This is a genomic window from Klebsiella sp. HC6, from assembly GCF_022605325.1.
GTDB classification, from domain to species: domain Bacteria; phylum Pseudomonadota; class Gammaproteobacteria; order Enterobacterales; family Enterobacteriaceae; genus Klebsiella; species Klebsiella terrigena.
The window spans coordinates 2670674-2728344 of the sequence record NZ_CP093276.1; the positions used below are offsets into that span (position 1 = coordinate 2670674).

The 57671-nt window shown below is 58.4% G+C and carries 47 protein-coding genes, 3 tRNA genes and 1 pseudogene (2 of these 51 running past the window's edge); 18 read left to right on the forward strand and 33 right to left on the reverse strand.

Going from position 1 to position 57671, the window contains the following annotated elements; all coding sequences use genetic code 11:
* On the forward strand, positions 1 to 266 hold the end of the coding sequence (locus MMW58_RS13045; RefSeq protein ID WP_133598038.1) for a DeoR/GlpR family DNA-binding transcription regulator. It extends 505 nt beyond the left edge of the window; only the last 266 of its 771 coding nucleotides appear in the window; its start codon lies beyond the left edge, outside the window; the stop codon is at positions 264 to 266.
* Between the two features lie 114 nt (positions 267 to 380).
* Here the strand turns inward: MMW58_RS13045 and fdhF are convergent, their stop codons facing one another.
* Complete coding sequence (gene fdhF, locus MMW58_RS13050; protein WP_241723550.1) at positions 381 to 2528, reverse strand: formate dehydrogenase subunit alpha; 2148 nt, start codon at positions 2526 to 2528, stop codon at positions 381 to 383.
* A gap of 240 nt (positions 2529 to 2768) precedes the next feature.
* On the reverse strand, positions 2769 to 4214 hold the full coding sequence (locus MMW58_RS13055) for a nucleobase:cation symporter-2 family protein (RefSeq protein WP_241723551.1): 1446 nt from the start codon (positions 4212 to 4214) through the stop codon (positions 2769 to 2771).
* A 413-nt stretch (positions 4215 to 4627) separates the two neighbouring features.
* Between MMW58_RS13055 and ygfT the strand changes: the two genes are divergently transcribed.
* Positions 4628 to 6568 (forward strand): formate-dependent uric acid utilization protein YgfT, encoded by a 1941-nt coding sequence (gene ygfT / locus MMW58_RS13060; protein ID WP_241723552.1) that lies wholly within the window; start codon positions 4628 to 4630, stop codon positions 6566 to 6568.
* Positions 6565 to 7041, forward strand: coding sequence for a 4Fe-4S dicluster domain-containing protein (locus tag MMW58_RS13065; RefSeq protein ID WP_133599471.1), 477 nt, complete (start codon positions 6565 to 6567; stop codon positions 7039 to 7041). Before ygfT ends, MMW58_RS13065 begins: the two co-directional genes overlap by 4 nt.
* A gap of 477 nt (positions 7042 to 7518) precedes the next feature.
* Here the strand turns inward: MMW58_RS13065 and ssnA are convergent, their stop codons facing one another.
* Positions 7519 to 8853, reverse strand: coding sequence for a putative aminohydrolase SsnA (ssnA, locus tag MMW58_RS13070; protein ID WP_241723553.1), 1335 nt, complete (start codon positions 8851 to 8853; stop codon positions 7519 to 7521).
* A complete protein-coding gene (gene ygfK, locus MMW58_RS13075; RefSeq protein ID WP_241723554.1) occupies positions 8850 to 11954 on the reverse strand; it encodes a putative selenate reductase subunit YgfK in 3105 nt (1034 codons plus the stop codon). The genes ssnA and ygfK overlap by 4 nt, the downstream gene beginning before the upstream one ends.
* Positions 11955 to 12615: 661 nt before the next feature.
* Between ygfK and MMW58_RS13080 the strand changes: the two are divergent.
* Positions 12616 to 13395, forward strand: a pseudogene (locus tag MMW58_RS13080) (XdhC family protein); the annotation flags it as partial.
* Between the two features lie 83 nt (positions 13396 to 13478).
* Here MMW58_RS13080 and arcC read toward each other — a convergent pair.
* The 5 genes from arcC to ygeW form a co-directional block, all read right to left on the reverse strand.
* The gene (arcC, locus tag MMW58_RS13085; protein WP_133599477.1) at positions 13479 to 14411 is read right to left on the reverse strand and encodes a carbamate kinase; all 933 of its coding nucleotides are present in this window, start codon (positions 14409 to 14411) and stop codon (positions 13479 to 13481) included.
* 12 nt (positions 14412 to 14423) lie between these two features.
* Positions 14424 to 15830 (reverse strand): dihydropyrimidinase, encoded by a 1407-nt coding sequence (gene hydA, locus MMW58_RS13090; RefSeq protein ID WP_159237002.1) that lies wholly within the window; start codon positions 15828 to 15830, stop codon positions 14424 to 14426.
* A 51-nt stretch (positions 15831 to 15881) separates the two neighbouring features.
* Complete coding sequence (locus MMW58_RS13095) at positions 15882 to 17093, reverse strand: YgeY family selenium metabolism-linked hydrolase (RefSeq protein WP_159237001.1); 1212 nt, start codon at positions 17091 to 17093, stop codon at positions 15882 to 15884.
* A 62-nt stretch (positions 17094 to 17155) separates the two neighbouring features.
* Complete coding sequence (dpaL, locus tag MMW58_RS13100) at positions 17156 to 18355, reverse strand: diaminopropionate ammonia-lyase (RefSeq protein WP_241723555.1); 1200 nt, start codon at positions 18353 to 18355, stop codon at positions 17156 to 17158.
* A gap of 60 nt (positions 18356 to 18415) precedes the next feature.
* A complete protein-coding gene (gene ygeW, locus MMW58_RS13105; RefSeq protein ID WP_159236999.1) occupies positions 18416 to 19603 on the reverse strand; it encodes a knotted carbamoyltransferase YgeW in 1188 nt (395 codons plus the stop codon).
* 484 nt (positions 19604 to 20087) lie between these two features.
* On the opposite strand from ygeW, the gene MMW58_RS13110 reads away from it, so the two are divergent.
* The 3 genes from MMW58_RS13110 to MMW58_RS13120 all read left to right on the forward strand — a co-directional run bounded on the left by MMW58_RS13110 (position 20088) and on the right by MMW58_RS13120 (position 24575).
* Positions 20088 to 21866, forward strand: coding sequence for a sigma-54 interaction domain-containing protein (locus MMW58_RS13110; protein WP_241723556.1), 1779 nt, complete (start codon positions 20088 to 20090; stop codon positions 21864 to 21866).
* A gap of 272 nt (positions 21867 to 22138) precedes the next feature.
* On the forward strand, positions 22139 to 23788 hold the full coding sequence (locus tag MMW58_RS13115; protein WP_241723557.1) for an OFA family MFS transporter: 1650 nt from the start codon (positions 22139 to 22141) through the stop codon (positions 23786 to 23788).
* A 151-nt stretch (positions 23789 to 23939) separates the two neighbouring features.
* Positions 23940 to 24575 carry a carbonic anhydrase gene (locus MMW58_RS13120; RefSeq protein WP_045858634.1) on the forward strand — a complete coding sequence of 212 codons (636 nt, stop codon included), beginning with the start codon at positions 23940 to 23942 and terminating at the stop codon, positions 24573 to 24575.
* A gap of 66 nt (positions 24576 to 24641) precedes the next feature.
* Here the strand turns inward: MMW58_RS13120 and MMW58_RS13125 are convergent, their stop codons facing one another.
* A complete protein-coding gene (locus MMW58_RS13125) occupies positions 24642 to 25859 on the reverse strand; it encodes an MFS transporter (RefSeq protein ID WP_241723558.1) in 1218 nt (405 codons plus the stop codon).
* Between the two features lie 223 nt (positions 25860 to 26082).
* Positions 26083 to 26967, reverse strand: coding sequence for an SDR family oxidoreductase (locus MMW58_RS13130; RefSeq protein ID WP_241723559.1), 885 nt, complete (start codon positions 26965 to 26967; stop codon positions 26083 to 26085).
* Positions 26968 to 27467: 500 nt separating this feature from the next.
* Here MMW58_RS13130 and MMW58_RS13135 point away from each other — a divergent pair, with 500 nt between their 5' ends.
* On the forward strand, positions 27468 to 27653 hold the full coding sequence (locus MMW58_RS13135) for a con-10 family general stress protein (protein ID WP_133599493.1): 186 nt from the start codon (positions 27468 to 27470) through the stop codon (positions 27651 to 27653).
* A gap of 181 nt (positions 27654 to 27834) precedes the next feature.
* Positions 27835 to 27993: a hypothetical protein gene (locus MMW58_RS30310; protein WP_371823000.1), complete on the forward strand. Its 159-nt coding sequence runs from the start codon at positions 27835 to 27837 to the stop codon at positions 27991 to 27993.
* Between the two features lie 46 nt (positions 27994 to 28039).
* Here the strand turns inward: MMW58_RS30310 and MMW58_RS13140 are convergent, their stop codons facing one another.
* A complete protein-coding gene (locus MMW58_RS13140; RefSeq protein WP_241723560.1) occupies positions 28040 to 29650 on the reverse strand; it encodes an FAD-NAD(P)-binding protein in 1611 nt (536 codons plus the stop codon).
* 452 nt (positions 29651 to 30102) lie between these two features.
* A complete protein-coding gene (locus MMW58_RS13145; protein WP_133599499.1) occupies positions 30103 to 30408 on the reverse strand; it encodes a hypothetical protein in 306 nt (101 codons plus the stop codon).
* Here MMW58_RS13145 and MMW58_RS13150 point away from each other — a divergent pair.
* Positions 30407 to 32674 (forward strand): TonB-dependent siderophore receptor, encoded by a 2268-nt coding sequence (locus tag MMW58_RS13150; protein WP_133599501.1) that lies wholly within the window; start codon positions 30407 to 30409, stop codon positions 32672 to 32674. The two genes, MMW58_RS13145 and MMW58_RS13150, sit on opposite strands and share 2 nt — an antisense overlap.
* A 302-nt stretch (positions 32675 to 32976) precedes the next feature.
* On the opposite strand, the gene MMW58_RS13155 is transcribed toward MMW58_RS13150, so the two are convergent.
* The 6 genes from MMW58_RS13155 to MMW58_RS13175 form a co-directional block, all read right to left on the reverse strand.
* Positions 32977 to 33053 (reverse strand) — tRNA-Val (locus tag MMW58_RS13155).
* Positions 33054 to 33056: 3 nt separating this feature from the next.
* Positions 33057 to 33133 (reverse strand) — tRNA-Val (locus MMW58_RS13160).
* Between the two features lie 4 nt (positions 33134 to 33137).
* A tRNA-Val gene (locus MMW58_RS13165) sits at positions 33138 to 33214 on the reverse strand.
* Positions 33215 to 33614: 400 nt separating this feature from the next.
* Complete coding sequence (ydgU, locus tag MMW58_RS30435) at positions 33615 to 33698, reverse strand: small membrane protein YdgU (RefSeq protein ID WP_455430947.1); 84 nt, start codon at positions 33696 to 33698, stop codon at positions 33615 to 33617.
* A 69-nt stretch (positions 33699 to 33767) separates the two neighbouring features.
* Complete coding sequence (gene asr / locus MMW58_RS13170) at positions 33768 to 34193, reverse strand: acid resistance repetitive basic protein Asr (protein ID WP_241723561.1); 426 nt, start codon at positions 34191 to 34193, stop codon at positions 33768 to 33770.
* Positions 34194 to 34379: 186 nt separating this feature from the next.
* Entirely contained in the window at positions 34380 to 35009 is a 630-nt protein-coding gene (locus tag MMW58_RS13175; protein ID WP_241723562.1) for an NADPH-dependent F420 reductase, read from the reverse strand.
* 107 nt (positions 35010 to 35116) lie between these two features.
* On the opposite strand from MMW58_RS13175, the gene MMW58_RS13180 reads away from it, so the two are divergent.
* Positions 35117 to 36025 carry a LysR family transcriptional regulator gene (locus MMW58_RS13180; protein ID WP_133599505.1) on the forward strand — a complete coding sequence of 303 codons (909 nt, stop codon included), beginning with the start codon at positions 35117 to 35119 and terminating at the stop codon, positions 36023 to 36025.
* Between the two features lie 35 nt (positions 36026 to 36060).
* Here the strand turns inward: MMW58_RS13180 and mdtK are convergent, their stop codons facing one another.
* Complete coding sequence (gene mdtK, locus MMW58_RS13185; protein ID WP_133599507.1) at positions 36061 to 37434, reverse strand: MdtK family multidrug efflux MATE transporter; 1374 nt, start codon at positions 37432 to 37434, stop codon at positions 36061 to 36063.
* Between the two features lie 217 nt (positions 37435 to 37651).
* On the opposite strand from mdtK, the gene MMW58_RS13190 reads away from it, so the two are divergent.
* Entirely contained in the window at positions 37652 to 38290 is a 639-nt protein-coding gene (locus tag MMW58_RS13190; protein ID WP_241723563.1) for a riboflavin synthase subunit alpha, read from the forward strand.
* A gap of 201 nt (positions 38291 to 38491) precedes the next feature.
* On the opposite strand, the gene cfa is transcribed toward MMW58_RS13190, so the two are convergent.
* Positions 38492 to 39640, reverse strand: a complete 1149-nt coding sequence (gene cfa, locus MMW58_RS13195; RefSeq protein ID WP_123708177.1) for a cyclopropane fatty acyl phospholipid synthase — start codon at positions 39638 to 39640, stop codon at positions 38492 to 38494.
* Between the two features lie 297 nt (positions 39641 to 39937).
* On the reverse strand, positions 39938 to 41122 hold the full coding sequence (punC, locus tag MMW58_RS13200; protein ID WP_133599511.1) for a purine nucleoside transporter PunC: 1185 nt from the start codon (positions 41120 to 41122) through the stop codon (positions 39938 to 39940).
* A 112-nt stretch (positions 41123 to 41234) separates the two neighbouring features.
* Between punC and punR the strand changes: the two genes are divergently transcribed.
* Positions 41235 to 42146 (forward strand): DNA-binding transcriptional activator PunR, encoded by a 912-nt coding sequence (punR, locus tag MMW58_RS13205; RefSeq protein ID WP_123708176.1) that lies wholly within the window; start codon positions 41235 to 41237, stop codon positions 42144 to 42146.
* A 16-nt stretch (positions 42147 to 42162) separates the two neighbouring features.
* Here the strand turns inward: punR and purR are convergent, their stop codons facing one another.
* Positions 42163 to 43188 carry an HTH-type transcriptional repressor PurR gene (gene purR / locus MMW58_RS13210; protein WP_095103044.1) on the reverse strand — a complete coding sequence of 342 codons (1026 nt, stop codon included), beginning with the start codon at positions 43186 to 43188 and terminating at the stop codon, positions 42163 to 42165.
* Positions 43189 to 43482: 294 nt separating this feature from the next.
* Here purR and cydH point away from each other — a divergent pair, with 294 nt between their 5' ends.
* Together cydH and MMW58_RS13220 are read left to right on the forward strand one after the other, a co-directional pair.
* Positions 43483 to 43572, forward strand: coding sequence for a cytochrome bd-I oxidase subunit CydH (gene cydH, locus MMW58_RS13215; protein ID WP_041145917.1), 90 nt, complete (start codon positions 43483 to 43485; stop codon positions 43570 to 43572).
* Between the two features lie 163 nt (positions 43573 to 43735).
* Positions 43736 to 44902 carry an MFS transporter gene (locus MMW58_RS13220; protein WP_133599513.1) on the forward strand — a complete coding sequence of 389 codons (1167 nt, stop codon included), beginning with the start codon at positions 43736 to 43738 and terminating at the stop codon, positions 44900 to 44902.
* A 39-nt stretch (positions 44903 to 44941) separates the two neighbouring features.
* Here MMW58_RS13220 and sodB read toward each other — a convergent pair whose 3' ends face one another.
* Positions 44942 to 45523 carry a superoxide dismutase [Fe] gene (gene sodB / locus MMW58_RS13225; RefSeq protein ID WP_133599515.1) on the reverse strand — a complete coding sequence of 194 codons (582 nt, stop codon included), beginning with the start codon at positions 45521 to 45523 and terminating at the stop codon, positions 44942 to 44944.
* Positions 45524 to 45643: 120 nt separating this feature from the next.
* Positions 45644 to 46528 carry a C40 family peptidase gene (locus tag MMW58_RS13230; RefSeq protein ID WP_159236993.1) on the reverse strand — a complete coding sequence of 295 codons (885 nt, stop codon included), beginning with the start codon at positions 46526 to 46528 and terminating at the stop codon, positions 45644 to 45646.
* Positions 46529 to 46865: 337 nt separating this feature from the next.
* Here MMW58_RS13230 and MMW58_RS13235 point away from each other — a divergent pair, with 337 nt between their 5' ends.
* Positions 46866 to 47213, forward strand: a complete 348-nt coding sequence (locus tag MMW58_RS13235) for a Grx4 family monothiol glutaredoxin (protein WP_041145851.1) — start codon at positions 46866 to 46868, stop codon at positions 47211 to 47213.
* 52 nt (positions 47214 to 47265) lie between these two features.
* Here MMW58_RS13235 and rnt read toward each other — a convergent pair whose 3' ends face one another.
* The 7 genes from rnt to MMW58_RS13270 form a co-directional block, all read right to left on the reverse strand.
* A complete protein-coding gene (rnt, locus tag MMW58_RS13240; protein ID WP_133599519.1) occupies positions 47266 to 47913 on the reverse strand; it encodes a ribonuclease T in 648 nt (215 codons plus the stop codon).
* 106 nt (positions 47914 to 48019) lie between these two features.
* A complete protein-coding gene (gene gloA / locus MMW58_RS13245) occupies positions 48020 to 48427 on the reverse strand; it encodes a lactoylglutathione lyase (protein ID WP_041147656.1) in 408 nt (135 codons plus the stop codon).
* 199 nt (positions 48428 to 48626) lie between these two features.
* Positions 48627 to 49802 carry a YncE family protein gene (locus MMW58_RS13250; RefSeq protein ID WP_133599521.1) on the reverse strand — a complete coding sequence of 392 codons (1176 nt, stop codon included), beginning with the start codon at positions 49800 to 49802 and terminating at the stop codon, positions 48627 to 48629.
* Positions 49803 to 49873: 71 nt separating this feature from the next.
* On the reverse strand, positions 49874 to 52093 hold the full coding sequence (locus MMW58_RS13255) for a TonB-dependent receptor domain-containing protein (protein ID WP_241723564.1): 2220 nt from the start codon (positions 52091 to 52093) through the stop codon (positions 49874 to 49876).
* 225 nt (positions 52094 to 52318) lie between these two features.
* Positions 52319 to 53083, reverse strand: a complete 765-nt coding sequence (locus MMW58_RS13260) for an energy transducer TonB (RefSeq protein ID WP_241723565.1) — start codon at positions 53081 to 53083, stop codon at positions 52319 to 52321.
* Positions 53084 to 53091: 8 nt separating this feature from the next.
* Positions 53092 to 53940: a ChaN family lipoprotein gene (locus tag MMW58_RS13265; protein WP_371823001.1), complete on the reverse strand. Its 849-nt coding sequence runs from the start codon at positions 53938 to 53940 to the stop codon at positions 53092 to 53094.
* 251 nt (positions 53941 to 54191) lie between these two features.
* On the reverse strand, positions 54192 to 55025 hold the full coding sequence (locus MMW58_RS13270; protein ID WP_241723566.1) for an oxidoreductase: 834 nt from the start codon (positions 55023 to 55025) through the stop codon (positions 54192 to 54194).
* Between the two features lie 164 nt (positions 55026 to 55189).
* On the opposite strand from MMW58_RS13270, the gene MMW58_RS13275 reads away from it, so the two are divergent.
* Positions 55190 to 56122 carry an AraC family transcriptional regulator gene (locus MMW58_RS13275; RefSeq protein ID WP_241723567.1) on the forward strand — a complete coding sequence of 311 codons (933 nt, stop codon included), beginning with the start codon at positions 55190 to 55192 and terminating at the stop codon, positions 56120 to 56122.
* Here MMW58_RS13275 and MMW58_RS13280 read toward each other — a convergent pair.
* Positions 56111 to 56761: a GntR family transcriptional regulator gene (locus MMW58_RS13280; RefSeq protein WP_241723568.1), complete on the reverse strand. Its 651-nt coding sequence runs from the start codon at positions 56759 to 56761 to the stop codon at positions 56111 to 56113. The genes MMW58_RS13275 and MMW58_RS13280 overlap by 12 nt on opposite strands.
* 227 nt (positions 56762 to 56988) lie before the next feature.
* Here MMW58_RS13280 and MMW58_RS13285 point away from each other — a divergent pair, with 227 nt between their 5' ends.
* Positions 56989 to 57671, forward strand: the 5' portion of a protein-coding gene (locus tag MMW58_RS13285; protein WP_133599533.1) for an alpha/beta hydrolase. It continues 178 nt past the right edge of the window; the window shows 683 of its 861 coding nt (coding positions 1-683); its start codon is at positions 56989 to 56991; its stop codon lies off the right edge, out of view.

The following is a 57671-nucleotide window of genomic DNA, read 5'->3' on the forward strand; positions in this document are numbered from 1 at the left end:
TTGACCAGGGGTTTATCGGCGGCTGCGCGATGGCGCCGGAGTCCGGCCTGACGGGTTTTGACTACGCGGACTGCGAATTTAAGAAAGCGGTGATCGGGCAGTGTAGCGAAATTATCGTTGGCCTGACGTCTGACAAGATCCCGGCGGTGGCCCGCTTTGTGGTGGTTGAAAGCGGCGCTATCGATGTGCTGGTGGTGGAAGAGAACGTCAGCCGCGAGTATAGCGCCACGTTTCGCGAGCACGACATCCGCATTTATACGGTGTAATCCCCGGCCGGCGTATGCTGAAACCTGCGCTTCCTTTCCCTGGATGCGACAAATTCTCGACGATCTCGTTGCCCGGGCAGGGCGTTTACGCCGCTACCCGGGAAACGGTCTGACTTAGCCCATCGCGCTTTCGCGCAGGCGGGCTTTCAGCTTACTGTACTCATCAATCACGTACCGTTCGGCGGCGCGCTGGTCGGCAATCCGCTCAACGTTAACCGCGCAGTACTTGTACTCCGGCGTTTTGGTTATCGGGCTCAGGTTCTCGGTCACCAGCTCGTTGCAGGCGCCAATCCACCACTGGTAGGTCATATACACCGCCCCCTTATTCGGCCGATCGCTAACCTGCGCACGGGTGATGATGCGGCCCTTACGCGAGTTAACCCACACCAGCGCCTGATCCTCGATACCCAGACGCGCGGCGTCGGCGGTATTGATTTGCGCATAGCCCGGCTCGTCCGCCAGCGCCGCCAGCGCCGCACAGTTACCGGTCATCGAGCGGCACGAGTAGTGGCCGACTTCGCGCACCGTTGAGAGCACCATCGGATATTCCGCGGTGAGCCTGTCGATCGGCGCAACCCAGTCGCAGGTGTAGAACTGCGCCAGCCCGTTGGGGGTAGCGAACCGCTCTTTAAACAGATAAGAGGTCCCCTGGTCGGCGGCGGATTCGTCGCGGCACGGCCACATGATGTAGCCCAGCTCGCCCATCTTCTCGTAGGTGGCGCCGTAAAAGTCCGGACACAGATGGCGCAGCTCGTCCCAGATCTCCTGGGTGTTGCGGTAACGCATCGGGTAGCCCATTCGGGTGGCGATCTCGCTGATAATCTGCCAGTCGGTTTTCAGATCCCACTTCGGCTCCACCGCCTTAAAGAAGCGCTGGAAGCCGCGGTCCGCGGCGGTATAAACGCCTTCATGCTCGCCCCACGAGGTGGACGGCAGGATGACGTCCGCCGCCGCCGCGGTTTTGGTCATGAAAATATCCTGCACGATAACCAGCTCAAGCTCTGCAAAGGCTTTGCGCACCGCCGAGAGTTCGGCATCGGTCTGCAGCGGATCTTCGCCCATAATATAGGCCGCCCGCACTTCGCCGTGCGCCGCCCGGTGCGGCAGCTCGCTGATGCGGTAGCCGGCGTGCGCCGGCAGGCTCTCCACGCCCCAGGCTTTGGCGAACTTCTCCCGGTTTTCCGGGAACTTAACGTACTGGTAGCCCGGATAGGTATCCGGCAGGGCGCCCATATCGCAGGCGCCCTGGACGTTGTTCTGCCCGCGCACCGGGTTGACCCCGACGCTCGGCCTGCCGAGGTTGCCGGTCATGATCGCCAGGCTGGTCAGCGAGCGCACGGTTTCCACGCCCTGATAGAACTGGGTGACGCCCATGCCCCACAGGATGGCGGCGGATTTGGCGCTGGCGTACATCCGGGCGCAGGCGCGGATCTCCTGAGCGCTGACGCCGGTTATCTCTTCCACCGACTCCGGCGTATAGCCTTCAGCGATTTTGCGATACTCCCCGAAGCCTTCCGAGCGGCTGGCGACGAAGGATTTATCGTAGAGATCCTCTTCAATAATGACGTGGCCAATGGCGTTGAGCAGCGCGATGTTGGAGCCGTTTTTCAAGGCAATATGCATATCGGCAATGCGCGCGGTTTCAATTTTGCGCGGATCGCAGACGATAATCTTCGCCCCGTTGCGTTTGGCGTTAATCACGTGATTCGCCACGATAGGATGCGAATCGGCCGGGTTATAGCCGAAGATAAACACGAGATCGGTATTATCGATCTCGGTGATGGCATTGCTCATAGCGCCGTTACCGACCGACTGGTGCAGACCTGCAACCGATGGGCCGTGTCAGACGCGAGCGCAGCAGTCGACGTTATTGGTGCCAATAACGGCGCGCGCGAATTTTTGCATCACATAGTTGGTTTCATTCCCGGTGCCGCGGGAGGAGCCGGTGGTCTGGATGGCATCCGGGCCGTACTTCTCTTTAATCGCGCTGAGGCGGGTGGCAACGTAGTCGAGGGCCTCGTCCCAGGAGACGGACTCCAGCCTGCCGCCGCGCTGGCGGCGGATCATCGGGGTTTTCAGGCGCGGGGTGAGGATCTGGGTATCGTTAATAAAGTCCCAGCCGTAGTAGCCCTTCAGACACAGGGTTCCCCGGTTATTTTTGCCCATCGCCGGCTCGGCGCGGATAATCTGCCCCTCTTCGGTCACCAGCCTTATCTTACAGCCGGCCGCGCAGTAGGGGCACACGGTTGTTACCATTTTCATTGTGACGGGACTCCTTTCAATCATGCGGCAGCGAGGTCGCGATTAAAAAAGCAAAAAAAAACCAAACCGGCTGCTGATAGCGAGATCGACAGCCGCTCGTACAGCCGGAAAGCTCAACATCAGCAGCAGGGTTGCGGCGAGGGTCAGGCGAAGTAGCATGGTGCTTTCTCCGGAAGCTGTTGTGCTTATTTGCAAAATGAAACGCGGCAGCGGGCCACCCCGATACCGCACCGTTCAGCGCTACTCCTCATGCTGCTGCTTTTTAACCTTGCGCATTAATAACCACATGCGCACCGTGCGCGGCGCGCGATGCGTCCCCTGGGCTTCCGGCACCAGCCCGGTGTGCTTGTTGTAGCCGTTGAAAAACAGGTTCAGGGTGACGGCGCTAAACGTAGCCAGCATGATCCCGCTGTGCAGCAGCGGCTGCAGTACCTCGGGGAATTTAGAGAAAAACTGCGTCGACAGCGTTGGCGTCAGGCCGACGCCAAGGCTGATGGCGACGATATAGAGGTTGTAGCGATTGGTGGAGTAGTTGATGCGCGCGAGAATGCGTATCCCTGTTGCCAGCACCATGCCGAACATGACCAGCCCCGCACCGCCCAGCACGAACTGCGGGATAGAGGCCACCAGCACCGCCATCTTGGGCACCATGCCAAAGATAATCAGAATGGCGCCAGATGCGACGCAGACCCAGCGGCTATGGACGCCGGTGACGCTGACCAGGCCCACGTTCTGCGAGAAGGAGGTGTGCGGAAAGCTATTAAACAGCCCGCCAAACAGGGTACCGATGCCGTCAACGCGCAGGCCGCGAATGATATCCTGCGGCGTCAGCTTGCGGCCGACAATTTCGCCAAGCGCCAGAAACATCCCCATTGATTCAATGAAAACGATGATCATGACGGCGGTCATCGTGATGATTGATATCGGATCGAAGACGGGCGCACCTAAGGCCAGCGGAGTGACCACGGCGAACCAGTGGGCGTCATGCAGGCCGTTGAGGTTAACCTCGTTCATCATCATCGACAGGCCGAAGCCGAAAACGATGCCTAACAGTACGGCGACGTTAGACATAAAGCCTTTGGCAAAGCGGGTGACCAGCAGAATAAACAGCAGTACGGCAAACGAAATGCCCAGATAGATGGGGCTGCCGTATTCCGGATTACCTTTCCCTCCGGCCGCCCAGTCGATCCCCACCTGCATAATGCTCAGGCCGATGGACGTGATGACGACGCCGGTGACCAGCGGGGGAAAAAGCGGCATCAATCGGCCGATCAGCGGCGCCAGCAGGGTGGTTATTATTCCGGCCGCAATCGTCGCGCCGAAAATACCCATCAGTCCGATATCGGGATTCATGCCGATGGCCAGCATCGGCGTCACGGCGGCGAAGGTCACCGACATAATAACCGGCAGGCGAATGCCCATAAAACGCCCGACGCCGATACACTGCAGCAGGGTAACGACGCCGCAGCAAAACAGATCGGAGCTGATCAGCAGCGCGACCGTTTCTTTGCTTAGCCCCAGCCGGTCTCCAATCATTAAAGGGACGGCGACGGCGCCGGCATACATAACCAGAACGTGTTGCAAACCAAGAACGACCAGCTTCCCCGGGGATAAGACGCGATCCACCTCATCAATTGTGTGGGGGCTACCAGTGACCGATGGTGGTTGAGAATCAATGGCGCTCATAATGTATTTCTCCTTAATATCCAACGGCGGGCTCAGGAGCCAACCGGGAAGGGGGGTGAATAGAGAGAGTGCAAAGCTCGCTATTACCTATGCTTAGGCAGTGCCAGTTTTAATTCCTGCCGGAAAAATAATGTTGAAATGAGTCGACTATCACAGAAAGAGGCGGTAACGGCGGCGAGCGGCGGGAGAAAAAACGCCGTGGAGAAAATAGCGTCTCATAATGAGAGGGATATAATCATTCTGACTCACAATATGATTCTGAGGCGCGCCTCCCTGATATTTATGCCGGATGAAGGCGATATTTTTTTGAGGCTGCTCGCAAAAATAAGCTCGCCACGATTGAGAATGTAAAAATCGCCTGATTATTGCATCGCGACCCCTTGTCAATTTCGGAATAATAACAAGGGAAGCCAATGAACCGATTTATTGTTGCCGACGCTGCGAGCTGCATCGGCTGCCACGCCTGCGAAGTGGCCTGCGCTGTCGCCCACAGCGAGGACTGCTGGCCGCAGCGGCGGCATGATTTTCTTCCGCGTATCCACCTGGTTTCTCACCGCGGCGTCAGCCGAGTGACCACCTGCCGTCACTGCAACGATGCGCCCTGCGTTGCCTCCTGCCCGACCCGGGCGCTCTGTTTCGCCAACGACAGCATCCAGCTTAAGCCGGCGGCGTGTATCGGCTGTAAAAACTGCGCCGTTGCCTGTCCCTTTGGCGCGATCGAGATGGTGGCCGCCGGCGAGGATGCGCCGCAGCTGGCGCAGAAATGCGATCTTTGTCACCAGCATCCGTCGGGCCTGCAGGCCTGCGTCAGCAGCTGCCCCACCGAGGCGCTGCGGCTGATGGATGAATCCGGGCTAAACCAGCTGCGTCGTGAAAGGCAGGCCCGTGCCGCCCAGGGTCAGCCGGTGCGGATGCGGGGCGACGACCGGCGTTCGGCCTTCTTGCGTAAGCCGCCGCGCGTGGGGGGGCAAAAGATCGCCGCCGAGGAGCGCAAGGCGCATTTCGCGGAGATCTATCACCCACTCGGCGCCGGTGCGGCGGAATATGAGAGCGATCGCTGCCTCTACTGCGCGCAGAAAGCGTGGTGTAACTGGACCTGTCCGCTGCATAACGCCATCCCGGATTTTATTCGCCTGGTGAATGAAGGAAAGATTATCGAGGCCGCGGAGCTGTGCCATCAAAGCAGCTCATTGCCGGAAATCTGCGGCCGGGTCTGCCCGCAGGACCGACTGTGTGAAGGGGCCTGTACCATGAAGGCGCAGGGCGGGGCGGTAACCATCGGCAATCTCGAGCGCTATATTACCGATAGCGCGCTGGCGATGGGCTGGCGGCCGCAGGCAGGGGACGTCAGCCCTCGTGAGGAGCGGGTGGCGGTGATTGGCGCCGGGCCGGCGGGCCTGGGCTGCGCCGATATCCTGGCGCGCGCGGGGGTGCAGGTCGACGTTTTCGACAGGCATCCGGAAATCGGCGGCCTGCTGACCTTCGGTATTCCACCGTTTAAGCTGGATAAGAGCGTGCTGGCGGTGAGAAGAGAGATTTTCAGCGCCATGGGCATTCAGTTCCATCTTAACCACGAGGTGGGGCGCGACGTGGCGTTCGCCGATCTGCTGGCCGACTACGATGCGCTGTTCCTCGGCGTCGGCACCTACGGCCTGATGGCCGCCGGCCTGGAGGGGGAAGATGCCCCGGGAGTGATTCAGGCGCTGCCGTTTTTGATTGCCAGCACCCGCGAAGTCATGGGACTCGAGGCGTCCGGGGAGTATCCGCTCACCGATATCGAGGGTAAGCACGTTGTGGTGCTCGGCGGCGGCGATACGGCGATGGACTGTCTGCGCACCGCCGTTCGACGCGGCGCGGCGAGCGTGACCTGCGCCTATCGCCGGGATGAGCCGAGCATGCCGGGTTCGAAAAAAGAGGTGGTCAACGCCAGGGAAGAGGGCGTGGCGTTTCAGTTTAACGTCCAGCCGCAGCGGATCCTCCGCACCCGTAAAGGGGCGGTGCGCGCGGTGAGCATGATCCGTACCGAAATGGGCGAGGCGGGGCCTGACGGGCGACGTCGCCCGCGCCCGGTGGCCGGTTCCGAGTTTGAGCTGGCGGCCGACGTGCTGGTGATGGCGTTTGGCTTCCAGGCGCACGATATGCCCTGGCTGCGCGGTCACGGGATCGACCTCGACCGCTGGGGGCAAATCTGCACGGGCGGCGAGGGCCGGGCCAGCACGCAGACCCGCAATGATAAAGTTTTTGCCGGCGGCGACGCGGTACACGGTGCCGATCTGGTGGTGACCGCAATGGCCGCCGGGCGACGGGCGGCGGAAGAGATGCTTGGCCTGTTTAAGCGAAAGGAGAGCCTATGACCCGTTTTATTATCGCCAGCGCGGAGGCCTGCATCGGCTGTCGGACCTGCGAGGTCGCCTGCGCGCTGGAGCATTCCACATCCGCGGCCATGTTTCAGCCGCGTCTGAAGGTCCAGCGTCTCGATAGCCTTAGCGTACCGGTAGTGTGCCATCAGTGCGAGAATGCCCCCTGCGTGGCGGCCTGCCCGGTGGCGGCGCTGAGCATGGGAGAGGATCGGGTTGAGGCGGATGCGTCGCGCTGCATCGGCTGCCAGAGCTGCGCGGTGGTCTGCCCCTTTGGGGCCATCACCGTGGAGATCGTCGCCGCGCATCCGCCGCTGATTATCAAATGCGATCTGTGCGCGAACCGCGAGGGCGGTCCTGCCTGCGTGGCGGTTTGCCCGACCGCGGCGCTGAGCGTGATGACCGGCGAGCGGCTGGCGGCGCTGCTCAAACGGCGCCAGGAGACCGCCGCCAGCGCGCCGGGGATATAGATCTCTGCGGAGCGTTCCCCGACCGCCCGGCGGGTGAGAAGCAGCTTTCATGCGGGCCAGCGGGGAGGTGTTCCGTTCACCGGACGCCTGGCAGAACATGCGGCCCCGGCGCCAGGTGACCGGGTTAAGGGGAAGATAACCGTCTTCCCCTTAACAATCCCCGCGGTCCCGCACGGAAATCGGTGCTGCGCACTGCGCTCACCTCCCGGCCTGCAGCCTGCGGTCGGCTCAACTCGACCTGCTCGCCCGTTCCGGGGCTCGCTCCTGTCTCGATTCGCCTCTTGCCGCCATCCCTGGCGGCCAGCCCTTGTCTTTCGGCCTTCGGTTCGCCGATTTCAGCGGGGAGCCGGGGCCCCGCTGCACGCCTTTTCGCCACCTGGACGTTCATCATTGTGGTTGAGTCAGGGGGTAAAAAAGCCGGTCAGCGATGCTGCTGACCGGCTTGAGGCCTGGTGGACTACCCGCTCTGGCGCCGCCCTAAGGCAGCGCGTCCATCCGCGCCCACATCTTCATCGCCGCTTTCTGAGCCTCGGCAAAGAGCGGCTGGTGATCGAAGCTAAACCGCCGGTTCTCGTAAATCATCACGCCGTTGACCATCACGCTATGCACGTGGCTGCTGCCGAGGCCAAAGGCGATATGCCCGGCGATATTCTCGGCGATAAGCGGCGTGGGCGACGGATAGTCGCAAATCGTCAGGTCGGCTTTGTATCCCGCCTCGAGGCGGCCAAAGCGGGCGTTAAAGCTGCGGGCGAGCAGCTCGTTGCCGTTGCTTAAGGCGCGGGCAAAGCCGTCCGGCCACAGCGGCCCGCCGGCGTCGCGGTGCTTAAAGAAGGCAAACTTCAGCTCTTCAAACATATCAGAGCCCAGGCCGTCGGTGCCCAGCGCCAGGTTGCGGAAGTCCACCAGCCGCTGGTTATAGCCAACGTGGTTGTTCATATTGGAGCGCGCGTTATGCACCAGGAACCCATCCTGAGAATTGAGGATCTCAATATCTTCATCGGAGAGGTACAGGCCGTGGGCAACCAGCGTCCTGCGGTCAATCAGGTTAAACTCCGCCAGCCTGACCAGCAGGTCTTTACCGTAGCGATGATGGCTATGGCTAACGTCGTAACGATCCTCCGCCGCATGGATATGCAGACCGCGGCCGGTGGCCTGCAGCGCCTCGCCGAGCATCGCCAGCCCTTCGTCCGGTAGGGTAAAGGGGGCATGGGCGCCGATGTGCGCCTCAACCAGGTAGGGTTCGCGGCCCATCTCCCGGGCGCTGTCGACTTCGCGGGCAAAGCGAATATTCTCCTCGACGCAGGCCCGGAGCTCCTTAAGCCCGCCGTTGCGATCGGTGGTCTCAAAGCAGGTCATTCCCCGCAGGCCGACCCGCATAAAGGCGCTGCGCAGCTGGCTGAGCGACCCGGCGATATAGCCGGGAGAGGCGTGGTGGTCAATCACCGCGGTGCAGCCGCTGCGCACGGCTTCCATGGCGCAAATCAGCCCGCTGTAGTAGAGCGACTCCTCGTCCAGCGCGCGGTCGAGGCGCCACCACAGATTTTTCAGCGTCGAGATAAAATCGGGGCTGGAGGGGATAGTGGCCTGGATCCCGCGCGACAGGCCGGAATAGAAGTGGTTATGCGCGCAGACCATCCCCGGCATCACCAGCCGGCCGTGCATCTCTTTGACCCTGGCCTGGGGATAGCGCTGAGCGAGCCCCGGAGCAATATCGAGAATTTCGTCGTTTTCAATCGCGATATCGATACCTTCCATGACCTTCGCCGGATAGAGCTGCGCGGCGGTGGCATTCTTCAGAATTAAGATACTCATACTTCGACGCCTCCCAGCAGGTAGCGGTGGTTAAGATGAACGTGGCTAATGATGCGGCAAAGATCGGTAACGGCAGGGGGAACGTCAGCGATATGGCCGCTATCGTCGATTTTTAGCAGCCAGGTGTGCTCGTTTTGCCGGACGTGAACGCTGTCGTCCTCGACGAAGAAGCCGGGGTTGCTGCTGTTGGCGAAATCCTGCGCCAGGCTAAAGACGGTAATTTTGTCTTTGTAGGGCTTGCCCTGCCACGGGCAGAACTGCGCGCAGTTGCCGCATTCGTTGCAGTAGGCGTCGAGGTGCAGCGTCTGGTAGCGGTTCTGGAATCCCGGCACGGCGATTGAGACGTTGGCGCGGTTTGGGCATACGTCCACGCATTTGCTGCACACGTAGTTGCACTCCAGGCAGCGCTCCGCCTCCTGAGCTACGAACGCCTCCCGGCGATCCCTTGCCACCTCAGCGATGGCGATAGTCCCTTTGCGCTGGTAAATATCCGCCGGATCGACGTTGTTCCACCGCTTATGCTGATGGTGGTTGGCAATATTCTCTCGCGCCAGAATCGCATCCGCTGCCCGGCGGGCGTTGCCGATCGCCGAGACGATGGACGACGGGCCGCGCTGAACGTCGCCGATAAGAAATACCCCCGGCAGCGCGGTTTCGCCCGTAGGATTCGCCGCCGGCCAGCCGCTGTCGTCCAGCGGAATGCCCATCGCCGCCAGCGCCGCAACGTCCTGCTGTTCGCCGATGGCGGTAATGACCGTATCCGCCAGTAGGGTGCGGGTTTGGCCGGTAGCCAGCGGGCGACGGCGGCCTTTCTCATCGGCGTCGCCGAGCGCCATCACCCGGACGGTGAGCGTCCCGTCGGCGTAGAATTGTTCAGGATTACTGAGAAACTCGAACGCGACGCCGTCGCGCTGCGCCTCTTCATACTCTTCGCGCCATGCCGGCATCTCCTGCAGAGAGCGGCGGTAGACGATGGTTGCTTTCTCCACGCCGGGTACCCGCAGCGCGGCGCGGGCGCAGTCCATGGCGGTATTGCCCGCCCCGATGACCACCACCTGTTTCCCCAGGCTCAGCGTCTCTCCGCGATTGTATTCGCGTAAAAACTGCAGCGATTTTCGCACGTTGCGGTTGTCGCCGCCGAGGCTGACGCCGCTGTTTTTGTCGGTACCGGTGCCGACCAGCACGTAGCGATAGCCTTCGCCGCGAAGCTTCTCCACCGTCAGCTGCGGATCGCAGCCGTAGACGATGTTCACCCCGTGGTTGACCACAAAATCGATATCGTGCTGAATCAGCTCCCCGGGAATACGGAAGCGCGGAATGATGTTGCGCACCACGCCCCCGGCGTTGGCTTCTCGTTCAAACAGGGTTACCGGGTACCCTGCCCGGGCAAGAAAGTAGCCGGCGGCAAGCCCTGCGGGGCCCGCGCCGATCACCGCCACCGGGTTCAACGAGCCGGAGCCGGCCGGCCGGTGCCAGCGCCGCCGATACTCTTCCCAGCCTTTCTCGAGCGCGATTTTCTTCAGCTCGCGGATATTGAGCGAACTGTCGTAGTCGAGGCGGGTGCAGTTGCTCTGGCACTGATGATCGCAAATATGGCCGGTAATCGCCGGCAGGGCGTTACGCTGATAGATAAGCTCCAGCGCGTCGGCATAGCGCTGCTCGCCCATCAGGCGAATATACTCCGGGATATCCTGCTTAATCGCGCAGGCGCTCACGCAGGGCGCGACGTAGCAGTCGGTGGGCGGCAGCGGCTCTGGGACCTCGATGCGGTCCGGCGATTTCCAGTGTTTCTGGGTGTACTCCATGCTGATGGCTTTTTCGGCCAGCGCGCTGAGGCGCGGGACGTCCACCTGCTGTAAATCCCAGCCGCTGGCCTGCTCCAGCTCGCGCATGCAGGCGCTTAGCCGCAGATAGCCGCCCGGTTTTAGCAGGTCGGTGGCCATGGTAATCGGGCGGATCCCGGTTTCAAATATCTCGCGGATTGTCAGCTGGCTGGCGCCGCCGGAGTAGGAGATGGGCAGCCTGCCGTCAAATTCGCGGGACAGCAGGGCGGCTACGTTGATGGCGAGAGGGAAGAGCGCGCGGCCGGACATATACATCTCATCGCCGGGCAGCGCCCCTTTGCGATTGATCGTCCCAAGGGTGTTGGTCAGCTTGACGCCGAAACCCAGATTGCGCTCCTTCGCCAGCGCCATCAGGCGGTGCAGCATCTCCAGCGCCTGGCCGATTTTCAGATCGTGGTCAAAGGACTCTTCATTCAGGCCGATGTAGCTAAAGCCGCAGGTATCGAGGATTTCGCGTACGCGCGGGTAGCCAAGCAGCGTCGGGTTGAGCTTCACAAAGGTATTCAGCCCTTTCTCTTCCAGCATATAGCGGCAGATGGCCTCGATTTCATCGGGCGGACAGCCGTGCATGGTCGAGAGCGTGACGCCGCTCACCAGCCGGCTCGGGATGCGCTGGGCCAGCGTCGCCAGCTGCGGACGAATGTCCTCAAGCTGATTGCCGATCGCAAAGCGGTCGCTATGCGTCCAGCGATAAAGCGTATTGCGATACTGCGCGAATTTCGGATGAGATCCGGCATCCATCATATTGTCGATAAACTGCTGCATCGGCGGCTGCTTAATGCCCTCGAGGTTATAGCCGACGCTCATATTAAAAATAAACGACTTGCCGGATTTTGACGGCGTGAAGGGGAATATCTCCTCCAGCAGGTGGAGGATAAACCAGGCTTTCAGATATTCATCCCAGGATTTGAGCAGGGTAAATTCGGTGGACCATTCGGTGTTAAAACATTCATCTTCGGCGTCAATGCAGGGCTTTTCCAGCTCAAGGCGGTCGAGGATCTGCACGGTTTTCAGCTCAATAAACCTTCCGCCGGTAAGCCATGAGGTGATGATATTTTGCGCCAGCTGGGTGTGCGGCCCGGCGGCGGGGCCGATGGGCGTGGCGCAGCTCTCGCCAAATACGCTCAGGCGCCTCGACGTTACCGGGATATAAAACTGCTGCTGCGGAATGCCGAATATTGAACGGTGATGCTGGTACTCATCGAAAATACGCGTCAAAAGTTCCTCAAACGGGACGGGACGCATAATATCACCCATAACCCTCTCCTTAGATTCATGTATGCGATCAACGTTGCCGGTACGAGCACGCTATTTTCAAGGCTGCCGGATCGGTAGAAAAATAGCGGGCGGCGTATTCATTCCGACGGATGGGAAAGGAACAGCAACATTCGCACCAGTTATTTAACCGGCGGCAGGATTAGGCATAAATTTGTGAAGGAACTCTAAAGTTGACGACGTTATTGTCGTGAGAGCACCTGTTTAAATGAGAATTAAAATCACTCAATAACGCGCGGGGAGAATAGCGTTAAAAATTATCGACGAGCTATCACAATGATAATATTTGCTGTGCGGCTTTATTATTAAACGGGCAAACTATTGCGCTAAATGAATCCGCCAAATGAATAACGACGCGCCGCCGGCAAATAAAGCCGTCCGTCTGACCCCGCTTCCGCGACCCGGTTCACGAATCTGGCCTAAAAGGCGCGGCTGAGCATGAACCTTGCATACTCCACTCTGGCGTTAGGCCGCTGCCGTCAACGCCGTCCGCCGCCGCAGGCCCGCCGGCAGGATGTCGCCGATGGGGGGGGACATCAGCAGTCTCAAAGTGAGAAAACGCGGCCAGCCCGCCGATGACGCAGTGCAGAGTACAGGACCCGGCCCGCCCGGGCTGACCACCGGAATTGCCATTGAGGTTGTTATGAATATTTTCTCAGAAGCCGCAAGGCTTGAAGCACAGAACTGCCCGTTTGCGCTGGCGCAGATTGTCGAGAGCCGCGGCTCAACGCCCAGACACTCAGCGCAGATGCTGATCCGCGCTGATGGAACCATTATCGGCACCATCGGCGGCGGGATGGTCGAACGTAAGGTCATCGATGAAGCGCTGGAGGCGATGGCTGAAAAGGCCTCGCGCATGTTTCACGGCCGGATGGCGCGCAGCGGTACGGATGCCGTAGGTTCCGACTGCGGCGGGGCGATGTCGGTGTTTATCAGCGTCCACTGCCAGCGGCCGCGGCTGGTGCTGGTCGGGGGCGGGCATGTCAATCGCGCCGTGGCGCAGGGCGCGGCGCTGCTTGGGTTTGATATTGTCGTCACCGATATCCATTCTGCCAGCCTCGATCCGCAGCTGTTTCCGCCGAACGCCCGGCTTGTGCATGCCGAAAGCTTTGCCGCGGCCGTTGAGCGGCTGGCGGTGGGTGCGGATGATTTTGTCCTTATCGCCACGAATAATAAAGACCGGGAAGCGCTGGATAAGCTGATCGACCGGCCGGTGGCCTGGCTCGGGCTGCTGGCCAGCCGCCGCAAGGTGCAGGTATTTTTACGCCAGCTGCGGGAAAGCGGGGTGGCGGAAGAGCATATTGCGCGTCTCCATGCGCCGGTGGGCTACAACATTGGCGCCGAAACGCCGCACGAGATTGCGGTCAGCGTCCTGGCCGAGATCCTGCAGATCAAAAACCAGGCTCCCGGCGGCCTGATGATGCCCGCATATCAGGATAGTGAGGGACAGAAAACGCTGGAGACCGCATGATGTGCCCCCCCGCGAGAGCCGAGAGGGGCCGCGGGCTATCCTTCAATCAGGGTTCCCGTTTTGCCTTCTATCCCTTCCCGGGCCTTGCTCAGCATGGTAATTAAGGCCCGGCGCCCCGGCCGGGAGCGGGCAAAGGCCGCGGCGGCCTCGACTTTCGGCAGCATGGAGCCTTTGGCGAAATGGCCTTCGGCAATAAAGCGGTCGGTATCGCTCAGCGAGAGCCGGTCCAGCCACTGCTGATTGGCCTGGCCAAAGTTGATGGCTACTTTTTCCACCGCGGTAAGGATAATCAGCATATCGGCATCGATCGTGGCGGCGAGCCTGGCGCTGGCCCGGTCCTTATCGATGACCGCGCTCACCCCGCGCAGGTGGTTCCCCTCGCGGACCACCGGAATACCGCCGCCGCCGACGGTAATCACCACCTGTCCGGCATCCATCAGCGCCTTCACCGTCTCTTTTTCGATAATATCGACGGGCTCCGGCGAGGCTACCACCCGCCGATAGCCGCGCCCGGCATCCTCTTTCAGCGTGTAGCCCTGGCGGGTCAGGACTTTGGCCTCCGCTGCGCTGAAGAATGAACCGATGGGCTTACTCGGATCGCGGAAGGCCTCATCGGCGGCGTCAACCTCCACCTGGGTGATCACCGTGGCGACCGGAACCTGCATTCCGCGGGCAAGCAGCGCCTCGCGCAGCGCATTTTGCAGATCGTAGCCAATGTATCCCTGGCTGAGGGCGACGCAGACCGACATCGGCAGCATCGGGGTATGGGCCTCGGTTTTAGCGGCGGCTTCGAAGGCCAGATTGATCATCCCGACCTGCGGGCCGTTGCCATGGGTCACCACGACCTGATGCCCCTGGGCAATGAGGTCAACAATTGCCTGCGCGGTTTGCGTCACCGCCTGCATCTGTCCGGCAAGATCGTCCCCTAAGGCGTTGCCGCCGAGGGCGAGAACAATTTTCTTACTCATCAATTCCTCTCTTTAAAAGCGTGCGTCGCGCGCGAAATCCGGCGCGGCTGAAAAAGGGTTACGGCGTATAAATCGGCCTTGCCCGGCGCTGCCGGTAAAGGTGCCGTGGCTGAATATCACCCGGCCATGAGACAGCGTCTGGCGGATGGCGCCCTGGCAAATAAATCCCTCCCACGGCGAGTAGTCGGCGTTGTCGTGGAGCTGCTCGTGGCGGATGGTGGTGGTTCGTCGCGGGTCGATAATGACCACATCGGCATCCGCGCCGGGCGCCAGCACGCCTTTTCGCGGCCAGAGGCCAAACAGCCTGGCCGGAGTGGCGCTGACGAGCGATACGAAGCGCTCCGGCGAGATCCTGCCGCTCATCACGCCGTGCGAAAACAGCAGCAGCAGGCGGTTCTCAACTCCGGGCAGGCCGTTGGGGCAGCGGCTAAAGTCGCCGCCGGATAGCTGCTGTCGCTGGGCCATGGAGAAGGCGCAGTGGTCGGTTGCCACCACGTCGATGGCGCCATCGGCGATGCCGCACCACAGCGCGTCGTTGTGGCGGGCGTTGCGCAGCGGCGGGCTGAGCAGAAACTGCAGCGCGTCGTCGCGCTCGTAGCAGCGCTCGTCGAGCAGCAGATACTGCGGGCAGGTTTCAACCCAAACCGGCTGCCGGCGCGCCTGGGCAAGGCGCAGATAATCGAGCCCCAGCCCGTTAGAGAGGTGCACGATATACAGCGGGGCGTTGCCGGCAAGCTGGGCCAGGTTGATCATCCTGGCGATGGCTTCGGCCTCGCACTCCGGCGGACGGCTCAGGGCGTGATAGCGCGGCGCGGTTTTGCCGGCGGCGAGAAATTCGGCGCGCTTTTGCGCAATCACGGCATCGTTTTCCGGGTGGACGGTGGTGAGCGCTCCGGCGTGATGCAGATGCTTTAGCGCCTGAAGAACCTCGTCATCGTTAAGCTTGTACTGGTAGGTGAGATAGAGCTTAAAGCTGCTGATCCCCGCCTCAACCATCAGCGGGATCTCATCAAGAATGGCGTGGTTGATATGCTGGATCACGCCGTGAAAGCCGTAGTCGATGGTTGCTTTGTAGGCGGCGTAGCCGTGGTAGGCCTCAAGCTGGTGGCGCAGCCGGCAGCCGGCTGGCCCGAAGCCCATATGATCGATAATGGTCGTTGTGCCCCCGCAGGCGGCGGCGCGGGTGCCGGTGAAAAAATCATCGCAGCTGCGGGCGAGTCCGGTATCAATATTAAAATGCGTGTGGACGTCCACGCCCCCAGGCATTACGTAGCATCCCTCGGCGTCAATTATTTCGCAGGGCTGCTCCACGGTGATGTCTGCCGCCAGCTGACTGATTAAGCCGTTTTCAATCAGCAGGTCCTGTTTTGCCTGGCCGTCAGCGTTGACGACGGTGCCATTTTTAATCAGTACGCGCATAAAAAGCTCCAGACTCCCGTCGCTGGCGGCGGGAGGTATTGCGGATAATCACTATTCTGTTGCCAGCCAGCTCAGCGGGATGGCGGCATACATTGCGGCACAGGTCACGAGATGCGATTTCCAGGTTTTTTCATTCGGGGCGTGGGCTTCCGGCTCTTTGCCGGGGCCAAAGCCAATGACCGGGATCCCGTGGCGGCCCATGATCGACACGCCGTTGGTCGAGAACGTCCACTTATCGACCACCGGCGCTTTGCCAAACAGGCCCTCATAGGCGTTGCTGAGCGCCTGGACGGTAAAGTGGTTCTCCTCCACTTTCCAGGTTGGGAAGTAGCACTCGGTGGGGTAGACCAGGCCGGTCCAGGAAGGGCGGTCGTAGTTGTACATTGATACCAGCGCCCCCGTTTTTTGTACCGCCGGCAGGGCGCGGATTTCGTCCAGCGCGCCTTCCCAGGTCTCTCCCCAGGTCAGGCGGCGGTCGATGGAAACGGCGCAGCTGTCGGCAACCGCGCAGCGGCTTGGTGAGGTAAAGAAGATTTCCGAAACGGTCAGGGTGCCTTTGCCGAGGAAGTCGTCATTGCCCAGGCGTTGGGAGAGCTCCTGCAGTTCGTTAAGAATCGGCCCCATTTTGAAAATCGCGTTATCGCCGCGCTCCGGCGCCGAGCCGTGGCAGCTGACCCCCTGGACGTCGACGCGGATCTCCATGCGTCCGCGCTGGCCGCGGTATATCTGGCAGTCGGTGGGCTCGGTGCTGACCACGAACTCGGGACGAATGCCGGACTGCTCGATGATGTACTGCCAGCAGAGGCCGTCGCAGTCCTCTTCCTGAACGGTGCCGGTCACCAGCAGGGTATAGTCATCCTCGAGGCCCAGGTCCTTAATGATTTTTCCCGCATACACCATCGAGGCCATGCCGCCTTCCTGATCCGAGGTGCCGCGTCCGCCGATCAGCTCGTCGGTCTCCATGCCTTCATAGGGATCGAAATTCCAGTTTTTGATATTGCCGATGCCCACGGTGTCGATATGCGCGTCCATTGCCACCAGGCGCGGGCCGTGGCCGATATAGCCGAGGATGTTGCCCATCGGATCGATTTCAACTTTGTCGAAACCGACCTTCTCCATCTCTTCTTTTATTCGCTGGACGACGCGCTTTTCGTCGCAGCTTTCGCTGGGTATGGCCACCATATCGCGTAAAAAACGCGTCATATCCTGCTGGTAATGGTTGGCTTTTTCGAGGATCAGTTTGAATGGAATATGCTTAGCCATGGCTTGGTTCTCCGGTTCTGATTTTCCCGCCGCGCGGGATGAGTTGAAAAGTATGCTGAGGCCTATCGTGCTGCCGGGTGTTTGCCTTCCCAGACCACTTCCCGGTAGTGCTTCACGTCGGTGTCACCTTCGGTGCTGATGACCAGCACGATGGAGTCGCTGTCCAGCCCGAGCTTGTGCATCAGCGCTTCGCGCTGGGGATGAAAATGTACGGCGGCCAGCACCCCGAGCCCGACGGCGCCGGACTCGCCGGAAATCACCCGCGGATCGCCGCCGGTAGGGTTACCCAGCACGCGCATCCCGAGGGCGGCGATGGCGTCCTGACAGGAGATAAACTGGGTTGCGCAGTTGCGCAGAATTTCCCAGCCCAGCGGGTTGGGCTCACCGCAGGCGAGGCCGGCCATGATGGTGGCCATTTCGCCGCCGACGTTGACGATTTGGCCCTTAACGCCGGAGCGGTAGATGCAGTCGGCCAGCTCGGGTTCGATAATCACCGAATGCAAATTGTTGGCGCCATAGGCGTCCACGAGGTAGCCCAGCACGCCTCCCGCCATGGCGCCGACGCCGGCCTGCAGGAACACGTGAGTGGGGCGGGCAATGCCCATGGACGCGATCTGCTCGACCGCTTCGTCGGCGAGGGTGGCGTAGCCCTGCATAATCCAGGTCGGGATGCGGGTATATCCTTCCCAGGCGGTATCCTGCACCACCTCCCAGCCGTTTTGCTGCGCCGTTTGCAGGGTGAAGCGCACGGTATCGTCGTAGTTCATTTCGGTGACGATGCATTCGGCGCCGAGCCGCCGGATGGCGTCGACGCGCTCCTGGGCCGATCCTTTTGGCATATAGATCACCGCATTCTGCCCCAGCTGCTGCGCGGCCCACGCCACGCCGCGGCCGTGGTTGCCGTCGGTGGTCGTCGCGAAGGTCATTTTCTCCGTCATGTCGGGTCTGAACGTGTCGAAGGAAAACTCGTTGATATCCAGGCGATATTTTTCGCACAGCAGCTGCGCAATGGCCCAGGCGCCGCCGAGCATCTTGAAGGCGTTCAGGCCGAAGCGCTGCGATTCGTCCTTAACCAGAATCCGGCCGAGGCCAAAGAGGTCGGCAAGGTCGTTGAGGGCGTACAGCGGCGTGGGCTTATAGCCGGCGATTTTTTGATGGAAGCGGCGCGCCTGCTGCGCCTGCTGGCGGGAAAAAAGCGGCGAGCCCGTGGCGTTAAAAAACCGATTATCGGCAATATCCATTTTCAATGAGAAAGCAGACATACTCTTTCCTTATCCTTCATGACGTGAGGGAGAGAGCCGGCCAGCGGCCGGCCTGAGGGGTTATTTGACTCGTTTTTGCGCTTCGTCCAGCAGCTGCTCCAGCAGCAGGCCGGGTTTGGCATATTTACGGCAGAGGATCATCGAGGCGATGATGTACGGCTTCCAGCTCGCTTCTTTATAGGTGGCGATGCGGTATTTTTCGAAGACCGCTTCGCTGACTTCGCCCTCGGCGCAGGAGACGCCGGTGATATCGGCGGGGAGACAGTGCATATAGAGCGCGTCGCCGCCGTTCGTCTGCGCCATCATCTCTTCGGTGCAGTGCCAGTCTTTATGATTCGCGTTCTGCGCCAGGCAGGCGGCTTCCAGAGCCTTCAGTCCGTCGCGATCCTCGGCGCGCAGCAGTTCGGTGCGCTTTTCCATGACCTTGTAGGGCGCCCAGGATTTCGGGTAGACGATGTCGGCATCCTTGAAGGCCTCTTCCATGCTGGTGACCTGGCGGAAGCTGCCGCCGGAGGCCTCGGCGTTGTTTTTGGCCACTTCGATAACGTCGGGGATCAGATCGTAGCCTTCCGGGTGGGCGAGGGTGACATCCATACCGAAGCGGGTCATCAGGCCGATGATGCCCTGCGGGACCGAGAGCGGTTTACCGTAGCTCGGAGAGTAGGCCCAGGTCATGGCGACTTTTTTGCCTTTAAGTTCCTCTAGCGAGCCGAAATGCTCCCGCAGCCAGGCGAGGTCGGCCATGGCCTGGGTTGGGTGATCGATATCGCACTGCAGGTTGATAAGCGCCGGGCGCTGGGGCAGCACGCCCTGACGATAGCCGTCGTCGAGCGCTTCGCCCACCTCGCGCATATAGGCGTTGCCGGCGCCAAGGTACATGTCGTCGCGGATGCCGATAGCGTCAGCGCAGAAGGCGATCATGTTGGCGGTTTCACGCACGGTTTCGCCGTGGGCAATCTGCGATTTACCCTCGTCCAGGTCCTGCTGCGCAAGGCCGAGCAGGTTCAGCGCCGAGGCGTAGGAAAAGCGCGTGCGGGTTGAGTTGTCACGAAAAACCGAAATGCCCAGACCGCTGTTAAATACGTTGGTGGCAATATTTTCCGCGCGCAGGGTTTTTAATGCCGCCGCAACGTCCAGCACCTGTTTTAGCTCATCCGGGGAGTGCTCCCACGTCAGCAGGAAGTCCTTCTGATGAAGATGCGAATCTAGCTTGTTGATATCCTTAATCAGGTCGTTAACAGTTTTCATTTTTTAAATCCTGGGGTGAGTGACGGCTTAATGATTGCTGTGCGGTCGGAAAAGGGTGGTGACGCAATAGCGACTGCCAGCGCTATATTTCTCCTAACAATAAGCATGCCAGTTCATTCAGCCTCAGGCGTAACTGGGGGAAGTGGCGATAATTATGCGAGGGTTGTCACGAAATATAGCTTCAGGTGGTCAGGGGTAATAATAACTTCACGGTCTTATTCGGATGCGGGCGAAAGCAGGTTAAGTCCCCTAAGAGATATACCCCTGGCGGCGGCGTAAAAAGCCACCAAAGTGATAAATACGCCGCGTCAATTCTCATATTGATATGGAAATGTGATACTTCTTACATATTTTCGTCAAGGAGTGAAAAAGAAACCTGCCTCTGTCAAATATTGTTGGCGGCTGAGTTAGTATCATGGCCGAAGAATAAGAACAATCACATATCCCAGATATCTCAGTTGGTTAGTGATATAAAAGGTCTATTATGATGCCCTCTAACACATTTTCCGTTTTGATGCAGATTCAGCCAACCATCCAGCGCTTTGCGAGGATGCTATCCAGCGTGCTTCAGCTCGAAGTTGAAATTGTTGATAACACGCTGTGCCGGGTTGCCGGGACCGGCGTTTATGCTAAATCACTGGGACGCAAATTAAATACAGATTCGCGACTTTTGCGCTACATTATTGAAACAAAGAAAGAGAAGGTGGTAACCCATTCCCGCTTCGATCCCCTGTGTAAAGGATGTACCAGTAAAGATAGCTGTAAAGAGAAAGCTTTTCTGGGGACCCCGGTTATTTATCAGGAGCAGTGCATAGGGGTCATTAGCCTGGTGGCATTAACCTGCGAGCAGCAGGAGCGTATTAATGACAACCTGCGCGAGTTTTCCGATTATGTCCGCCACGTTTCATCGATATTTGTTTCGCGACTGCTGGAGGACCAGGGCGGCAGCGATAATATCCAGAAAATGTTTTTAACGATGATTGAAAATATGGACCAGGGGGTTCTGGTTGTCGGTCACGATCAGAAGGTCAAATTTGCCAATCACACGGCGTTAAAGATTCTCGGGGCGAACCAGGGGAATATGATCGGTCAGCTCATTAATTTCAGGCCGCTGACCTTTGAGCATAATTTCACGCGCGGTCATATGCAGCACGTGATCTCATTTGATAACAAGACCGAAATGATTATTGGCCAGCTGCACGCGGTTCAGGACCAGTGGCTTTTTTTAATGGCCTTCCATCAATCGCACTCCTCTTCGAATTTAAGCGCCTCGGTGGAGGAGCCGCAGATTGAGCAGATGGTGGGAGAGTGTCGGCCGATGCGGCAGCTGAAAAAGCTGATTAGCCGCATCGCCCCCAGCCCCTCAAGCGTCATGATTGCCGGCGAAAGCGGCACCGGGAAGGAGGTGGTTGCCAGAGCGATACATAAGCTCAGCGATCGTCAGGCCAAACCTTTTATCGCCATTAACTGCGCCGCCATCCCTGACCAGCTGCTGGAAAGCGAGCTCTTTGGCTACGTCAAGGGCGCGTTTACCGGCGCCTCGGCGAACGGCAAGACCGGGCTTATCCAGGCGGCAAACCACGGTACCCTGTTTCTCGACGAGATTGGCGATATGCCCCTGACGCTGCAGGCTAAGCTGCTGCGGGCGATTGAATCGCGCGAAATCCAGCCCGTCGGCGCCAGCCATCCGGTGCCCGTCGATATCCGCATTATTTCGGCGACTAACCAAAATCTTGAGCAGTTTATCGTGGCCGGTAAATTCCGCGAAGATCTCTACTATCGCCTCAACGTGATTCCTCTGATGCTGCCGCCGCTGCGGGAACGTCAGGAGGATATCGAGCTGCTGATCCACTACTTTCTGCAGCTGCATACCCGGCGCCTTGAGCTGGTCTACCCCGGCGTGGCCCCGGAGGTCGTTGCCATGCTGAAGGGCTACCGCTGGCCGGGAAATATTCGCGAGCTGAGCAACCTGATGGAGTATCTGGTCAACGTGGTGCCTTCGGGCGAGGTTATCGACGCCTCGCTGCTGCCGCCCAATATTATCAGCGGCGCCAGGCTTGCCGAGCGTGAGCCCGGCGCAGCCCTCCCGGTGAGCGTGCCGGGAGAAGAGGAGAGCGTCACGGCGCTGGAGGAGATGGAAAGGCAGATGATCCGCGAGGCGTTAACCCGCCACAGCAATAAAAAGCAGGCGGCAGATGAGCTCGGTATTGGTATTGCCACCCTGTATCGTAAGATTAAAAAATATGAGCTGGTGGGGCTGTAAAAGCGCCGGCCGGAGGGGCCGAAAGCGCCCCGCGTATCACTCTGAGAGTCCGGTTATCAAAATCGCTACCGGGCACCTGCCGCGTTGCCGCTATTTGCTGAATTTGGATTTGTACGTTTTTTGAGCGCGATGTTCAAAGCGATCCGCCGTCGTGCTTGCTCGCTTCAGTCGCCATTTCATAGTCTTAACGGGATGAATGGCACCGTTCTTGCCTTGTGATGTTCTCTTCGGCCGCCGCGGCGGCAGGTAGCAAACATGATAAGGACAGGAACATGGCGCAAACCAATGACAATATCGCTCCCTCATCCGTACCCTCGCGACACGCTTATTTTTCAAAACCGCGCATTATCGCCCGACCGGGATTTAACCGCTGGCTGGTGCCGCCGGCCGCGCTGGCGGTGCATCTCTGTATCGGGATGGCCTACGGTTTTTCCGTTTTCTGGCTGCCGATGTCGCAGCTGGTGGGCGGCAGCGGGTCGCTGCAGTGCCCGGTCACGATGTCCTTCTGGCAGCAGCTTTTTACCCGCGAATGCGACTGGAAAATCTCGCTGCTGGGCTGGACCTATACGCTGTTTTTTGTCTTTCTCGGCTGCTCCGCGGCGCTGTGGGGAAGCTGGCTGGAAAAGGTCGGGCCGCGGCTGGTGAGCTTCATCGCAACGCTATGCTGGTGCGGCGGGCTGCTGCTCTCAAGCGTCGCCATCTATTTTCATCAGCTCTGGCTATTGTGGCTGGGGGCCGGGGTTATTGGCGGCGTCGGCCTTGGGCTGGGCTATATTTCACCGGTCTCGACCCTGCTGCGCTGGTTCCCCGATAAGCGCGGAATGGCCGCCGGCATGGCGATAATGGGCTTTGGCGGCGGCGCGCTGGTGGGGGCGCCTCTGGCAAACGCGTTGATGAACTTTTTCGCCGACGCGACGGGTAACGGCGTCTGGCAGAGCGTTCTGGCGCTGTCGGTCATCTATGCCCTGTTTATGCTCTGCGGTACCTTCGGCTATCGGCTGCCGCCGATGGGCTGGCATCCTGCCGGGGAGAAGGCGCTAAAAGTGATGAGCGCGCACTCCACCATTCAGGTACACGTCAGCGTAGCCTGGCGCACGCCGCAGTTCTGGCTGCTGTGGCTGGTGCTGTGGCTGAACGTGACGGCCGGGATCGGTATTTTAGGGATGGCCTCACCCATGCTGCAGGAGATTTTTGCCGGCAAGCTGCTGGCGACGAGTCTGCAATGGCACGAGCTTAACGCCGACCAGCTGCGGCGCATCGCGACCATGGCGGCTGGCTTTACCGGGCTGCTGAGCCTGTTTAATATCATCGGCCGCTTCTTCTGGGCTTCGGTGTCGGATCTTTGCGGCCGGAAAATGACCTTTGCCATGATTTTTCTTCTCGGCGCCGCGCTGTACGGCTCCCTGCCGCTGATCAACCACGGCGGCTACGTCGCCATTTTCGTCTGCGCCCTGTGCGTTATCATTTCGATGTACGGCGGCGGCTTTGCCACTATTCCCGCCTATCTGGCCGATATCTTCGGCGCGCAGATGGTGGGGGCGATTCACGGGCGTCTGCTGACGGCATGGTCCGCCGCCGGTATTAGCGGCCCGGTTTTAGTGAATTATTTACGAGAATATCAGCTGGCCCAGGGGCTTGCTCCGCAGCGGGTGTACGATATTACGCTGATGGTCCTCACCGGGCTGCTGGTTATCGGCCTGATCTGCAACCAGCTGATCCGCCCGATGCCGCAAAAATATGCCATGTCCGCCCAGCAACAGCAGCAGGCGAAGGGGCTGTATACGGTGAATGAGAACGCGCAGCTCAGCTGGGAGCCGCGGCCGTCGCGGGCGCTGATGGCCTTGAGCTGGTTCGCGGTAGGGGTGCCGCTGCTGTGGGGAATAGGGAGCACCTTCCAACAGGCGGTGAAGTTCTTTATGTAGCTGTCCGTCAGGCAAGCGCCCGCCGGGGCATCGGCCGGGTGCTCGCTAAATCGCCGTTTATCAAAATAATTCCCATTCGACCCGTCGGTGATACACTACATACTGTGATCTTTGTCATACCGTAATTAAAACAGAGAAAAGAGACACTGCTATGCAACATATCATTGAGGGTTTCCTCAGCTTCCAAAAAGAGATCTTCCCCCAGCGTAAAGAGCTCTTTCGTAGCCTGGCTTCCAGCCAGAATCCCAAAGCGCTTTTTATCTCCTGCTCCGACAGCCGTCTGGTGCCAGAACTGGTGACCCAGCAGGATCCTGGACAGCTCTTTGTTATTCGTAATGCGGGTAATATCGTGCCTTCCTTCGGGCCGGAACCGGGCGGGGTCTCAGCCACCATCGAGTACGCAGTTGTTGCCCTCGGGGTGACCGATATCGTGATTTGCGGCCATTCTAACTGCGGCGCGATGACGGCGGTTGCGACCTGTCAGTGCCTCGACTCCATGCCGGCGGTTTCCCACTGGCTGCACTATGCCGATGCGGCAAGAGCGGTGGTTGACAGCAAAACCTGGGATAGCGAAATCGATAAAGTGAATGCGATGGTGCGAGAGAACGTTATCGCCCAGCTTAACAATATCAAAACGCATCCGTCGGTAGCCGTCGGGCTGCGCGACGGCGCGCTGCGCCTGCACGGCTGGGTATATGATATCGAAAGCGGCGCGATTGGTGCCCTCGATAAAAATACCAAATCCTTCGTCTCGCTCTCTGAAAACCCTGAAGTTTTCTTCGAGTAGCTCTTCTACAGGGCATGGAAGCCCTGCATCCCGCACTTCGCCGTCATCCTCCTGATAAACGCTCCGCTACGCCTGCTCGGGTCTGATAGAGGCTTTGCCGATCGCCAGCAGCGCGACGCTCAAAATAAATCCCGTTCCGCTGAACAGATAGAGCGAGCCGGCGGCTCCGATAGCCTCAGCGCAGTATCCCGCGCCGAGAGAGACGATCGCCGAGACCGTCATTTGTCGCCGGTAGCTTCTGGCGATCGCGGCTGGCACCTGTTGCCGCTCGAAGTTTCTGAGCAGCGCGTAGACGGCGAGGGAGAACACGACATTAGAGAAAATATGCGCCACAAAGACCAGCGCCAGCGCCGCAGCGGGCCACGGCGCGAAGGGGAGCAGCCCGTAGCACAGCAGAAAAATCGCCAGGCAGCCGATCGACAGCCCGTTGCTGCTGCTGTTTTTTTCAAAACGCGCGGGATTGAGCAGCAGTGGCCCAATCAGCTGGCCGAGACTGCGGGTAAAAAGCAGCGCCAGGGCGATCGTTTGTTCCGGCGAGCCTGATGAGAGCGCCCCGGGGACCAGCCCCGGCAGCAGCGCCATTGCCGGCGCGCCCGCCGCGGCCAAAAGGGGCAGGAGCAGCATCGCGCGGCGCTGGGAATGGGTCAGGGTCTGCCAGCGCAGCGGGGGTACGCTGCGGATGTGATTGACAAAATGCGCGCTGAAGTGCGTTTTCGCCCGCCCGAGGAGGATGAGGGCGGCGGCGAAGCTCAGCAGATCGATAAGCAGAAGATGAGTCGCGCTCATATATCCCCGCAGGACTAATCCCAGACCAATGCCGCAGAGCACGTTGCCGGCAAAAATAATGCTTTCGAGCGTCGTGGCGACCGGGAGCTCCTCTTCGTTCAGGCCGGTTTTGAAGAGTTGACTCAGCGCCGGGAAGGTCATGCCGGTGGTGAACGCCCCGACCGCCTGAGCGATGAGCAGCAGCGGGATAGAGTCAATCGCCACGGCGTAAAACGGCGCTGCCAGTCCGATAAGGCCGAGCCCTTCGCCGAGTATCAGGATCGTAAAGGGGCTCAGGCGCTGGCAAAAGCGTTCGCCCAGGATGCTGCCGAGCAGTCCGGGGACGGTGGAGAGAACGTAGGCGAGAGCCAGCGATGCGACGGGGGCCGAGAGGCGGATTAGCTCGCCAAAAACGACGATCCAGGTGATGCCGTTGCCTATCGAGGAGATCAGAAACGCGAGAGCGAGCGGGCGTAGCCACGGCTTATTCGCCATGGTCTGGAGAAGGATTCGAATCATTGTCATGTCCGTAATAAGCGAAAAATTGCTTTTCCAGCCACGGGCTAGCCGCCGTTAGCTGAAAATTAATACAACCGTTATCGGGCTTATTGTCAGGACATTACATAACCGGGGATCCGTCGGGGAGGAGTGAATGTGTTAATTTAATATTGCATATTTGTAGCGTTGTCAACGCCGGCGCGCCGACAACGCTATCGGGTCCTCTGCCGTGCTGGCGGACGGCTTACAGCACGCCATCGCCGCCGTCCGAACACCAGACCTGGCCGGAGGTGAACGAGCAGGCGTCGGAGGCCAGCGTCACGTACAGCGGGGCGATTTCGACCGGCTGTCCCGGGCGACCGAGCGGGGTATCCGCACCAAACTGGCGGACCTTCTCCTCAGGCTGGCCGCCGCTGGACTGCAGAACCGTCCAGTAAGGACCGGGCGCAACGGCGTTGACGCGGATCCCCTTCGGACCCAGCTGTTTGGCTAATGATTTAGTGAAGGCCACGAGGCTGGCCTTGGTCTGGGCGTAATCAAAGAGTATTGGGCTCGGCTTAAAGGCCTGAACCGAGGAGGTGTTGATGATAGCGCTATGCTCTTTGAGATGGCGCAGCGCGGCTTTGGTTATCCAGAACGGCGCGTAGACGTTGGTTTTGAAGGTGGCGTCAAAATCCGCCGTCGTGAGTTCTGCCAGCGAGTCGCAGTACTGCTGACGCCCGGCATTATTGACCACAATATCCAGACCGCCCAGCTCTCTGGCGGCCTTTTCAACCAGCGCTTCGCAGAAGGATTCGCTACGAATATCGCCGGGAATAGCTACCGCCTTGCGCCCTGCGGCCTTAATCAGAGCGATGACCTCTTCGGCGTCGGCTTCTTCCTCCGGCAGATAGTTTATCGCCACGTCCGCTCCTTCACGAGCAAACGCAATGGCCACCGCGCGGCCGATACCCGAGTCGCCGCCGGTAATCAGCGCCCTCTTGCCGGACAGCCTGGCCGAGCCAACGTAGCTTTCCTCGCCATGATCGGGAACGGGCAGCATCTCCGAGGCCAGGCCGGGAGGCGTTTGCGGCTGGTCGGCAAAAGGAGGGCGGGGATATTGTGCGCTGAGTTTGGCGTGGTCGCTCATATAATTTCCTCTGTTCAGGTAAATATTAAGCATAGGCCCGATGGCCGGCATGAAAAAATATTTTAGGAATTAAGTAAGCTGCGGTGCCGATGTTATTATGCGGTCATCATGGGAATGCCATGCGCAATTGACTGATTAGTCGTCAGGTTTTTACCCTGGCGACCGATGTGGGCCGAATGAAATTTTAGGATTGTTCCAGCTGCCGGGGCGGGGATTATTATCCGGCGAGCGGATGATATTAATTTTACCTTCTTTACAAACACGCTGGATTTTACCGATAAAAAATAGCTCGGCGCCGCTTAATAGGTTGTCCTGTTGAGAGTTATGCCGGATAAAATGAGATGTTTAAACTTATTTCTGGCGCCGTTTTTAAGCGGCTGGCCCGCCGGATAAGCGGTCCGGCGGTTTGACACCGGCTTCATATCACTTAGTGTTAACTCTCGACGGCGATGATTTGTCATAGCGAATCATTTTTCATAAACCAACCGAAAGGTAGCATTATGGCAGAGCACAGAGGTGGATCGGGTAATTTCGCGCAGGACCGGGAAAAAGCATCTGCAGCCGGTCGTAAAGGCGGTCAGCATAGCGGGGGGAATTTTAAAAACGATCCTCAGCGTGCTTCAGAAGCCGGGAAAAAGGGCGGTGAGAATAGCCACGGCGGCGGGCGTAAATCAGGCGCCAGCTAATTCCCGCGGTCTGGCATAAAGCGTAACGCGATCGTCAGCGTCATATATCCTGCGGGCCGCTGGCCCGCATTTTTTTGCCCACAGCGTCAACGCACCGGCATCAATGCTATATATCTGCATCGTCTGTTAAAGAGTCTGCTCTTTGCCTAACGACCGCAGCCAGCAGCGGAGGATAAATACTATGTCCCAGTTGTCCCAGTCCAGGGTAAACGATCCTGATAAACCGGCCCGCCATCCGGCAAGAGACGATCCCCGCGAACGGGGGGAAATACCGCGTAAAAGGGATGATAGCGAAGATCGCAAAAAGGACCCCTGGCAGCCGGCTCCCGACCAACGCTAGGGGCGGGGCCCTAGCGCCGATGCCCGCCCGAAAGCGTCAATGGCGGCTAGCGCTCGATAAACGGCAGCCACCGCCGCGGGCGCGCTGCCGGCTGCGATGCGGCTTTAGCCATCGCGGCGCCGATCTCCGCGCAGACCGTAAGCCCCTGAACGAACGGGCGGTCGTGCATGAGATAGGGCAGCGCGCCAAACGCAATGCGCCCGCGAACGATCTCCGGCTCCAGCAGCGTGTAGTCTTCCCCAACGTCGGGAATAGCGTCCCCGACGGCGAGGATCTGCCGGCGCAGAGTCGGAAACGGCAGGTCTTTGGTCTTCAGCGGCTTCTGCCCTCTGGCATCGATAAAGACCTCAAAGGCATACCTGGACTGGCCAACGCTTATTTCCGTCAGGTTATCTTCTATGGCGATGGCGTAATCGGGCCCAAGCGGGAGAATGCTGATAACGCCGGCCTCGTGCAGCGCCAGCAGGCGGCGAATGGATTGCGATGGGATCGCCGCGTAGTTATCGATAAACACCCGCGCCAGGCCGGCGCTAAACCGCTCGCTGTCCCGCGAGTCGAGATGAGGGACGATGGCCTGGACCGCTTCATGCAGTCTGAGGATTGCGTAGCGCCAGGCCACCGTGCGCCTGTCGCGCTTGTTGCGCTCGACCTCGATGAGATTCGCCTCAGCCCAGCGGAAAGGGTCACTCTTCCTGCGCGCGGCGAACCAGGCATCGTGGAAGCTGTCGGCGTTAAGCGAGCGCAGCGCTATCTCCCGGCTCCACTGCGGGTCGGCGGCGTCAATTTCCTGCGCCATCAGCGCGAAGACCCGGTCGAGCAGCCCCTCGGTTCCGGCGGCGATGTGCCGGGCAATCGCCTCGTCGCTGGCGATCGTTAAGGGCTCATAGGGGATGGGGCAGTAGAAGTCGGCTTCAGGCAGGATCCCGGAGCGGGACATCATCACCATTTCCAGCGCTTCGCTGTCGCGATCCAGCCGGAAGCTCAGCGACCGGTCCTCGGCCTCCACAAACTCCCCGTGCTGTGCGGCAACCGCCATGGCGGCATCGATTCCGCTCAGCGACGTTCCCATAATTCCAACCCGGCAGGGCGCGATGCGCGCGCTCATTAGCCCCGACCACGGGCTCGGGAAGTGGGCTCGCGGGGTGGTATCGTCATCAGGCCAGACGTGGCCGGTGGCGATAACCGCAAGGTCAAAATGCGCGGGTTCTGCAACCCCCTGGGCGCAGAGCATCACGCCTTCGGGGGTGACCTGCAGATCCTCCACCCGGCATGATTCATGGATCGCGACCTCAAATCCGCGCCGGCGGGCCGTCGCCACCAGCTGCAGAAACTGGTCATGGAAATATTCACCCAGCAGCAGGCGCGGCAGGAACTGCCGGACATGCAGGGATTCTTTGCGCACCCCGTAGCGCGCCAGATGCTCAACGCTCAGCCCCTGCAGCCAGTCGATATAGGTTGAGAAAATGGGGGGGATTTCGATGCTGGCAATGTTCGCCAACATCATCCGCGCGGTGTCTTCCTTGCTATAGGGCATCCCGACGCCGGCCCGGTCGGCCTGTTCATAGATGGAGACGGCAAGCGGTACCGCGTTCTGTAAAAGGGCGTGAAAAGTATAAATCCCCGTCGGTCCGGCGCCGATAATCGCAATTTTCTTCATTGATATGGGCTCGTTGTTTTAGGCGCAGCCATCCGTTATCGGGCTGACGCTGAAGGCGTAACTAAGGGCACTGACCAAAGTATAAACGAGGGATCGCGGGGCAACGGTAAAGTGCCTGTATCTGCTGGCGAATAGTTGACTGAAGCTGCGGGAGCCGCCTTTCATTAAAGGGGACTTAAAATCATCTTTTGTTGTTGTCAATTGCGCAGCGTTAGCCTGCCGGTATGAGGAGCTGAAAATCATGGAGAGGGTGGGGGGAATTAACGCGGGCGGTATTGTTCTTGAGGTAATAAACGAATTGCGAATTTAATGATTGTGATGATATTATGATTAAATTGTGTTTATTTAATGTGGATGTAATTCATTGGATTTTATTTTCTGTAATTAAGTTGTCTTGAGTGTATTTGTATCTTGCTGTTTTTATTGTTGTATTTTGTTTTTATTTCTGTCTGTTAATTATCGGCTTGATAATGAATCTCATTTTTAATAACGTGGAGCGGCACAATAATCCTATTGGGCGCTGTTCGGAATACGCTATCAAAGAATAGCGTGGTGCGTTTGTCTCTTCGTTTTTCCAGGGCGGAATTTTTATTTTTGGTGAAAAGGGGTAATTGATATCCCGATATAATATCGGGAGGCGCCTGCTTACGCCAAAACCAGAGAAGATGTTCTGTGCCTGGAGGTCGCTGCCGTTGTTTATCTGACGGATGAAGAAGGCGTGCCCCGACGGCAAAATAAGAAAACAGGGCATATTCCATGAAACATTATTCACACTACTCGCTGGCCGTGCTGATTCATATGGCTATCTGGGGAGTGGGGTTGCCGGCGCAGGCCGCCGACGACAGCACGCCAGATGAAACGAAGAAATCCGCTGCGGCAACCGCATCGGAGAACCACGACGAAACGATGGTGGTTACCGCGGCCGCGCAGACTCTCCAGGCCCCCGGCGTCTCCACCATCACTGCCGATGAAATCCGCAAACATCCACCCGCCCGCGACGTCTCCGAACTGATTCGCACCCAGCCCGGCGTCAACCTGACGGGCAACTCCACCAGCGGTCAGCGCGGCAATAACCGCCAGGTCGATATTCGCGGGATGGGGCCAGAAAATACGCTGATACTGGTGGACGGTAAACCGGTGACCAGTCGTAACTCCGTGCGCTATGGCTGGCGCGGAGACCGCGACACGCGCGGTGATACCAGCTGGGTACCGGCGGAAATGATCGATCATATCGACGTTATTCGCGGCCCGGCGGCGGCCCGCTACGGCAATGGCGCGATGGGGGGCGTGGTGAACATCGTCACTAAACCGACCAGCAGCGAGTGGCATGGTTCCTGGAATACCTATATGAACGCCCCTCAGCACCGTAAAGAGGGCTCGACGAAGCGCACGAACTTCAGCCTGAACGGTCCGCTGTCGGATGCGGTTAGCTTTAATTTATGGGGTAACCTGAGCAAGACGCAGGCCGATGCCCAGGATATTAACTCCGGCCATGAAGCGGCACGAACCGGAACCTATGCGGGATCCTATCCTGCAGGGCGCGAAGGCGTCGTGAATAAAGATATCCACGGCAAGCTGCGCTGGGAGTTTGCGCCGATGCAGGCGCTGGAGTTCGAAACCGGCTACAGCCGTCAGGGCAACCTTTACGCCGGCGACACGCAGAACACCAACACCAGCACGCTGGTGAAAAGCATGTACGGCAAGGAGACCAACCGCCTCTATCGCCAGACCTACGGCGTGACCTGGACCGGCGGCTGGGATAACGGGGTGACCAGCAACAGCTACGCCCAGTATGAACATACCCGCAACTCGCGGATGAGCGAAGGGCTGGCGGGCGGAACGGAGGGCATCTTCTCCAGCAGCGAATTCTCGGATATCGACCTCTCTGACGTGCTGTTGCACAGTGAAGTGAATATTCCGTTTACCCTCGGGGTTGAGCAGAATCTGACCCTGGGTACCGAGTGGAACCAACAGCGGATGAAGGATGGCGTGTCGACCACCCAGTCTCTCTCCTATGGCTCCATCGACGGCATCCCGGCAACCGGGCGCAGCCCGTACTCCAGCGCCGAAATTTTCTCGCTGTTTACCGAAGACAATATCGCGCTGACCGATAGCACCATGCTGACGCCAGCCCTGCGCTTTGACCACCACAGTATTGTCGGCAATAACTGGAGCCCATCGCTGAACCTCTCCCAGGGGCTCTCCGATGACTGGACGCTGAAGCTGGGGATTGCCCGCGCCTATAAAGCGCCGAATCTCTACCAGCTCAACCCGAACTACATTCTGTACAGTAACGGCCAGGGCTGCTACGCCAGCAGTTCCGCCTGCTATCTGATGGGTAATAGCGATCTGAAGGCCGAAACCAGCGTTAACAAAGAGATCGGCCTTGAGTATAAGCACGAGGGCTATCAGGCGGGGCTGACCTGGTTCCGCAACGACTACCGTAACAAGATTGAATCAGGTTACTCGGCGGTAGGCACGGCCAGCAACGGCACGACCAATATCTATCAATGGGAAAACGTGCCGAAGGCGCTGGTAGAAGGGCTGGAAGGCTCGCTAAGTCTGCCGGTGAGCGAAACGGTTAGCTGGAGCAACAACCTGACGTGGATGCTGCAGAGCAAGAACAAGACCACCGGCGATCGCCTGTCGGTAATTCCGCAGTTCACGCTGAACTCGACCCTTAGCTGGCAGGTGCGTGACGATCTCTCTTTACAGAGCACCTTCACCTGGTATGGCCGCCAGAAACCGAAGCGCTTTAACTATAAAGGTGAGGCGGTATCCGCAAGCGAACTAAACGAAGTCAGTCCATACAGCATTGTTGGGCTAAGCGCGACCTGGGACGTCAATAAGAACCTGAGTCTGACCAGCGGCGTGGATAACCTGTTTGATATTCGCCACTATCGCGCCGGTAATGCGCAGACCACAGGGAACTCGACAACCGGGGCTTATCTGTATGGCGCCGGCGCGGAAACCTACAACGAGTCGGGGCGGACGTTCTATGTGAGCGTGAATACGCATTTCTAAGGCATCATCGATCGCGGGCCGGAATATTTTGCTATTCCGGCTTTTTTTGCCGTCAGCTAAAACGGCAAAGGGAAGCTTGATGAGTTGTCCGTAGCCTTTGCCGAGCGGATTGCTGGCGCTAAAAGCATCTGCGGTGCGTGCCGCTGACGGATCTGGTCACGACTGGAGTTTGGGATCTCCGGGTAGCATCAGGCGTAGGGTATTAAATAGGTTTTAATGTCGTGGAACTGGGGATATCGAATAGGGATGAACGGCTGCAGGAAGCGCTTCTTTCGAGGGAAATGCACCAGATTAAGAAAATCTGGTGCGTCCGAGTGGACTCGAACCACCGACCCCCACCATGTCAAGGTGGTGCTCTAACCAACTGAGCTACGGACGCATTTGGTGCGTTTAATTGGACTCGAACCAACGACCCCCACCATGTCAAGGTGGTGCTCTAACCAACTGAGCTATAAACGCTTTATGGTGCGTTCAATTGGACTCGAACCAACGACCCCCACCATGTCAAGGTGGTGCTCTAACCAACTGAGCTATGAACGCAATGTTGTGGTGACAACGGGGACGCATATTAGCGATCGGGAGAGGTTGTGGCAAGAGGCAAACGTCACTTTTCTTGCAGAACAGACGCGATTGCGGAAGTTTTACTCATATTGTCTATATTTTGCTGATGATAAAGGATATTTCTTGCCCTGTTTGCCCGCGGGCTATGCCTGCTGACGCGGATTAATGCGGTAGTGCAGCTTGAAGACCGGGACGTGCAGGCGAAGCCGTATACCTCAACCGGGACTTCATACAGACAGTTCGCGGTGATTGAAGTTGTGCCAGGGGTCTTTGAAGTGACGCGTCGTACTTAATAATAAGCGTTGGCGTAACGCTTTTGTATTTTTGATATGAACAAGGTCGCTGCTGCGGCCTTTTTAATTAAGGGGAACGCTGGGCGTTATTTAAATATAAGACGAAGGGTGAAGAGGGCACAGATTATCAGCAGGATCAGAATGAGCTCAAAACGATAGCGTTGCAGCATAGTGCTCTCCTAAAAAAATCGGCGCTGAAGCAGCGCCGATTTATTACGATACCAGACTAACCGGGTTAGTTATGCAGCCGGCTGTGCAGCAGGTTTAGCGGCAGCGTGGTGTTTAGCTTTGTGGTGTTTTTTAGCGGCCTGAGCTTTCTGAGCTACGGCCGGTTTAGCTGTGGCTTTGTGGTGTTTTTTAGCGGCCTGAGCTTTCTGAGCTACGGCCGGTTTAGCTGCGGCTTTGTGGTGTTTTTTAGCGGCCTGAGCTTTCTGAGCTACGGCCGGTTTAGCTTCTGCTTTTTTGTGTTTTTTCACAGCCTGAGCTTTCTGCTCTGCGGCCGGTTTAGCGGCGGCTTTATGATGTTTTTTGTGATGAGTGGTCTTGGCAACGGTGCTGTGAGTTGCAGCAGCCGGAGCCTGAGTGGTGCTTACCGCATCAGCAGCGAAAGCAGCAGAAGACAGACCCATAGCAGCGGCAACGACCAGAGCTAATACTTTTTTCATTCTGATATCCTCGAAAATGTTTCTTCAGTTAACCCCACTGCGGGGCTGTTGAAACAACTATATGCCGGTCATGGCGCGAGTTCAGTGAGTGTTTGGTATCGGCAGGTAACCGAATGTACGATGAGGTGGCGGGAGAGCGTAAGAGGTTATCCGCTAACGAGAAAGCGTTAGCGGAGTGGGCCGTGATTAGCGGCGAGGCGTTCGGGCAAGCGTTGAGACAAGCTCCTGGAGGGTCATGCGTACGCAATAGGCGGGTGTGCCGCGTTCAAACCGCCATCCTTCGCTGAGCGGCCCGACGTCAAGGGCATCAAAACCAAAGGCGTCGTACAGCGCGGCGGCGATGGCTTTCCCCTCTGCGTCATCGCCCGCCAGCGGCAGCGCCCGGCGATTTTCCGCCCCTGCGGGTAAGCCATCGCTTTCCAGCTGCGTCATCGGAATGGCGTTAAAGGCTTTGGTTATTCTGGCGGCGGGCAGGATCCGCGCCAGTAATTCACTGGTGGTGGTTTGCCCGGAGTCGAGCTCGGCAATGTCGCCGTCCCGCTGCGGGTAGTAATTGACCGCATCGATAACGTGCTTATTTTTAATACCGGCGACCGGCAGCGCGCTGACGGCGCTGAGGGGGACGGCAATCACCACCACCTCGCCAAACTCGGCGGCCTCGTCCGCGCTGCCCACCTGACAGCCGATCATCGGCCCCAGGCTGAATAGCGTCTGCGGTCCCCGTGAGTTGCTGAGCATCACGTCGTGGCCGGCCTGCAGCGCAAGCTTAGCGATGGAACGTCCTACAAACCCGGCGCCTATTATTCCGATCTTCATCTTTGACTCCTGACAAATTGCCTCATTGAGGGAATAAATTTAATTCCCTCGTCACAGAAGATAAATCGTAAGATGGTTGCATGATAAACAACTAAAATGAGTGAATAATGGATCAGCTCACCAGCATGAAGGTTTTCGTCAAGGCGGCAGAAACCGGCTCATTTGCCGCCGTCGCCGAGCAGCTGCAGCTGTCGCCGCAGATGGTTGCCCGCCACGTAGCGGCCCTCGAGGCGCATCTCGGCACCTCGCTTATCGCGCGTACGACGCGGCGGCAAACCCTGACCGATATCGGCCGCAGCTACTATGAGCGCTGCCGCCTGGTGCTGGACGAAGTCGCCGAGGCCGACGCGCTGGCGCTGGAGATGAAGGCGACTCCCTCCGGTATTATCAGAGTCAATGCGCCGGTTACCTTTGGTTCACACGCGCTCTCGACGTTCATCACCGACTATCTCGCCCGCTACCCCGAGGTGCAGGTCGAGCTGACCCTCAGCGACCGCATCGTCGACCCGATAGAAGAGGAGTTCGAGGTGATCATACGCATTGGCGAGCTGGCCGACAGCACCATGGTTGCCTGGCCGCTGCGCCCTTACCGGTTAATAGCCTGCGCCTCTCCTGACTATATTTTGCGCCACGGAGAGCCGCAGACGCCGGCGGATCTGCAGCACCACTCCTGCCTGGTCTACGGTCACTGGTCGGCCATGAACGCCTGTCGCTGGCAGTTCACCAGGGAGGGCGCCACGGTGGAGGTTAAACCCGCCGGGCGCTTTCGTTCGAACGACTGGAAAGCGCTGATGAACGCCGCTCTCGCCGGGCACGGCATCACCCTCGGACCGGAAGAGGTGCTGAGAGTTGAGGTTGAGGCGGGCAGGCTGGTGCAGGTTTTATCGGGGTTTTCCGGCCCTTCGCGACCGATGCACGTGCTGGTGCCGGCAGGACGCCGACGAACGACCAAAATCAAATGCTTTGTCGAGGCGCTGAGAGAGGCGCTGGGCCCGCGCGGGCCCGGCTATCGCTGAGAAACGGCGCCCCGAAAACGGGGCACCGCTGCCGGTTAGCGCGCTGCGCGCTGTAAAATGACGCTCGACGGCTGACGCTGGAGGAAGCGCATCCGCAGCATCATCAGGATTGCCGCGGAGGTTAAGCCGATAATAAACCCGCACCAGAAGCCGGCAGGCCCCATGCGCGGGACGACAATATCGGTTAACGCCAGCACATAGCCGCTCGGCAGTCCCAGAACCCAGTAGGCGGTAAAGGTAATAAAGAAGATTGAGCGCGTATCCTTATAGCCGCGCAGGATCCCGCTGCCGATGACCTGGACGGAGTCGGAGATCTGATATATCGCCGCCAGCAGCATCAGCTGGGAGGCCAGCACCACCACTTCCGGGTTGTCGTTGTAGAGCAGGGCGATCTGTTTGCGCATCAGGATGGTGAAAATCGCGGTGATCGCGGCCATGCAGACGCCAACGCCGACGCCGGTTCTGGCGGAGGTTTGCGCATCGAGGGTTGAGCCCTGGCCGAGGCGGAAGCCGACGCGGATGGTGACCGCCGCCGCCAGCGACAGCGGTAAAACGAACATCAGCGAGCTGAAGTTAAGCGCAATCTGATGGCCGGCGACATCGATAATGCCCAGCGGAGAAACCAGCAGCGCAACCACCGCAAACAGGGTCACTTCGAAAAAGAGCGCCAGCGCGATCGGCAGCCCGAGCTGAACCAGGCGCTTGAGGACGGCAAAATCCGGCTTGCTGAACCCCTCGGCGCCCCGAATATCACGCATTGAGCGCGCCCGACGCACCCAGGCGATCATGCTGAAAAACATCACCCAGTACACGGAAGCCGTTGCCACGCCGCAGCCCACGCCGCCCAGCTCCGGCATGCCGAAATGACCGTAGATAAAGATGTAGTTGACCGGGATATTCACCAGCAGCCCGATGAAGCCCATGACCATCCCCGGCTTGGTTTTCGCCAGGCCTTCGCACTGGTTACGCGCAACCTGGAAGAAGAGGTAGCCCGGAGCCCCCCACAGCAGCGCGCGCAGGTAGCCGACGGCTTTATCCGCCAGCGCCGGGTCAATATTATGCATTGAGCTGATGATATAGCCGGCGTTCCACAGCACCACCATCACCAGCACCGAGACGAACCCCGCCAGCCAAAAACCCTGGCGCACCTGGTGCGCAATGCGGTCGCGGCGCCCGGAGCCGTTGAGCTGTGCAACGACCGGCGTTAGCGCCAGCAGCAGGCCGTGGCCAAAGAGGATCGCCGGCAGCCAGATGGAGGTACCGATGGCGACGGCCGCCATATCTGTGGCGCTGTAGCCGCCCGCCATGACGGTGTCGACGAAGCCCATTGAGGTCTGGGCCACCTGCGCAAGGATGACGGGAATAGCCAGTGCTAACAACTGACGCGCTTCAATGAAGTACTTCTGCACCTGTACACCTTTATATTGTTGTTATTTTGAGACTAAAAAAGCCGCCGTTAATGGCAGCAAGAAGAAAAAGCAGAGGGATTAGCCAGTCTATTGTAGCGAGGATTAGCCATTAAGCCAGTGAAAAAATGGTAGGGCACGATGCGTGCTGGCAACCTTATTTACCACCTGTTATTGTTCCCGATTAATATATTGTGAGCCATTTCTACAGGAGCAAAGCATGTTTACTGGCATTGTGCAGGGGACCGCTAAAGTGGTGTCCATCGATGAGAAGCCCAATTTTCGTACCCACGTGGTGGAACTGCCTGAGCACATGCTCGACGGACTGGAAACCGGCGCGTCGGTCGCCCATAACGGCTGCTGTCTCACCGTCACCGAGATCGACGGCGCGCGCATCAGTTTTGACCTGATGAAAGAAACCCTGCGCATCACCAACCTCGGCGCCGTGCGTCAGGGGGACGTGGTCAACGTTGAGCGCGCGGCAAAGTTCAGCGATGAAATCGGCGGCCATCTGATGTCCGGCCATATTATGACCACAGCGGAGGTGGTTAAGATCCTGACCTCGGAAAATAACCGCCAGATCTGGTTCAAGGTCCAGGATCCGACGCTGATGAAGTACATTCTGTATAAAGGCTTTATCGGCGTTGACGGCATTAGCCTGACGGTTGGCGAAGTCACGCCAACGCGCTTCTGCGTGCACCTGATCCCGGAAACGCTGCTGCGCACCACTCTTGGGGCGAAAAAGCTGGGGGATCGGGTCAATATCGAGATTGACCCGCAGACGCAGGCGGTGGTCGATACCGTAGAGCGGGTGCTGGCGGCGAAAGAGGCGGTGCAAAAGGCGTCGGAAGAGTCATAGTCGCCGGCCGTTCGCTACGGTGGGGCTGCCGTTTAGCTCCCGGCCTGCAGCCTGCGGTTCGCCGATTTCAGCGGGATGCCAGACTCCGCGGCGCCATTTCTCATCGCTGAACGTCCGCTATTGCGGAAACAAATACGGGACGGGGAAAAAAAATGCCTGTCGGTGAGAGCACCGGCAGGCATGATGAGTGCAGGTCAGGATCTAGCGCGCGACGCGCAGGCCGCTCTCGGCGCCGCGAGAAAACACCACCTGCCACAGCTGAATATCGCGCGCGCGAAAGGCGCCGGCGCAGGCGTTGAGATAATAGCTAAACATGCGCTTGAAGCGCTCGGTGTAGTTATCGGCAATATCCGGCCAGCTGGCGAGGAACCGCTCGTACCAGGCCATCAGCGTGGTATCGTAATCGGCGCCTATATTGTGCCAGTCTTCCATCACGAAATGCGTTTCGCTGGCTTTTGCAATATGGCGAACCGACGGCAGGCAGCCGTTAGGGAAGATATATTTATTGATCCACGGATCGACGCTCAGGTCCGTTTTGTTTGAACCGATGGTGTGCAGTAAAAAAAGACCGTCCGCTTTCATATTCCGGTCGACGACATCGAAATAGGTGGCGTAGTTTTTCGGCCCCACGTGCTCAAACATACCGACGGAAACAATGCGATCAAAACTATCATGTAAGTCGCGATAGTCCTGTAACAGGATAGTGACGTCTAATCCCTCACACCGCTGCTGGGCCATTTTTTGCTGTTCGGCAGAAATGGTAACGCCAACCACGCTAACGTGATAATTTTTTGCCATGTAATAGGCCAGACCGCCCCAGCCGCAGCCAATATCCAGCACCCGCATCCCCGGTTCAAGCTGCAGCTTACGGCAAATAAGATCTAATTTAGCCTGCTGAGCCTCTTCCAGAGATTGCGCCTCTTTCCAGTAAGCGCAGGAATATTGCATATAGGGGTCGAGCATCTGACTAAAGAGGTCGTTGCCGAGATCGTAGTGCTCTTTGCCGACTATCCAGGAACGTTTTTTACTTTGCAGATTGAACAGGCGAGCGGCAGCAATACGCAGCGTATCTTTGAGGTGGCGGGGAAGCTGGTTTTCCAGCCCGGCGCGCAGCACCTTATGGAAGAAAATATCCAGACGCTCGCAGTCCCACCAGCCGTCCATATAACTTTCACCTAACCCCAGAGACCCTTCCTGCAGCACGCGCTTAAAAAAGAGGGGGTTTTTTATCCGTAGATCGGAGGGAGCGGGGCCATTAATTTCAATACCCGCACGACCGAGCAACTCAGCTGTAATTCGGTACCAGTCGTCATTTGGTACACTTACTTCTTCTATACACGATGAACTCATAGCTTCTCCATCACGCCCAAGTGATCAGAACCTTAAAACAGCGTAGACGCTTTTTTTGGCATTGTGAGAAATCTCACGGAAAATCCGTGAAGCTGCTATCCGACGTAGAACAGAGGAAGGGAGATAACCCTTGCCGAAAGGCCTTCCATGGTGAAACGGGAGGCGTCCTGCCCCCGTTAATATCGATAAACTTTCTATTTATGTGATACGGGATCCAGTATAGGCCCCTATTTTAAGGCTTTCAATAAAAACATATTAGCAGGCTAATTACTGGACCTTAACATCGCTGAAACCATTCTATGCATGCGACGACTGGGTGCTGAGACGGGCGCTCCGCAGCTGCATCGCATATCCCAGTCCGGCCAGCACGATGGAGGCCAGCATCACGCTGGTGGTGGTGAGCAGCGGAGTGGCAATCAGCGTGGACACCAGCAGGCTGGTCAGGAAGCACAGTCCGAGCTGCAGGGTATTCTGCAGCGCGGCGGCGCGACCCGTGGCCTGTGGGAACGGCCGCAGCGCCTGGGCGACGACAATCGGGTAAATGGCGCCGTTAACGATCGCCATCACGCAGAAGGGGGCCATCAGCGCGACGATGGAGACATCCTGCTGCAGGCCCACCAGCCAGGTGGCGGCAACGCTGATGGCAAAAACGACCAGTAGCCACGGCAGCAACTGCTGCCCCTGCCATTTCTGCAGCGCCGCACGACAGCCGTATCCGCCGATTAAAAAGGCGATAGTCTGCGGCACGTAGCTCAGGCCGATGGCGGTTGGCCCGTAGCCCATGTCGTGCAGAATAAACGGCGAACCGGTCAGCCAGGCGAAAAAGCTGGCGGAGCAGGCGGCGTAGATCAGCACGTTGCCGCTGTATTCGCGCGAGCGCAGCAGCGCCAGGAAGGTGAGCTTTTTCTGCGTGCTGCTATCGGGTCTGCTCACCGGCTTGAGGCGTAATGCAGGCAGCATCAGCAGCAGAGTGATGGCAAACAGGGTCGCGAAGATGGCCTGCCAGTCGAAATGGGCGAGCAGCCAGCTGCCGAGCAGCGGCGCCAGGGCCGGGGAGAGGCCCACCAGCGGCATGATGGTGGCGAATATGCGGTTGGTGCGCTGGGCAGGATAATAGTCGGTAACCATCGCCTGCCAGGTAACCGCCGCCGCGCAGACGCCGATGGCCTGCACAAAACGCAGCCCCAGCATCAGGGTCGCGTCCTCGACCCACAGCATGCCAAGGCAGCCGACGGCGAAGATCGCCAGGCCGCTGAGCAGCACCGGCTTACGCCCATAGCGATCCGATACCGGGCCCCAGAACAGCTGGCCAAGGGCGAAACCGGCGAGAAACACGCTCAGGCTGGCGCTGACCGAGGCCGCCGAAGTATTCAGATCCTGTTGGATAGCCGAAAACGCCGGCAGATACATATCGGTTGCCAGGAAGCCGAGCACGCTGAGGCCCGCCAGCCAAACCAAAAATCCTTTCCCAGGTTGTTGCATAAAGTTCTCTTTCTTCTGATGCAGGTAAGATGCCGCAGAGTGTAGGGAGTGCATTCTGGCTTGTGAAACGCTAATATTTGTTACATGCGTTCAAAAAATTTGCAGGCAGAATATGTGGTCCGAATACTCCCTTGAAGTGGTTGATGCGGTTGCGCGCAACGGCAGCTTTAGCGCAGCGGCTCAGGAGCTGCATCGCGTACCCTCGGCGGTCAGCTACACCGTGCGTCAGCTCGAAGAGTGGCTGGCCGTTCCGCTCTTTGAGCGCCGGCATCGCGACGTGGAGCTCACCCCCGCCGGGGTGTGGTTTCTACAGGAAGGGCGTTCTGTTATCAAAAAAATGCAGATCACCCGCCGCCAGTGCCAGCAGATCGCCAACGGCTGGCGCGGGCAGCTCTCAATTGCGGTTGACGATATCGTTAAGCCGGCGCGGATGCGGCAGATGATTGTCGATTTTTATCGCCACTTTCCGGACGTCGAGCTGATTGTCTTCCAGGAGGTGTTTAACGGCGTCTGGGACGCGCTGGCCGACGGCCGGGTGGAGCTGGCCATCGGCGCGACCCGCTCGATTCCGGTTGGCGGACGCTACGCCTTTCGCGATATGGGCATGCTGAGCTGGCACTGCGTGGTCGCCAGCCACCATCCGCTGGCGAAAATGAGCGGCCCGCTGAGCGATGATACGTTGCGCAACTGGCCGTCGCTGGTCAGGGAAGATACTTCACGATCGCTGCCGAAGCGCACGACGTGGCTGCTGGATAATCAGAAGAGGGTGGTGGTGCCGGACTGGGACGCCTCGGCAACCTGCCTGTCGGCCGGGCTCTGTATCGGCATGGTGCCGTCGCACTTCGCCCGCCCGCGGATCGACAGCGGCGAGTGGACGGCGCTGGAGCTGGAAAATCCGTTCCCGGACGCCGCGTGCTGCCTGACCTGGCAGCAGAGCGATATCTCGCCGGCGCTCTCCTGGCTGCTGGACTATCTTGGCGACAGCGAAACGTTAAATCGGGAGTGGCTGCGGGCGCCGGAATAGCCGGCGCCCGGCAGGATTAGCGGCGGTAGTCGACGAACGGGCCGTCGATCACCGAGCGACGCTCGACCAGTCGCGGGTGAACTTCGATAGACTGCGACTCTTCGCGCTTATTGACGATACGGTCCATCAGCATATTGAATGCGGCTTCGCCGAGTGAATCCTTCGGCTGATGAATGGTGGTCAGCGCCGGGCTGAAGTAGCGGGCGTTGCGCACGTTGTCATAGCCAATCAGCGAAATATCCTGCGGGACGCGCAGGCCCATTTCGTCGGCGGCGCAGATGGCTCCCATTGCCATGATATCGCCGCCGCAGAATATGGCGGTCGGGCGATGCGGCTGGCTGAGGATCTGCTGCATCGCGCGGTAGCCGGATTCCGGCTCGAAGTCGCCCTGAACCACCCAGCTTTCCGGGACGCTAATCTGCGCTTCTTCCATCGCTTTCATAAAACCGGCCAGGCGTCCGGCGCCGGTATTGCGCTCCAGCGGGCCCGGGATCACGCCGATTTCACGGTGGCCGCGCTCAACGAGGTAGCGACCGGCCATATAGCCGCCTTCAAAGGCGTTATCGATAACCGAATCGGTAAAGTCGGCCTTGGACTCACCCCAGTCCATGACGACCATCGGGATGTTGCGGTACTCTTCGAGCATCGAGAGCACCGACTGCGGATATTCGGAGCACATCACCAGCAGGCCGTCGACGCGCTTTTGCGCCATCATTGACAGGTAGGCCTGCTGCTTTTCCGGATCGTTCCAGGCGTTGCCGAGAATCAAGGTATAGCCCTTCTGGAAGCAGCTCTTCTCGACGGACTCGATAATTTCGGCGAAATAGGCCGCTTCGCTGCTGGTAGCCAGCAGACCGATCGATTTGGTGTGATTAACCTTCAGGCTGCGCGCCACCGCACTCGGAGAGTAGTGCAGCTCTTTGATGGCAGCCCATACCGCGTTGCGCGTCTCTTCAGCGACAAAGCGGGTTTTGTTAATTACATGTGAAACTGTTGTAGTGGAAACGTTTGCGCGCTTCGCTACATCTTTAATTGTTGCCATTACTTCTCTCTCCAGACCTTGACCTGATCGTCTGATTATCGATACGGAAACGTTTGCCTATACACACCCTGAGCACAATGTTCAACATTGCATCACGTCGGGAAACGACACAGAACGACAGGAAGGGGTCAATGGCCGATACGCTTTCAAATTAGCGTGGGATTTTGTCCGATCTTGCGGCAAAGGGGAAGAGTAAAAATGTGCATCACCCTAAATCTCAGAAGATTTTTATACAATATTGTGCAAAAATGAGCAGGCTCACTTTTCTTGTGGGGATAATCAGGGGGAAAATTGATGGATACAGATTTAAAGTTTTCGCTGACCACGACGATTATTGTTCTGGGCCTGATCGTGGCCGCAGCGCTGACCGCCGTACTGCACTAATTTTTTCGGGGGAGAGGCTCCTTTCCCCTTATTTCCGCGCATTATTATCAAATTCGCAAAAATCTTTTGCCATTTCGTTTACTTTTGTTTTTCTGTGATTGATGTCATGCTTTTGGCTTCTGATGAGATACCGTCGCTGAGGACGGTCTGCTGGAGTCATTGCATGAAGATCAACTTTCCCCTGTTAGCGCTGGCCATTGGGGCATTTGGTATTGGTACGACCGAATTTTCCCCGATGGGACTACTGCCGGTTATCGCCAAAGGCGTGGATGTATCCATTCCCGCCGCGGGGATGCTGATCAGCGCCTACGCCATCGGCGTGATGGTCGGGGCGCCGCTGATGACGCTGCTGCTGTCGCACCGCGCGCGCCGCAGCGCGCTGATTTTCCTGATGGCTATTTTTACCCTTGGCAACGTCCTCTCATCAATGGCGCCGGATTACACCACGCTGCTGCTCTCGCGCATTATCACCAGCCTGAACCACGGCGCCTTCTTCGGCCTCGGGTCGGTGGTCGCCGCGAGCGTGGTTCCTAAGCACAAGCAGGCCAGCGCGGTAGCGACCATGTTTATGGGGCTGACCATCGCCAATATTGGCGGCGTTCCGGCGGCGACCTGGCTCGGTGAAACCATCGGCTGGCGCATGTCCTTCCTCGCCACGGCGGGTCTTGGCCTGGTGGCGATGGTCAGCCTGTGGTTCTCGCTGCCAAAAGGCAGTGCAGGGGAGCGGCCAAACGTGAAGGAGGAGCTGGCGGTATTGATGCGGCCGCAGGTGCTCTCCGCGCTGCTGACCACCGTGCTCGGGGCCGGGGCGATGTTCACCCTCTATACCTATATTTCGCCGGTGCTGCATACCATTACCCACGCTTCGCCGCTGTTCGTCACCGCGATGCTGGTGCTGATTGGCGTCGGCTTCTCCCTGGGCAACTATCTTGGCGGAAAATTTGCCGACCGCTCGGTTTCCGGCACGCTGAAGGGCTTTTTACTGCTGCTGATGGTTATCATGCTGGCGATCCCGCTGCTGGCGCAGTCGCAGGTCGGCGCGGCTATCAGCATGGTGGTGTGGGGCGCGGCGACGTTCGCCGTGGTGCCGCCGCTGCAGATGCGCGTGATGCGCGTGGCTCACGAAGCGCCGGGGCTCTCTTCTTCGGTGAATATCGGGGCGTTTAACCTCGGCAATGCGCTGGGCGCGGCGGCCGGGGGGGCGGTGATTTCCGGCGGGCTGGGCTACGCATTTGTTCCGGTGATGGGGGCAATCATCGCCGGCGTGGCGCTGATGCTGGTGCTGTTCAGCGGTCGCGGACGGCCGCAAGAGGCCTTAGCCAGCCGCTAACAATCACCGCAGAAGGGTTTCCCCTTCTGCGGTGCAGTTTTATGCCGCCAGATTAGCCGCGACAAACTTCCAGTTTACCAGCGCCCAGAAGTGCTCCAGATAGTTCGGACGGGCGTTACGGTAGTCAATGTAATAAGCGTGTTCCCAGACATCCACGGTCAGCAGCGGTTTAGCGCTGCCGGTGAGCGGCGTGCCGGCGTTGCTGGTGGAGACAATCGCCAGGCTGCCGTCGGCATTTTTGACCAGCCACGTCCAGCCTGCTCCGAAGTTTTTCGCCGCCGCATCGGTGAACTGCGCTTTAAAATCAGCGAAGCTGCCGAAGGATTTAGCGATGGCTGCCGCCAGTTCGCCTTCCGGCTCACCGCCGGCATTCGGCGCCAGACAGTTCCAGTAGAAGGTGTGGTTCCAGACCTGGGCCGCGTTGTTAAAGACGCCGCCTTCGGAAGAACGAACGATCTCTTCCAAAGAGTGGCCTTCAAAAGCGGTGCCCTTGATCAGGTTGTTGAGGTTAGTGACGTAGGCCTGGTGATGCTTACCGTAATGGTACTCCAGGGTTTCAGCGGAAATGTGCGGCGCCAGGGCGTCTTTCGCATATGGTAATGCAGGTAATTCGAACGACATTGCTACTCTCCTTATTATATTAATGCGTGCAATAACCATGTAATGCACAGGGAGATAGTAGCAAATTAAAAGATGTGGCAAAAGAGAGAGTTAACCTGCCGCAGGCGCGGCAGGGGATCGTCAGCGGATGGTTTTAGGCGTCATCACGCGGCGGGCGCCAACGTAGTGGCGAACCCAGTAATCTTCGCTTAACGAGGTAATCTGAATATCGCGTCCGGTACGCGGCGACTGGATAAATTTGCCGTTGCCGACGTAAACGCCGACATGATCCGCCGTGCCGCGACCGCGGGTGCGGAAGAAGACCAGATCGCCGCTCTGCAGCTCGCCGCGATCGACGGGGCGAGCATCGCGCAGGTGATACATTTCGTTCGCCGTGCGCGGGATATGAATCTTCACCAGGTCTTTGTAGGCGTAATAAACCAGCCCGCTGCAGTCAAAGCCGGTGCGCGGCGAGGTGCCGCCCCAGCGATAGGGCTTGCCAATTTGGTCCATCAGCTTCGACATCGCGGTGCTCTGCGCTTTTTGCACCCGTACCTTATGCGCATCGGCCAGCGTCAGCGGCACTTCTTCTTCGGCAACCGGCTTGCAGCGCTTTTTATAGCCTTTACGCACGACGCACTTCTGCTTCACGCTGGCCATCGCCCGCGTCGGCTCGATATTGGCATTAGCCGCGGTCGCGCACTGTTTTTTATAGCCTTTGCGCAACACGCACTTTTTCGTTCCACCGGCGGCCTGACGGTTTAATGCCGTCTGGCTCGAAGCGGTAGTGCGGGTAGGGTGTTTGGCGCGGGAGGAGGTCGATGCTTTCTTGCTGGAGGTTTTGGCGCTGGATTTTGTTTTCTGAGTGGAGACTTTTTTCTTGCGTTCGGTGGTGCCCTTTGCCTGATGCGCTTTCGGCGTGGCGGAGGCGTGCGTATGCCCTGAAGCATGCGCCAGTGGTGTAAATGAGATAGATGTAAACAGTAATGCGCAGAGCGAAATCGCGATTTTGTTTAGCCGCGCCACCGAGCACTCCCCTGATTAATTACAGATATGTACACATACCTGACCATGAATGACAAAACCCAACGATTCTAATGCATAAAAACCCTGAAAGTTAATATTCTTTTGTATCTAAAGTGTCGTTTGATTAACAATTGCAAAAAAATATGCCAGACATTGACCTGCTTGTACACAAAGTGCGCAGCGTGACGGCGCGCTGGCTGATAAAGTAATATTCATAAGGCAACTTCTGGGCACAGAAGATAAAATATAGTGAGTGAAAAAAATGTTATTATCTGTCCTGCGTTCAGCACGCTACAATGACAAATTACTGCCGTATAGAAGTTAAGGAAGCATGACAATGAGCACTACCGTAGAAAAAATCGAACGTCAAATCGCTGAAAACCCGATCCTGCTGTACATGAAAGGATCGCCAAAACTGCCAAGCTGCGGCTTTTCCGCTCAGACCGTGCAGGCGCTCTCCGCGTGCGGCGAACGCTTTGCCTACGTCGATATCCTGCAGAACCCGGACATCCGCGCGGAGCTGCCGAAGTATGCAAACTGGCCGACCTTCCCGCAGCTATGGGTTGATGGTGAGCTGGTTGGCGGTTGCGACATCGTGATTGAAATGTATCAGCGTGGTGAACTACAGCAGCTGATCAAAGAAACGGCGGCGAAGTATAAAACTGACGAGCCGAAAGCAGAATAATTTTGCTACCAGTAAAAAAGCGACTTCCGATGAAGTCGCTTTTTTTTGTCTCTTATTCCGCCTCGGGCAGCGGCAGCGGCCATCCGCCAAGGCGCTTCCAGCGGTTAACTATCTCGCAGAACAGCTGGGCAGTCTGGTCGGTATCGTACAGCGCAGAGTGCGCCTTGGTGCCATCAAACTCCATACCGGCGGCGAGGCAGGCTTTGGACAGCACGGTTTGACCGAGCACCAGCCCGCTTAGTGCGGCGGTATCAAAGGTGACGAAAGGGTGGAACGGATTGCGTTTTAGCCCGGCACGCTCGGCGGCAGCCATGGTAAAGCTGAGATCGAAAGTGGCGTTGTGGGCCACCATGATGGCGCGATTACAATCGCTGTCCTTCATCCCCTTGCGGACCATTTTGAAAATCGCGTGCAGCGCGTCGTACTCGCTCACCGCCCCGCGTTCAGGGTCGTTAGGGTTGATGCCGTTAAATGCCAGCGCTTCGGGCTGCAGGTTCGCGCCCTCGAAAGGTTCAACATGAAAATGCAGCGTTTCGTCCGGCATCAACCAACCCTGCTCATCCATTTTCAAGGTAATGGCAGCGATCTCAAGCAGGGCGTCGGTTTTGGCATTGAACCCGGCGGTTTCGACATCGATAACCACAGGATAAAAACCGCGAAAACGGTCGCACAGACCATTAAGTTGAACGTTCTCGGACATCAGATTCTCTTTACTGGAAAAAAGTAGCGCGCATTATGGCAAATTTTGCCGCGCCTTGCAGCAGTCAGGGGATAAAACAGCGGGCGCCGATCGGCGCCCGAAACCGTTAGTGGCCGAGGCCTTTTCCGGCGTCTTTCTCTTCGATCAGCTCGATTTTGTAACCGTCCGGATCTTCAACGAAGGCAATAACCGTGGTGCCGCCTTTAACCGGGCCGGCTTCGCGGGTGACGTTGCCGCCGTTCTGGCGAATACGTTCGCAGGCTTCTGCCGCATTATCCACGCTCAGGGCGATATGGCCGTAGGCGCTGCCGAGATCGTATTTGTCGACGCCCCAGTTGTAGGTCAGCTCGATAACCGCCGTATCGCTCTCCTCGCCGTAGCCAACGAAGGCCAGCGAATATTTATATTCGGTGTTTTCGCTGGTACGCAGCAGCTTCATGCCGAGCACGTTGGTATAAAACTCGATAGAACGCTGCAGATCGCCAACGCGCAGCATGGTGTGAAGTAAGCGCATGTTTGTATACTCCTGTTTTACAACAGCCTGTTGGCCGTCGTATTTGAAAATGGCCAGAGTGGCATCAGAAACGGACAGGGCGTTTCCGGCACCGGAGCACTATAACGTAAAAAGGCGGCCTTTTCAGGCCGCCCGTCCGATAAGAGGCATCATGCGCTAAAAACGAATGGCCGCCGGGCCCTGAGCGCGTGCCGGTCGTCTATGATTTGCGCAAATCGATGCGCAGGATGCGTTCCTTCGCCCCTTCGACAAAGACGTCAGGATCCCAGTCGCGGTTGAAGCCTTCCTTTATTCCAACGTACAGGGTATCCCCGTCCGCCGATAGCACCATCTGGTTTGGATAGACCGGCGTGCGGAATTCACGGGTCACGGCATAGGTCGTGGCATCGACAACGCTGAGGGTGCCGCTGGTGAAATTGCTGACGTAGAGCTCGTTATATTTCGGGTTGTACCTTACCGCGTTGGCCCCGGCGCCGGTACGCACGTAGCCCAGCTGCCTGCCGTCGCGCAGATCGAAAATATAGAGCCCGTCGCGGGGGCCGCTGCGGTCGTCATGGTCGAAGGCCACGACAAAGACCCTGGCGGAGTCGGCATCCACCGCCAGATTCTGCGCGCTGGGCAGCCGCGGCTGCGTGTTCTTGAGGGCAATGGTGCGCAGCACCTGCTGCTTTTTCGCGTCGATCTCGTTGATGTAATCCCGGCCGCCAACGTAGATTTTCTGCGTTTTTTCATCGAGCGTCAGCCCATAGGCCGTGCCTTTATAAGCTTCTTTAACCTCGCCTTTGAGCGCCAGCGTGGTGCCGTCGAGCATCAGCAGCCTGTGCAGCGGCTGCGTACCCTGCGCCGTTTTCAGCATATTGCTGTAGCTGACGAACAGGGTATTGGCATCCTGGCTATAGACCATATGGCGCAGATGCTCGAAGCGAGAATCCGCGGCGTTAGCCATTTTAAAGCTGAGCCTGTCGCTGGTTTTTGTCAGCTTCCCGGTGGCGGTATCCAGCATGCTTATCCGCAGCGAGGCCGACTGGGTGTGGCCGATATAGAGCCGATGCTGCGGCTGATTCATCGCCAGTGAAAACGCCCGGTACGGCATTTCGTAGCGGTGGGCAACCTCCAGCGACGTCGGGTTAAAGGCGTATAGATAGCCTCTGTTCGCTTCGCGGTTCACGCGATCGGTCACCGCCGCAAAGACGTACTGATTGGCGTTATCGAAAGCCAGTTCGTAAATCCCTTCATCCGCCTGCTCGAGATAATTGGTTTTCAGGGCGAAGCGTGAAGTCTCGCGCGCTGGCGGATCGATGGCTAACGCCGATGCGGGCAGGAGCGCCGCAACAAGCAGGCATCCCAGTCGTGTGCTTAAGTTGGAACGATTCATTGTTTATTCCTGATATGAACAGTGGGCGGCGCGGGATAAAACCAGGGCGTTATCCGGCACCGGGTTTTAACTCAGAACTGGATCTCACCGCCGAAGATCCAGGTTCGCCCGCGGGCGGTGGTATTCACCGACGTCCCCTCCCGGGCGTTATCGAGGCTCTGGTTCATGCGGTTCAGCGCTTCGGCGTAATCGCGGTTGGTGACGTTCTGCACGCTGAGGCGCAGCTGGACGTTGTCGGTTGCCTGCCAGCTGCTGTAGAGGTCGATAACGGTCGGGATAGTGGGCATGCGCTCTTTCGGCACGGTATTGTCGTCGCTGCTGAATCCCTCGGTGCTCAGGCGTTTGGTTTTACCGGTGAACTTGACCAGGCTGCCGACGGTCAGACGCCGGTCGAAGAGGCGGCCGCCGACGTCGAGCGTGGCGTAGCTTTCGGGCAGGTCGCTGAGGTCGCCGTAGGCAAAGCTGTAAACCGTGCTGGCGATCGAGGTGGGCTGATCGGTGTGCTGCTTGCTCCATGAGAGGTTCGCGTAGGCGAAGCCGACATCATATCCGGCCTCAATTTCGTAACCTTTGCTGGTGACCTCTGAGGTGGTGTTGACGTAGACGTTAGCGTTAAAATCGCCCAGAGAGTTGTCGAAATCCTTGCACAGCTGACCGTTGTTGCATAGCAGGAAGGACTCGCTGTTAATGTAATCCTTAATCCGCGTGCGGTAGGCCAGCGCCTTTAGATGAAAGCTGTCCTGCTCGTGCAGCAGGCCCTGCTTATTGATATTAAAGCCGGCCTCCCAGGTCTGGGCTTTTTCCGGCTTGAGGAACGGGTTCATCGATGCGCCGCCCTCGTTAGCGAAGAAGACCTCCTGGACATTTGGCGCGCGAGAGGAGCGGCTCCAGCTGACGAAGGGCTGCAGCCACGGGGTGACCTGGGCCGAAAACGTCGCCGAAGGATTTAGGCTGTTATCGTCAAGATTGAGATGGCTCTCGCCCTGTGGGAAACACTTTTCATTGTCCGCGCAGGCGGGCTTGAAGCCTGTCACCTGGCTGCGGGTATAGTTAAGGTTGAGATCCAGCTGATAAATATCTTTGTTCAGCGTCAGGCTGCTGTACAGGGCCGATATCTTTTGCTTGCCGGCGGGAGCAAAGGCGTTGTGGCCGGTTTCAGTATTCTGCTCAAAGCGCCGGGTATAGCGGGTATCCATTAACTTGCCGCCGACCTGGAATACGGCAAACAGGTCCTCGCTCATTTTAAATCGGCTGGTGTTGCTAAGATCGATAGCGTTAGATTTATTGGTGGTGGAAGAGCTGTTGAAGTTATACAGCGACTCCGGTTTATAGGCCTGATTTCCGCGGCTGGTGCTGGCCAGCAGGTTTAACTCCACCAGCTCATTCAGCGGGGCGTAATTATAGCGCAGGGCGTAATCGTCGCTGGTGATGTCGCGTCGGGTAAAGCTGTTGCTGTAATTACGGCCGGAAAACTCAATTTTATTGAACTGGTCCGGGTTAAAGTTCAGCTTATAAAGCTGGGAGCGGGGCTCCTGGCGCAAATATTTATTATCTTCGCCGATAAAATCTTCGCTGCTGCGCCCGCCGCCGTTTTTATAGGTCGCATAGGTTCGGCTACCGCTGATGCCGACCAGCGCGCCGAGGGCGCCGCCGTTTTCGAAGGTATCGGTCCTGCCGGCAACCGCCACCATTCCGGTGCGTCCCAGGCCGTTATCGCCCACCGAGAAGCGGGAAAGTACCCCCGCCTGGCGCCCCTCGCGCAGCACGTCGTCGATGCCGATGGTGCGCATATTGGCGCTGCCGGCGAGGGCGTTAACGCCCTGAGAGCCGGCGCTGCTGCCTCGCGTCACGTCAACTTCGGCAAGAAAGTTCGGGTCGAGCGGAACGCCGGCGGCGGTGTTGGCGCCGCCGTGATAGTTGGCAGGCGCCATGCCGAAGTAGGTCTGGGTGACGCCATCGACCATCGTATTCACCCGGCCCAGCCCGTTCATGCCGCGAATATTCACGCTGATCGAACCCTGCAGGGGATCGATTTGCGTATAGGTCCCTGCCATACTGCGCAGCGACGCATCCAGGCTCTGCAAGTTTTTATTTAGCGTACGCGAACTGTAGGCTCCGGGGCGGGTATAGCTCTCCTCAGAGGAGCCGACCTGATTTTTTTCAGCCAGCGGGTTATCGGTAATAGTGAGCGGAGAAAAGACCGATTCTCCCTCGCTTTCTGCCGCAAAGGTGTGGCCGTTGACAATAATAAGCCCGGCCATAATCCCTTTGGCTATTTGCGATTTTTCCATAATCAATTCCTGTTTTTGTATTTTATCAATGCACCAAATGAACAAAATTACCCCGCGCAGCCGAACGGCTGCGCTACGATAACTTGCTCATAAATAAAAATAAAAGTTCCGCCACCGCCAGAGAATATTCTCCCCGCAGCGGCCGGTTATTCAGAAATGAATCAATTAAATGACGCTATTTAAGTTTGTTAACCGACCAGCGGTTAATACAGGTAACGCTCATTGTTATATTTTTAACAGCCCGAACTCCACCGGTAGCGTGACCTTCTGGACGCCGTTTTTGAGCATCTCTTTTGGCGGCGGCGGCAGCGGTCGGGCGCTTTCAAGCGCAATGAGCGCCGCCCGATCCAGCGACAGGGTGCCGGATGAGGTGACCAGTTTTGTACTAAGTATTTCGCCGCGCTCATCGACGCTGAAGGCAATGACGGCCGTCCCGGTACGTTTACGCCGCCTTGCATCGTCCGGGTAGTTGCGCATTTTGTTGATTTTGCCCTTCACCAGCGATTCCCAGCTGATTTTACTCTGGCTGGTGCTGGCGGCGTCGGTGTCCAGCGGCGCCGTATTGCGCTGCGTCCGCGCGGACTGTATCGGCGGGGCGGCCAGGCTGGTGGTGGTCGAGTTTCCCTGCTCTTCTTTACGCTCCTGGGCCGATTTCTTCTTTCTTTCCGTTTTCTTTTTGCGCTCTTTTTCCGGCGTTGCTGCCGCCAGCTTAAGCTCAGCGTCCTCGTGCTCGCGCAGTTTCGGCAGCTCTTTATTATGGAGCGACTCGCGTTCGGTCATGGCTTCTACCCTGCGCTGCTGGCTGACGCCCGGCGGCAGCTCGGGGCGAATGAAGGAGACCTCCAGCTCGGGCGCGTATTCAATCATCACCGCGGCGGGCGTCGATTCAGGCTGCCTGAGGGAAAAATGGAGAATAAACGGCAGCACCAGCGCCGCGTGGAGCAGCACGCTGCCGGCGGAGCCCTTTATCCACGGCGCGCGCGTATTCATCGGGCTCTTCATTTTGCCGCCAGCACGGGCCAGATATAGTCAGCCTGTTTGGCCGTCAGGGCGGTGCCGTCGGTGGTGAGCATCACCACCAGCGGCTTCTCCGCGCCTAAATCGGCCAGATGTAGGGGGACACCGACATCTTTGGCGGCGTGGTAGCCGCCGGCAATCAGCAGCGCCGGGTGTGGCGCCTGGATGAGCTGTTTGGCCATAAAGCGATCGCGATTCTGCTGAATGGCCATCATCGCGGTGACCTGCTCGCCGCTGATTTGACCGTCGTGCATCAGGAAGATGATAGCCGACAGGGCTTCATGCACCTGCGGGCGAGAAGAGCGCTCTCCGCTCGGGAAAGCGGGACGCTGATAGAGCTCGTTGACCTGCTGGCGGCTGATGTTGGCGGCCATCAGCGGCCAGGGGCCCTCGAGAGCCGTCATCACCAGGTCACGATAGAGATCCCACGGCCAGCCGCTGTTCCAGCGCATCGTTTCCGCCGCGCGGGTGGCGCTGACCGGCGCTCCGGCCACGCTGGCCTGCTTGACCCGATTGACCGCCTCCTGCTGGCTGATATCGATCATCTCCAGCAGCACGCTGCCCTGAGGGCGGGATTGTGCCAGATTTTTTAGCAGCCACTGCTCAATCTGATGATGGCGGACGTTGGTGTGCTCTTCGCCGACGATGACTATCGGGGCGCTGCGGATCCTGGCGATAAGCTGTGCCGGCGTCAGGGTGCTGCCGGAGGCCGTATCCACAATACAGGCGCAGTCCTGAACCGGGGTGGTTGCCGGGGCTGACGTCGTCGAGGACGCCCCGTGGCATGCCGTCAGGGCCAACGCGCCGCTAACAACCAGAGATTTTAACAAGCATTCCATATTAAACATAAATATCCGTTTTCTGTTTTATTGTTAGCATTTATTTTTATGCTGAGTATTTTTACAGAATTATATGTAACAATGATAATGATTATCAAGATCATTCGCATTATCGTTAATCGTGTGGGTTTAGCCGAAACGTCGGGCCGCGCGGCAGAGGGGGGGCACAGAGGGGCAGGAGGCGGGGAGCGTTAAACGGCGGGCGGGTTCTCGTCCTTCCCTGGACAGAGTCCCGGCGTATATTAGCCATCCGTGGAGCGGCTGACCTCCTCCCAGGCGTCGATCCCGGCGCTCATCTGCTGCAGCTTTTCTTTAACCAACGTCACGGCATCGCTTCCCAGCAGCAGCGACGCCGGAGGGGCCGGATGGTTAATCAGCTCCAGCATCGCCCGCGCCGCCCGGCGCGGATCGCCCGGCTGATGGCCGCTGCGCTGCATTCGCGTTTCGCGAATGGGGCCGAAGCTGCTGTCGTAATCGTCAATACTGCGGGCAGCGCGCACCATTGAGCGCCCGGCCCAGTCGGTTCGAAACGATCCCGGCTGCACCGCCGTCACGGCGATATTAAAAGGCTTAAGCTCTTTGCTTAGCGTTTCGGAAATACCCTGCAAAGCGAATTTGCTGCCGCAGTAGTAGCTGATGCCGGGCATGGTGATGAATCCGCCCATCGAGGTGATATTCAGAATATGGCCGGCGCGGCGCGCGCGGAACCTGGGTACAAACGCTTTAATCATCGCAACTGCGCCAAATACGTTGACGTTGAATTGCGCCACGAGATCCTCGAGCGGCGACTCTTCCATGATCCCCTCGTGACCGTAGCCGGCGTTATTGACCAGCACGTCAACCGCGCCTATTTCCCGCTCTACGGCCTCAACGAGCGGCGGGATGGCGGCAAAATCGGTAACGTCCAGCACTCTGCCAAAGCACTGACCCGGCGACAGGGCCTCAAACTGCTCCCGGTCGCTCCCGTTTCGTAGCGTTCCGACCACCCGATGCCCGGCGCTGAGCGCCTCTTCGGCCAGCGCCCGGCCAAACCCGCTGCTGACGCCGGTGATGAAAAATAGTTTTGTTGAATGCATACGGCTTCTCCTTCGTTACATTGAGCAGGCAGAATAGGGCCGAACGGTGCTCTGGCGTAGCCCCGATCCTCTGCGGTCTTTGCCTGTTCCTATGAGTCGTCTGGACGCGACGGGCTGGGAGTGTCACACTTCGCGCAGGTTTCCGCTTCTTTAACGCAGGCTTTATGACAACCACCGCTGACCGGCAAATGGTAATGCTGCTGGACCATCTGACCCCTCAGGAGGGCTACAACCTTACCACGCTGCCCGACGTTCGCTTTTTGCGATCGAACCGACCGCTGCAGCGCACGCCGGTTTTATACGAGCCGGGGATCGTTATTGTCGTGCAGGGGAGAAAGCAGGGGTTTCTCGGCAATGATGTCTATTTGTATGACGCCCGGCATTATCTGATGGTCTCCGTGCCGGTGCCGTTCACCATGGAAACCGACGCCAGCGCAGCCGAGCCGATGCTGGCCATTTACATTCGCCTGGACTTCACCTTAGCCGCAGATCTCCTGCTGGAGCTTGACGGCCGCGGCGCATCGGCGACCGCCGCGCCGCGAAGCATGATGTCGAGCCTGATGGATGAGCAGATCGGCGGCTCGGTTTTGCGTTTTCTGCAGATTATGTCTTCGCCGCTGGATGCGGAAATGCTCGGACCGTCGATGCTGCGGGAGATCTATTACCGGGTGCTTACCGGCGAGCAGGGACCGGCGCTGCGCAGCGCCCTGCGGATGCAGGGCCAGTTTGGCAAGGTGGCGAAAGCGATACGAAAAATTCATGCGCAATACGCCGAGAGCCTTGACGTTAGCGCCCTGGCAAAAGAGGTCGGGATGAGCGTTCCGACCTTTCACAGCCACTTCAAGGCGGTAACCAACACCTCGCCGATGCAGTACCTGAAATCAACGCGCCTGCATCAGGCCCGGCTGCTGATGCTGCGCGGCAACCTGACCGCCTCCGCCGCCGGCGTGCGGGTCGGCTATGAGAGCATTTCTCAGTTCAGCCGCGAGTTTAAGCGGCTTTTTGGCCTGACGCCGGTGCGTGAAGTTGAGCGCATGAAGCGCAATTTTTCCCTGCCCGCCCCGGTTACGCCCTCCGCGTTTATCTCATCGCATTGAGCCGTCCGCCGGGGCCGGTGCATCGTCATCCTGCAGGATGTGCTGGCGCAGCAGCGTCGCCAGGGCAGAAGGGTCGCCTTGTTCTATCGCCTCGACCATCGCGAAATGTTCCTGTGAAGACTGGACGATCCTCGCATGCGAGTTCCATTGCCCCAGCGCCGCGGAGGGAACCCGGCTGCGGAGTTCGAAAATCAGTTCAATCATGTCTTTGTTCGAGCAGGGGGCAAGCAGCGCGCGGTGAAAGGCGAGGTTGGATTCATACTGCTGCAGGATCGTGCCGAACTGAGTGTAGTGGTCAAATAATTCGGCGCTCTGGCGCAGGGCGGCTAGCTGTGCGGGTTGGATATGCTCCACAATATCGCTGGCCGATGCGCTCTCCAGCACCGCGCGGATGCGCGAAATATTGCGGCGCTGCTGCACGTCGGGCGAATAAACATGGTATCCGCGATTGGGAACATGCTGCACCAGCCGTTCAATGACCAACTGATCGAGGGCGCGGCGAACATCGCTGCGCGTACACTCATAGCGCTCAGCCAGCTCGACCTGTTTCAGCCAGGCGCCTGGCTGGAAAACCCCGGTATTAATATCCATCGCCAGCAGGTTGGCAACGTGCACCAGAGTGCTTTTACCTTGCATCATATCCTCAGCTCCTTGTCCTGGTTCCCGCGATTTTTTGCAGCCTGATAATGAACGGTTCCCGGCTTTGGCACCAGTTTAAACCGTCTGCCTATTGGCTTTTGCTCTGACCCAAAGCTGAATTGTGACATGAACCAGATCTTTTGTTAATAAATTGTTTATTAAATTGGCGCCAATTTTGGTTTTGTGTTTGAATCAATTTTGAACAGTCGATGAACGAGAAACAATTTATGGAACTATCAGTAATTAAGAATGATTCTGAGCATGCCGCCGGGCGTAGCCAGGCGCTTTACTATCGCGGCAGCACGACGATTTTTTCCAGCCGACACGATCCCCGCTTCCAGTACTGCCTGTACGTCCCGCCCGGATTCGATGGTGACAAAACCGGATATCGCCTGGTCGTCGCGATGCACGGTACCGGTCGTTCGATGGTGCAATATCGGGATGCTTTTACCGAGTTCGCCCGCTACAACCGCTGCGTTGTTCTGGCCCCTCTGTTCCCCGTTGGGCCGCTAGGGGACGGGAATTCACACGGCTTTAAATACATCATTGAGCAGGATATTCGCTATGACCTGGCGCTGCTGGCGATGATTGATGAAGTGAGCGAGCTGCTGGATTACGACTTTGGCAAGTTTCTGCTGTTTGGCTACTCGGGAGGCGGTCATTTCGCCCATCGATTCCTCTACATTCACCCGGAAAAGCTGCTGGGGGTCTCCATTGGCGCGCCGGGTTCCGTCACGCTGCTGGACGACAGCAAGGCCTGGTGGCCGGGGGTGCAGAACTTTGAGCAAATCTTTGGCAGGCCTCTGGATTACCGCGCCTTAAAAGAGGTGGCGGTGCAGCTGGTGGTCGGCAAGGTCGATCTGGAAACCTGGGAGATCACCCATCAGCCCGGCGGCCGGTACTATCTGCC

Bases quoted from the DNA above. Each gene is read 5' to 3' on its own strand.
- cfa (WP_123708177.1), bottom strand. From the start codon at position 39,640: ATGAGTTCATCGTGTATAGAAGAAGTAAGTGTACCAAATGACGACTGG.
- MMW58_RS13140 (WP_241723560.1), bottom strand. From the start codon at position 29,650: ATGAAGAAAATTGCGATTATCGGCGCCGGACCGACGGGGATTTATACT.
- MMW58_RS13260 (WP_241723565.1), bottom strand. From the start codon at position 53,083: ATGAATACGCGCGCGCCGTGGATAAAGGGCTCCGCCGGCAGCGTGCTG.
- MMW58_RS13115 (WP_241723557.1), top strand. From the start codon at position 22,139: ATGGCGCAAACCAATGACAATATCGCTCCCTCATCCGTACCCTCGCGA.
- ydgU (WP_455430947.1), bottom strand. From the start codon at position 33,698: ATGCTGCAACGCTATCGTTTTGAGCTCATTCTGATCCTGCTGATAATC.
- ygfT (WP_241723552.1), top strand. From the start codon at position 4,628: ATGAACCGATTTATTGTTGCCGACGCTGCGAGCTGCATCGGCTGCCAC.
- MMW58_RS13250 (WP_133599521.1), bottom strand. From the start codon at position 49,802: ATGAATCGTTCCAACTTAAGCACACGACTGGGATGCCTGCTTGTTGCG.
- MMW58_RS13220 (WP_133599513.1), top strand. From the start codon at position 43,736: ATGAAGATCAACTTTCCCCTGTTAGCGCTGGCCATTGGGGCATTTGGT.
- asr (WP_241723561.1), bottom strand. From the start codon at position 34,193: ATGAAAAAAGTATTAGCTCTGGTCGTTGCCGCTGCTATGGGTCTGTCT.
- hydA (WP_159237002.1), bottom strand. From the start codon at position 15,830: ATGCGCGTACTGATTAAAAATGGCACCGTCGTCAACGCTGACGGCCAG.
- purR (WP_095103044.1), bottom strand. From the start codon at position 43,188: ATGGCAACAATTAAAGATGTAGCGAAGCGCGCAAACGTTTCCACTACA.
- MMW58_RS13125 (WP_241723558.1), bottom strand. From the start codon at position 25,859: ATGATTCGAATCCTTCTCCAGACCATGGCGAATAAGCCGTGGCTACGC.
- MMW58_RS13110 (WP_241723556.1), top strand. From the start codon at position 20,088: ATGATGCCCTCTAACACATTTTCCGTTTTGATGCAGATTCAGCCAACC.
- MMW58_RS13145 (WP_133599499.1), bottom strand. From the start codon at position 30,408: ATGGAATATGCCCTGTTTTCTTATTTTGCCGTCGGGGCACGCCTTCTT.
- rnt (WP_133599519.1), bottom strand. From the start codon at position 47,913: ATGTCCGAGAACGTTCAACTTAATGGTCTGTGCGACCGTTTTCGCGGT.
- ssnA (WP_241723553.1), bottom strand. From the start codon at position 8,853: ATGAGTATCTTAATTCTGAAGAATGCCACCGCCGCGCAGCTCTATCCG.
- gloA (WP_041147656.1), bottom strand. From the start codon at position 48,427: ATGCGCTTACTTCACACCATGCTGCGCGTTGGCGATCTGCAGCGTTCT.
- punC (WP_133599511.1), bottom strand. From the start codon at position 41,122: ATGCAACAACCTGGGAAAGGATTTTTGGTTTGGCTGGCGGGCCTCAGC.
- dpaL (WP_241723555.1), bottom strand. From the start codon at position 18,355: ATGTCTGCTTTCTCATTGAAAATGGATATTGCCGATAATCGGTTTTTT.
- cydH (WP_041145917.1), top strand. From the start codon at position 43,483: ATGGATACAGATTTAAAGTTTTCGCTGACCACGACGATTATTGTTCTG.
- MMW58_RS13120 (WP_045858634.1), top strand. From the start codon at position 23,940: ATGCAACATATCATTGAGGGTTTCCTCAGCTTCCAAAAAGAGATCTTC.
- MMW58_RS13235 (WP_041145851.1), top strand. From the start codon at position 46,866: ATGAGCACTACCGTAGAAAAAATCGAACGTCAAATCGCTGAAAACCCG.
- ygfK (WP_241723554.1), bottom strand. From the start codon at position 11,954: ATGGGTGATATTATGCGTCCCGTCCCGTTTGAGGAACTTTTGACGCGT.
- MMW58_RS13270 (WP_241723566.1), bottom strand. From the start codon at position 55,025: ATGCATTCAACAAAACTATTTTTCATCACCGGCGTCAGCAGCGGGTTT.
- MMW58_RS13135 (WP_133599493.1), top strand. From the start codon at position 27,468: ATGGCAGAGCACAGAGGTGGATCGGGTAATTTCGCGCAGGACCGGGAA.
- MMW58_RS30310 (WP_371823000.1), top strand. From the start codon at position 27,835: ATGTCCCAGTTGTCCCAGTCCAGGGTAAACGATCCTGATAAACCGGCC.
- MMW58_RS13190 (WP_241723563.1), top strand. From the start codon at position 37,652: ATGTTTACTGGCATTGTGCAGGGGACCGCTAAAGTGGTGTCCATCGAT.
- MMW58_RS13065 (WP_133599471.1), top strand. From the start codon at position 6,565: ATGACCCGTTTTATTATCGCCAGCGCGGAGGCCTGCATCGGCTGTCGG.
- MMW58_RS13175 (WP_241723562.1), bottom strand. From the start codon at position 35,009: ATGAAGATCGGAATAATAGGCGCCGGGTTTGTAGGACGTTCCATCGCT.
- MMW58_RS13055 (WP_241723551.1), bottom strand. From the start codon at position 4,214: ATGAGCGCCATTGATTCTCAACCACCATCGGTCACTGGTAGCCCCCAC.
- sodB (WP_133599515.1), bottom strand. From the start codon at position 45,523: ATGTCGTTCGAATTACCTGCATTACCATATGCGAAAGACGCCCTGGCG.
- MMW58_RS13150 (WP_133599501.1), top strand. From the start codon at position 30,407: ATGAAACATTATTCACACTACTCGCTGGCCGTGCTGATTCATATGGCT.
- MMW58_RS13130 (WP_241723559.1), bottom strand. From the start codon at position 26,967: ATGAGCGACCACGCCAAACTCAGCGCACAATATCCCCGCCCTCCTTTT.
- MMW58_RS13280 (WP_241723568.1), bottom strand. From the start codon at position 56,761: ATGATGCAAGGTAAAAGCACTCTGGTGCACGTTGCCAACCTGCTGGCG.
- MMW58_RS13275 (WP_241723567.1), top strand. From the start codon at position 55,190: ATGACAACCACCGCTGACCGGCAAATGGTAATGCTGCTGGACCATCTG.
- MMW58_RS13255 (WP_241723564.1), bottom strand. From the start codon at position 52,093: ATGGAAAAATCGCAAATAGCCAAAGGGATTATGGCCGGGCTTATTATT.
- MMW58_RS13180 (WP_133599505.1), top strand. From the start codon at position 35,117: ATGGATCAGCTCACCAGCATGAAGGTTTTCGTCAAGGCGGCAGAAACC.
- MMW58_RS13095 (WP_159237001.1), bottom strand. From the start codon at position 17,093: ATGGCTAAGCATATTCCATTCAAACTGATCCTCGAAAAAGCCAACCAT.
- ygeW (WP_159236999.1), bottom strand. From the start codon at position 19,603: ATGAAAACTGTTAACGACCTGATTAAGGATATCAACAAGCTAGATTCG.
- arcC (WP_133599477.1), bottom strand. From the start codon at position 14,411: ATGAGTAAGAAAATTGTTCTCGCCCTCGGCGGCAACGCCTTAGGGGAC.
- punR (WP_123708176.1), top strand. From the start codon at position 41,235: ATGTGGTCCGAATACTCCCTTGAAGTGGTTGATGCGGTTGCGCGCAAC.